Source organism: Deinococcus marmoris (genome assembly GCF_001949125.1).
Lineage (GTDB): Bacteria > Deinococcota > Deinococci > Deinococcales > Deinococcaceae > Deinococcus > Deinococcus marmoris_A.
This window is the reverse complement of record NZ_MSTI01000066.1, coordinates 1-56834: the sequence shown is the minus strand read 5'-3', so window position 1 is coordinate 56834 and position 56834 is coordinate 1. Positions and strand designations below refer to the sequence as shown.

The 56834-nt window shown below is 65.7% G+C and carries 49 protein-coding genes and 2 tRNA genes (1 of these 51 running past the window's edge); 17 read left to right on the top strand and 34 right to left on the bottom strand.

Translation table 11 applies throughout. The annotated features are described in order from the left end of the window. Together BOO71_RS09590 and hemB are read right to left on the bottom strand one after the other, a co-directional pair. A protein-coding gene (locus BOO71_RS09590; protein WP_254843106.1) for a cyclin-dependent kinase inhibitor 3 family protein crosses the window boundary here: on the bottom strand, positions 1-127 show its beginning. 452 nt of this gene lie to the left of the window's left edge; the window shows 127 of its 579 coding nt (coding positions 1-127); the start codon lies at positions 125-127; the stop codon falls past the left edge of the window. Continuing rightward, positions 124-1185 (bottom strand): porphobilinogen synthase, encoded by a 1062-nt coding sequence (hemB, locus tag BOO71_RS09585; protein ID WP_083653312.1) that lies wholly within the window; start codon positions 1183-1185, stop codon positions 124-126. Before hemB ends, BOO71_RS09590 begins: the two co-directional genes overlap by 4 nt. Positions 1186-1262: 77 nt before the next feature. Here hemB and BOO71_RS09580 point away from each other — a divergent pair, with 77 nt between their 5' ends. From BOO71_RS09580 to BOO71_RS09560, 5 genes are all read left to right on the top strand, one after another. After that, the gene (locus BOO71_RS09580) at positions 1263-2243 is read left to right on the top strand and encodes a heme-dependent oxidative N-demethylase subunit alpha family protein (RefSeq protein ID WP_075831716.1); all 981 of its coding nucleotides are present in this window, start codon (positions 1263-1265) and stop codon (positions 2241-2243) included. A gap of 10 nt (positions 2244-2253) precedes the next feature. Next, entirely contained in the window at positions 2254-2724 is a 471-nt protein-coding gene (locus BOO71_RS09575) for a ribonuclease domain-containing protein (RefSeq protein ID WP_083653323.1), read from the top strand. Next, the gene (locus BOO71_RS09570; protein WP_368482872.1) at positions 2724-3119 is read left to right on the top strand and encodes a barstar family protein; all 396 of its coding nucleotides are present in this window, start codon (positions 2724-2726) and stop codon (positions 3117-3119) included. The genes BOO71_RS09575 and BOO71_RS09570 overlap by 1 nt, the downstream gene beginning before the upstream one ends. A 186-nt stretch (positions 3120-3305) precedes the next feature. Further along, on the top strand, positions 3306-3695 hold the full coding sequence (locus BOO71_RS09565; protein ID WP_075831712.1) for a hypothetical protein: 390 nt from the start codon (positions 3306-3308) through the stop codon (positions 3693-3695). 35 nt (positions 3696-3730) lie between these two features. Next, the gene (locus tag BOO71_RS09560; protein ID WP_254843105.1) at positions 3731-4102 is read left to right on the top strand and encodes an inorganic diphosphatase; all 372 of its coding nucleotides are present in this window, start codon (positions 3731-3733) and stop codon (positions 4100-4102) included. Positions 4103-4115: 13 nt separating this feature from the next. On the opposite strand, the gene BOO71_RS09555 is transcribed toward BOO71_RS09560, so the two are convergent. The 3 genes from BOO71_RS09555 to BOO71_RS09545 all read right to left on the bottom strand — a co-directional run bounded on the left by BOO71_RS09555 (position 4116) and on the right by BOO71_RS09545 (position 7145). After that, positions 4116-4871 carry an RNA methyltransferase gene (locus BOO71_RS09555; protein ID WP_075831710.1) on the bottom strand — a complete coding sequence of 252 codons (756 nt, stop codon included), beginning with the start codon at positions 4869-4871 and terminating at the stop codon, positions 4116-4118. A gap of 79 nt (positions 4872-4950) precedes the next feature. Beyond that, positions 4951-5772 (bottom strand): hypothetical protein, encoded by an 822-nt coding sequence (locus BOO71_RS09550; RefSeq protein ID WP_075831708.1) that lies wholly within the window; start codon positions 5770-5772, stop codon positions 4951-4953. After that, positions 5769-7145 carry a glycogen synthase gene (locus tag BOO71_RS09545; RefSeq protein WP_075831706.1) on the bottom strand — a complete coding sequence of 459 codons (1377 nt, stop codon included), beginning with the start codon at positions 7143-7145 and terminating at the stop codon, positions 5769-5771. Before BOO71_RS09545 ends, BOO71_RS09550 begins: the two co-directional genes overlap by 4 nt. A gap of 135 nt (positions 7146-7280) precedes the next feature. Here BOO71_RS09545 and BOO71_RS09540 point away from each other — a divergent pair. The 3 genes from BOO71_RS09540 (at position 7281) to BOO71_RS09530 (ending at position 9219) form a co-directional block, all read left to right on the top strand. Beyond that, positions 7281-7356: transfer RNA gene (locus tag BOO71_RS09540), tRNA-Ile, on the top strand. A 25-nt stretch (positions 7357-7381) separates the two neighbouring features. Continuing rightward, positions 7382-7456: transfer RNA gene (locus BOO71_RS09535), tRNA-Val, on the top strand. Between the two features lie 236 nt (positions 7457-7692). After that, positions 7693-9219 carry an MFS transporter gene (locus tag BOO71_RS09530; RefSeq protein ID WP_075831705.1) on the top strand — a complete coding sequence of 509 codons (1527 nt, stop codon included), beginning with the start codon at positions 7693-7695 and terminating at the stop codon, positions 9217-9219. A gap of 47 nt (positions 9220-9266) precedes the next feature. Here the strand turns inward: BOO71_RS09530 and BOO71_RS09525 are convergent, their stop codons facing one another. The 20 genes from BOO71_RS09525 to wrbA all read right to left on the bottom strand — a co-directional run bounded on the left by BOO71_RS09525 (position 9267) and on the right by wrbA (position 32317). Further along, positions 9267-11972, bottom strand: a complete 2706-nt coding sequence (locus tag BOO71_RS09525) for a right-handed parallel beta-helix repeat-containing protein (RefSeq protein ID WP_075831703.1) — start codon at positions 11970-11972, stop codon at positions 9267-9269. Then, positions 11965-14562: a hypothetical protein gene (locus BOO71_RS09520; RefSeq protein WP_075831701.1), complete on the bottom strand. Its 2598-nt coding sequence runs from the start codon at positions 14560-14562 to the stop codon at positions 11965-11967. The genes BOO71_RS09525 and BOO71_RS09520 overlap by 8 nt, the downstream gene beginning before the upstream one ends. Before the next feature lie 2 nt (positions 14563-14564). Beyond that, positions 14565-15170, bottom strand: a complete 606-nt coding sequence (locus BOO71_RS09515; RefSeq protein ID WP_075831699.1) for an OmpA family protein — start codon at positions 15168-15170, stop codon at positions 14565-14567. Between the two features lie 387 nt (positions 15171-15557). Further along, positions 15558-16793, bottom strand: coding sequence for a MotA/TolQ/ExbB proton channel family protein (locus BOO71_RS09510; RefSeq protein WP_075831697.1), 1236 nt, complete (start codon positions 16791-16793; stop codon positions 15558-15560). A 3-nt stretch (positions 16794-16796) separates the two neighbouring features. After that, positions 16797-20003 carry a tubulin-like doman-containing protein gene (locus BOO71_RS09505; RefSeq protein WP_075831695.1) on the bottom strand — a complete coding sequence of 1069 codons (3207 nt, stop codon included), beginning with the start codon at positions 20001-20003 and terminating at the stop codon, positions 16797-16799. Beyond that, positions 20004-20333 carry a hypothetical protein gene (locus tag BOO71_RS09500; RefSeq protein ID WP_075831693.1) on the bottom strand — a complete coding sequence of 110 codons (330 nt, stop codon included), beginning with the start codon at positions 20331-20333 and terminating at the stop codon, positions 20004-20006. Positions 20334-20493: 160 nt separating this feature from the next. Then, entirely contained in the window at positions 20494-21750 is a 1257-nt protein-coding gene (locus BOO71_RS09495) for a hypothetical protein (protein ID WP_075831692.1), read from the bottom strand. Between the two features lie 571 nt (positions 21751-22321). Continuing rightward, positions 22322-22678 (bottom strand): antibiotic biosynthesis monooxygenase family protein, encoded by a 357-nt coding sequence (locus BOO71_RS09490; protein WP_075831691.1) that lies wholly within the window; start codon positions 22676-22678, stop codon positions 22322-22324. Between the two features lie 105 nt (positions 22679-22783). Continuing rightward, a complete protein-coding gene (gene cobT, locus BOO71_RS09485; RefSeq protein ID WP_075831690.1) occupies positions 22784-23854 on the bottom strand; it encodes a nicotinate-nucleotide--dimethylbenzimidazole phosphoribosyltransferase in 1071 nt (356 codons plus the stop codon). After that, the gene (gene cobU, locus BOO71_RS09480) at positions 23844-24374 is read right to left on the bottom strand and encodes a bifunctional adenosylcobinamide kinase/adenosylcobinamide-phosphate guanylyltransferase (protein WP_075831689.1); all 531 of its coding nucleotides are present in this window, start codon (positions 24372-24374) and stop codon (positions 23844-23846) included. Before cobU ends, cobT begins: the two co-directional genes overlap by 11 nt. After that, the gene (locus tag BOO71_RS09475; RefSeq protein WP_075831688.1) at positions 24371-25768 is read right to left on the bottom strand and encodes a cobyric acid synthase; all 1398 of its coding nucleotides are present in this window, start codon (positions 25766-25768) and stop codon (positions 24371-24373) included. The genes cobU and BOO71_RS09475 overlap by 4 nt, the downstream gene beginning before the upstream one ends. Then, positions 25761-26780 carry a pyridoxal phosphate-dependent aminotransferase gene (locus BOO71_RS09470; protein ID WP_075831687.1) on the bottom strand — a complete coding sequence of 340 codons (1020 nt, stop codon included), beginning with the start codon at positions 26778-26780 and terminating at the stop codon, positions 25761-25763. The genes BOO71_RS09475 and BOO71_RS09470 overlap by 8 nt, the downstream gene beginning before the upstream one ends. After that, positions 26773-27642, bottom strand: coding sequence for an adenosylcobinamide-phosphate synthase CbiB (cbiB, locus tag BOO71_RS09465; protein WP_075831686.1), 870 nt, complete (start codon positions 27640-27642; stop codon positions 26773-26775). Before cbiB ends, BOO71_RS09470 begins: the two co-directional genes overlap by 8 nt. A gap of 34 nt (positions 27643-27676) precedes the next feature. Then, complete coding sequence (locus BOO71_RS09460; RefSeq protein ID WP_175607417.1) at positions 27677-28066, bottom strand: type II toxin-antitoxin system VapC family toxin; 390 nt, start codon at positions 28064-28066, stop codon at positions 27677-27679. Beyond that, entirely contained in the window at positions 28063-28305 is a 243-nt protein-coding gene (locus tag BOO71_RS09455) for a type II toxin-antitoxin system Phd/YefM family antitoxin (protein WP_075831684.1), read from the bottom strand. The genes BOO71_RS09460 and BOO71_RS09455 overlap by 4 nt, the downstream gene beginning before the upstream one ends. 49 nt (positions 28306-28354) lie before the next feature. Then, the gene (gene cobO, locus BOO71_RS09450) at positions 28355-28969 is read right to left on the bottom strand and encodes a cob(I)yrinic acid a,c-diamide adenosyltransferase (RefSeq protein ID WP_075831683.1); all 615 of its coding nucleotides are present in this window, start codon (positions 28967-28969) and stop codon (positions 28355-28357) included. Next, entirely contained in the window at positions 28966-29850 is an 885-nt protein-coding gene (locus BOO71_RS09445; protein ID WP_075831682.1) for an ABC transporter substrate-binding protein, read from the bottom strand. The genes cobO and BOO71_RS09445 overlap by 4 nt, the downstream gene beginning before the upstream one ends. A gap of 313 nt (positions 29851-30163) precedes the next feature. Next, positions 30164-30739: a histidine phosphatase family protein gene (locus BOO71_RS09440; RefSeq protein ID WP_075831681.1), complete on the bottom strand. Its 576-nt coding sequence runs from the start codon at positions 30737-30739 to the stop codon at positions 30164-30166. Continuing rightward, complete coding sequence (locus BOO71_RS09435; RefSeq protein WP_254843104.1) at positions 30736-31443, bottom strand: adenosylcobinamide-GDP ribazoletransferase; 708 nt, start codon at positions 31441-31443, stop codon at positions 30736-30738. Before BOO71_RS09435 ends, BOO71_RS09440 begins: the two co-directional genes overlap by 4 nt. A 253-nt stretch (positions 31444-31696) precedes the next feature. Continuing rightward, complete coding sequence (gene wrbA / locus BOO71_RS09430; protein ID WP_075831680.1) at positions 31697-32317, bottom strand: NAD(P)H:quinone oxidoreductase; 621 nt, start codon at positions 32315-32317, stop codon at positions 31697-31699. Between the two features lie 308 nt (positions 32318-32625). Between wrbA and BOO71_RS09425 the strand changes: the two genes are divergently transcribed. The 3 genes from BOO71_RS09425 (at position 32626) to gnd (ending at position 36783) form a co-directional block, all read left to right on the top strand. Then, complete coding sequence (locus BOO71_RS09425; RefSeq protein WP_139322859.1) at positions 32626-33114, top strand: MarR family winged helix-turn-helix transcriptional regulator; 489 nt, start codon at positions 32626-32628, stop codon at positions 33112-33114. Beyond that, the gene (locus tag BOO71_RS09420) at positions 33111-35054 is read left to right on the top strand and encodes an MDR family MFS transporter (RefSeq protein WP_075831678.1); all 1944 of its coding nucleotides are present in this window, start codon (positions 33111-33113) and stop codon (positions 35052-35054) included. Before BOO71_RS09425 ends, BOO71_RS09420 begins: the two co-directional genes overlap by 4 nt. Positions 35055-35211: 157 nt before the next feature. Next, positions 35212-36783 (top strand): decarboxylating NADP(+)-dependent phosphogluconate dehydrogenase, encoded by a 1572-nt coding sequence (gene gnd / locus BOO71_RS09415; RefSeq protein ID WP_083653307.1) that lies wholly within the window; start codon positions 35212-35214, stop codon positions 36781-36783. Between the two features lie 65 nt (positions 36784-36848). On the opposite strand, the gene BOO71_RS09410 is transcribed toward gnd, so the two are convergent. From BOO71_RS09410 to BOO71_RS09395, 4 genes are all read right to left on the bottom strand, one after another. Continuing rightward, positions 36849-37361 carry a hypothetical protein gene (locus tag BOO71_RS09410; RefSeq protein WP_075831677.1) on the bottom strand — a complete coding sequence of 171 codons (513 nt, stop codon included), beginning with the start codon at positions 37359-37361 and terminating at the stop codon, positions 36849-36851. Positions 37362-37480: 119 nt separating this feature from the next. Continuing rightward, positions 37481-37666, bottom strand: a complete 186-nt coding sequence (locus BOO71_RS09405; protein WP_075831878.1) for a DUF1540 domain-containing protein — start codon at positions 37664-37666, stop codon at positions 37481-37483. Between the two features lie 227 nt (positions 37667-37893). Next, positions 37894-40230, bottom strand: a complete 2337-nt coding sequence (locus BOO71_RS09400; protein WP_254843103.1) for an FTR1 family iron permease — start codon at positions 40228-40230, stop codon at positions 37894-37896. Continuing rightward, entirely contained in the window at positions 40230-41249 is a 1020-nt protein-coding gene (locus tag BOO71_RS09395) for an EfeM/EfeO family lipoprotein (RefSeq protein WP_075831676.1), read from the bottom strand. The genes BOO71_RS09400 and BOO71_RS09395 overlap by 1 nt, the downstream gene beginning before the upstream one ends. Before the next feature lie 69 nt (positions 41250-41318). Here BOO71_RS09395 and BOO71_RS09390 point away from each other — a divergent pair, with 69 nt between their 5' ends. Continuing rightward, positions 41319-41756, top strand: coding sequence for an RrF2 family transcriptional regulator (locus BOO71_RS09390; protein ID WP_075831675.1), 438 nt, complete (start codon positions 41319-41321; stop codon positions 41754-41756). 236 nt (positions 41757-41992) lie between these two features. Here BOO71_RS09390 and glpX read toward each other — a convergent pair whose 3' ends face one another. Continuing rightward, positions 41993-43105: a class II fructose-bisphosphatase gene (gene glpX / locus BOO71_RS09385; RefSeq protein WP_254843102.1), complete on the bottom strand. Its 1113-nt coding sequence runs from the start codon at positions 43103-43105 to the stop codon at positions 41993-41995. Positions 43106-43616: 511 nt separating this feature from the next. After that, positions 43617-44888 carry an MFS transporter gene (locus BOO71_RS09380; RefSeq protein ID WP_075831674.1) on the bottom strand — a complete coding sequence of 424 codons (1272 nt, stop codon included), beginning with the start codon at positions 44886-44888 and terminating at the stop codon, positions 43617-43619. A gap of 330 nt (positions 44889-45218) precedes the next feature. On the opposite strand from BOO71_RS09380, the gene BOO71_RS09375 reads away from it, so the two are divergent. The 3 genes from BOO71_RS09375 (at position 45219) to BOO71_RS09365 (ending at position 49394) form a co-directional block, all read left to right on the top strand. Continuing rightward, on the top strand, positions 45219-46397 hold the full coding sequence (locus tag BOO71_RS09375; protein WP_075831673.1) for a sugar ABC transporter substrate-binding protein: 1179 nt from the start codon (positions 45219-45221) through the stop codon (positions 46395-46397). A gap of 217 nt (positions 46398-46614) precedes the next feature. Beyond that, positions 46615-48027, top strand: coding sequence for an ABC transporter permease subunit (locus BOO71_RS09370; RefSeq protein WP_083653305.1), 1413 nt, complete (start codon positions 46615-46617; stop codon positions 48025-48027). Next, positions 48024-49394 (top strand): sugar ABC transporter permease, encoded by a 1371-nt coding sequence (locus BOO71_RS09365; RefSeq protein ID WP_083653302.1) that lies wholly within the window; start codon positions 48024-48026, stop codon positions 49392-49394. The genes BOO71_RS09370 and BOO71_RS09365 overlap by 4 nt, the downstream gene beginning before the upstream one ends. A gap of 86 nt (positions 49395-49480) precedes the next feature. On the opposite strand, the gene pckA is transcribed toward BOO71_RS09365, so the two are convergent. Further along, positions 49481-51073 (bottom strand): phosphoenolpyruvate carboxykinase (ATP), encoded by a 1593-nt coding sequence (gene pckA / locus BOO71_RS09360; protein ID WP_075831672.1) that lies wholly within the window; start codon positions 51071-51073, stop codon positions 49481-49483. Between the two features lie 443 nt (positions 51074-51516). Further along, on the bottom strand, positions 51517-52929 hold the full coding sequence (locus tag BOO71_RS09355) for a hypothetical protein (protein ID WP_075831671.1): 1413 nt from the start codon (positions 52927-52929) through the stop codon (positions 51517-51519). Between the two features lie 222 nt (positions 52930-53151). Between BOO71_RS09355 and recN the strand changes: the two genes are divergently transcribed. Both recN and BOO71_RS09345 read left to right on the top strand, forming a co-directional pair. Further along, positions 53152-54867, top strand: a complete 1716-nt coding sequence (gene recN, locus BOO71_RS09350; RefSeq protein ID WP_075831670.1) for a DNA repair protein RecN — start codon at positions 53152-53154, stop codon at positions 54865-54867. A gap of 138 nt (positions 54868-55005) precedes the next feature. After that, positions 55006-56085 carry a protease complex subunit PrcB family protein gene (locus BOO71_RS09345; protein ID WP_075831669.1) on the top strand — a complete coding sequence of 360 codons (1080 nt, stop codon included), beginning with the start codon at positions 55006-55008 and terminating at the stop codon, positions 56083-56085. 36 nt (positions 56086-56121) lie between these two features. On the opposite strand, the gene BOO71_RS09340 is transcribed toward BOO71_RS09345, so the two are convergent. Beyond that, positions 56122-56553 carry a DoxX family membrane protein gene (locus tag BOO71_RS09340; protein ID WP_075831668.1) on the bottom strand — a complete coding sequence of 144 codons (432 nt, stop codon included), beginning with the start codon at positions 56551-56553 and terminating at the stop codon, positions 56122-56124. Positions 56554-56834 lie beyond the last annotated feature (281 nt).

The following is a 56834-nucleotide window of genomic DNA, read 5'->3' as shown; positions in this document are numbered from 1 at the left end:
GCTGGATTACGCTGCGGCCCTTCTTGCCGGGGGCGAAGGTCAGGCCCAGCCGTCCGGGCCACTGGCCGGTGGGAACCCAGTCCACGCGAATGGGGTTTTCAGGCTTCGGGCTGGAGGAAGAGATCACGCGCCATTCTCCGGTACGGCGTCTTGCTCCGGTATGACCGGGCGCATCGCGTCCTCCTGCAACACGTCTTGGGTCAGCCAGCGGGCGGCGTCCAGCGCGTGGTAGGTGATGATCGCGTCGGCTCCGGCCCGGCGCATGGCGGTCAGGTTTTCCAGCACGGTGCGGCGCTCGTCCATGAAGCCCAGTTGTGCGGCGGCCTTGACCAGCGAATATTCCCCGCTGACGTTGTAGACCACCAGCGGCAGGTCAAAGTGGTCCCGCAGCAGCCGCACCACGTCCAGATAGGCCAGCGCGGGCTTGACCATCAGTGTGTCCGCGCCCTGTTCGGCGTCCAGTCTGGCCTCACGCAGCGCCTCACGGTGGCCGCCTGCCGGGTCCATCTGGTAGGTGGCGCGGTTGCCCACGCTGGGGGTGCTGCCCGCCGCGTCGCGGAAGGGGCCGTAATACGCGCTGGCGTACTTGACGGCGTAGCTCATGATCGGAATATCGCTGAAGCCTGCCGCGTCCAGCGCGGCGCGAATGGCCCCCACCTGCCCGTCCATCATGGCGCTGGGAGCCACCACATCGGCCCCGGCGCGGGCCTGCGAGACGGCGGTCAGGGCCAGCAGTTCCAGGCTGCGGTCATTGTCCACGGTCCACGCTTCGGCACCGCTCTGGCCGGGCACCTCGCACAGTGGGCCGCAGTGGCCGTGATCGGTGTACTCGCACAGGCAGGTGTCGGCCATGACCGTCAGTTCCGGCACTGCCGCCTTAATGGCGCGCGTGGCCCGCTGGATGATGCCGTCCTCTGCATACGCGCCGCTGCCGTGCGCGTCCTTGTGGTCAGGAATGCCAAACAGGATCACGCTGGGAACGCCCAGTCGTAACGCCTCGCGCGCCTGAGCCACCGCACCGCTGATGCTGTGACGGCTCACCCCCGGCATGGAGGCGATGGGCGACTCGTCCGGCAGTTCGTGGACGAAGAGCGGGTAGATAAAGTGCGCCGGGCTGAGGTGGACTTCGCGGGTCAGGGCGCGCAGGGCGGGGGTGCGGCGCAGTCGCCGGGGACGTTCAGGCATGGCTTCAGGCTAACGCGGACGCGTTTCCAGAATTGGAAGGTGAGAGGGGGCGGCCCTCCATCTGCCACAATTTCCCCATGCCCGCGCCCACTATTTATCGCCCCTTTCTGAACGGCGTCTACACGGTTTCGGCGGGGCTGTTTCGTATGGAAGCGCAGCCGATCCCCTGGCGCGAGGACGGCGCGGTGGAAACGCACACCTTCACGCTGGACGACGATTACGAGCGTTTCGTGGTCAGCAAGTGGACGGCCCACCGCCGGGCTTTGCACGAATACGCGGGTGAGGCGAACCTGTCTCCCGAACTGCGCGGGGCAGCCCTCGAATTCACCGCACGCACCCTGGCTGCCGAGAGTGGCGGGGCGATGGTCTGGGACGGCCAGACCTTCCGCAATTCCCTGCTGGGCTGGGAGGCGCGGCTGGATTTGCGCTGGGGTGGAGTGGCGGACCTGCGCCGTTTCGACGCGCCGCTGGCCGGGTTGCGTGGTGACCTCGAACCGACGGGCGCACTGGATTTCCTGGGTCTGAACGCACAGGAAGACCTCGCCATCATCGCGCGTGACGGGCAGACTGGGCGCGACTGGCTGGCGGCCACGCATGTGCTGTCGCCAGAGCGCTGGGACCCCCGCGACAAGCTGGGGCGAGACTTCGTGGCGGTGCATTCCCCGGTGGCGGGCAGCGGCCCCATGAACGCCACCGCGCCCCGACTGCTGGACGCGGTCATCGGGCGCGGACCCTTCGTACGTTTCGCCTGGGGCGTCGCGCCGGATCATCGGCTGGACCACCATCCCAGTACCGTGGAGGCGACGGCCCCATTTGATCCCGACACGGCATTTGTGCGGGTAGAGCGGCAGACACTGACCGGCTTTTCTGCCGCGCATGGGGCGCTGTTCACCATCCGGCCCTACCTTTACCCGCTGCACCTAGCCGCGCAGACCCCAGCCCAGGCCCGTGCGCTGGCTGCGGCGCTGCGGACCATGACGCCAGAGCAGCAGATTTACAAGGGTTTGCAGGGCGTCATGCCGGACCTCCTCATCTGGCTGGACGCGCGGGCGCTCTAGAGTGAGGGACGTGAACTTCCGCGCACTTTTCCTGACCCCCCTGCTGGCTGCCTTCCTCGCCGCGTGCGATCTGCCCGCCAGGGGACAGGACACGGCGCAGAGTCAACCTGCGGCCCAGACTCAGGTTCAGCCGCCCCAGACCCCACGGCCCCAGCAGAATCAGACCACCAGCCGTGACCCCCGGAGCGGCCTGAACTGGGTCAATGCCAGTGAACTGCCGCGCGAGGGCACGCAGCTTTTGCAGACCATTTCCCAGGGCGGGAAATTCCGCTACGGCAAGGACGGCGTGACCTTCGGCAACCGCGAGCGCATCCTGCCCCGTCAGAACAGCGGCTATTACCGCGAATACACCGTGCCCACCCCCGGCGAGGGGGACCGGGGGGCGCGGCGCATCGTGTGCGGCGGCCAACCCGTGACCAGCACCGCCGAGTGCTATTACACCGCCGATCACTACGCCAGCTTCAGGAGGATTCGCCCGTGATGCAAGTGTTCGATCAGGCCCCGGAAGGCATTCAGAAGGCCCCGCACGATCCGCGCATCCTGGCCGCTGGCTATCAGGTGTCCCTGCGGGAGATCAGTTTTTCGGACGTGCATGACAAGGAATCCCTGATGCTGGCGGTGCTGCGCGGTCTGGCCCTGACCAACAGTTTCGGGCGCAACTGGGACGCCCTGTACGACGTGCTGACCGACGCTGAAGTGCGGCCCCCTCGCCTGGGCCTGCTGCTGTGCGACTTCGAGCATTTCCGCCGCCGCCATCCCCGCCTGAGCGGTGAGCTGGAGCGCGTGATGCTCGACGCCCAGCGCGACGCTGCCGGGCATGGCCGCCAGTTGTGGCTGCTCGCGGAGGAACTGGAGAGCGATCCAAAGAGCTGGTAGCGCCTTTGGTTCGCGGTCTACCGTTGCTAATCTGTTTGAACACCTCATGTGGCCGGGTTGATGTCGGGAGGAAGGCGTTCAGCTATCGCTAGACCGGCCCGCACGCTCGGTTGCAGGGCAGGGGAGAGGTTGCCCGCCTTCCACCATTTTGCGGGCATTCACACCTGAAGGCTCTAGCATGCCGCCATGCCCGCTTTTCTGCGTCCCGCCCTGCTGTGCGTCCTGGCCCTGCCGCTGACCCTGGGCCTGGGGGGGTGCCGCTACAACTTCGTGCCGCTGTTGCCCCCGGTGGTGGCCCCGAATCTGCCCGTGCGCGTCACCGAGGCCAGTCTCAAGCGCGACGGAGATCAACTGATCGTGACCGCCACCGTGGATGGCCGTTTCGAGCCGGGTTACCTGAGCGTCAACTGGTTCGACAGCACCCGCGCCATCGGCAGCGACAGCGTGTATCTGGACGCCAGCCAGCGCACGGCGTCCTTCAAGCTGACTGCCCCCGACGAGGGTGCGTACCGTGCGGTGCTGAGTTTTGGCGGCGCGGTGATGCGGCAGGTGGAGTTGTACGAGGTGCTGCCCTGACCCCTGCCACTTACCGGGGCGTGGTGGAGTGGACGGTGGGAACTCGCGAACGCTTCGTGTGGCGCGGCGATGGGCTTGAGCCGCTGCGAACCGAGCCTTATCCAGCCCCGGTCAACTACGGCTGTCTGCCCGGCACGCTGAATCCCGCCGACGGCGCGGAGATCGACGCGGTGTGGCTGGGGCCATCCCTGGAAGTGGGAACCGTGCTGGAGATGCCCGTGCTGGGGTTACTGTCCTTGTTGGACGGCGATCACAAGGTCATCTTCGCGGCGGACTCCCAGACAGAGGCCGACGCAGCGGCACAGGCAAAGCTGCTGGCGTGGTTTCCCCCCGAACGCGGCGCACGGCTGCTGGACGCTTCAGAGGCGGTGGCGTGGCTGGAGTCTTTGACTTCCAAGCCGGATTGAGATTCTGGCCACCTCAATCCTGACTCTGCGCCTCGACTTCCTGCCCTGGCCTCGGCTCCGTCGTGCCGCGTTTCGCCGCGTCCTCCACCTTCCACTGCACCTGTCGCAGCAGGCCCCGGAACAGGCGGCTCTCGGCGCTGTTCATCAGGGCGCGGTCCAGCAGTGCGCGCCACAGGCGCAGGGTGTGGCGGGCGCGCACGGCGTCGGTGTAGCCGATCAGGTGCATGGTGTCGTGCAGGTGGCCGTACATGGCCTCCATTTCCTCGCGGGTGGCGGTCTTGCGGGTCCGGTCCAGAGGCTCGTCCTGGCCTTGCAGGAACTCGTAGCAGACCAGCAGCACGGCCTGCGCCAGATTCAGGCTGGCGTAATCCCCGGTGGGGATGCGGACGGTCATCTGGCACTGCTCCAGATCGGCGTTGGTCAGGCCCGATTCCTCTGGCCCAAAGACCAGGGCCGGGGCGGTGGCGGCGCGCACGAAGGGCCGGATCTGCGCCGGGTGCTGCGGCTGCGGCAGGTCCGAGCGGATGCGGGCGCTGGTGCCCACGCTCAGGTCACGGTCCGCCAGCGCCTCGCGCAATGTGGGGTAAATCGTCGCGCCGCGCAGCAGATCGGCGGCGTGGACGGCCATCGCCACTGCCCCCGAATCCAGATGGTTGCAGCGCGGGGCCACCAGCCGCAGGTCTTTGGCACCCATATTCAGCATGGCGCGGGCCGCCGAGCCGATATTGCCAGGGGTCTTGGGGGAAACGAGAACGACTGCCAGGGTCACGGGCGGAATGCTAGCAGGCCAGCGGGCGGGGATGTGGGGGCGGCTCCGACGTTCACCCGTTACCCCAGCCGTTCACCCATTACCCCAGCGCCAGAATCGGCGTTTCCTCCCGGATGTCCAGACCCAGTTTCAGGTCATGCGCCAGTTCCTCCGCCGTGTCTCCCCAGGAATCCACGTTCACCCGCGTAATGCCAGCGGCGCGCAGCCGGGTGTTGACCTCATTCAGCAGAGCGGCGCGCAAATGGGTATGCCGCCATTCGGAGGCCACGCCAGGCGAGTCTATCCGCGCCTCGCCGTCCTCGATGGCCGCGCGGCACACGCCCAAGCCGCGCCCCGTGTCGTTCAGCGCAATCACGCTGAGGTGCGAATCGAAGCCGCCCGCGCCGTCCGCCGTCGCCCCGGAGGTCACGGCATGGTGGCCGACGCGGTCCTCGTAGGTCCGCAGCGCTTTCAGCCGGGCGGCGGCGTCCAGCACCCCGGCCAGCGGCAGCAACTGCACACCAGCGGGCGGGTCCACATGGCGGTACGGCACGCGCCCGCTCAGGCGGCGGTACGCGCCTACCTCGCGCAGCCCGGCGGCCAGCAGCGCCTCGGGGGGGAAGAGGTAGCCCTCCGCGAACACGTAGACCCGTCCCACTGCCTCATGGGCCGCCCGGATCAGGGCCAGCGCCACTTGATCGCGCTGCGGGCCAGGAAACACGCCGCCCACCAGTTCCGCGCCGTGCTGCGGGCTGGGGCGGGTGCCGATTGCGCCCAGCAGTTCCTCCCCGTCACCCAGCGCGACGAAACCCGCCGTGCAGGCGTCGGCCATCCAGGTCAGGTCCTCCTGGGACGCGCCGTACAGGGCCGCGAAGGCGGGCAGCAGTTCGGCGGGCGGCAGAGCTTGAATCTCGAAGCTCACCGGCCCAGTCGCCTGTACAGGGCCATGTACTGTGCCGCCGGACCCTGCCAGCTAAAGTCCAGCGCCATCGCACGTTCCATGCGGGCCTGCCACACGTCCGGGCGGTCATATTCGGCGCGGGCCTCGGCGCAGGCGGCGCTCAGGGCCTGCGGGGTGGCGTCGGCAAAGCGGAAGCCGATGTCAGCGGGCACGGTGTCCACCAGTCCCCCGGTCAGGCGCACCACCGGCAGGGTGCCGTAGCGCATGGAAATCATCTGGGACAGCCCGCACGGCTCGAAGCGGCTGGGCATGGCGAAGATGTCGGCCCCGGCGTAGATGCGGTGGGCCAGCGGTTCGTTCAGACCGCCCACGAAAGCCACGCGCGGATGCTGTGCCCAGCCGGAGAGGGCGGCGGTCAGCAGCGGATCGCCGCCGCCCAGCACCACCACGTTCCAGTGCGGGGTCAGTTCGGGGAGTGCCTCAATCAGCAGGTCAATGCCCTTCTGATCGGCCAGTCGGCTGACCACGCCCAGGATCGGCGCGTCGTCCAGCCCGAATTCTTTCCGTAGCAGCGCGGTGGCCGCCGCCTTGCCCGCCGGGTCCCCGAACTGCGGCACGTCCGAGTCGGTGCGCGGGTCCCAGCGCTCCTGATCCAGCCCGTTCAGGATGCCGCTCAGACGGCCCTCCACGGTCAGGCGGATCAGGAGGCCCTGCAAGCCCTCGCCGTATTCGGGCGTGGTGATTTCCTGGGCGTAGGTGGGGCTGACGGTGGTCACCGCATCTGCGAAGGTCAGCCCGGCTTTCATCAGGTTGAGGTCGCCGTGGTATTCCAGCGCGTCCGGCCCCAGCGTCCACTGCGGCAGGCCCGTCCAGCGCGCGGCTTCCTCCATGTTCCAGCGGCCCTGGTATTGCAGGTTATGCACCGAGAACACGGTCTTTAATCCGGCCAGATGCGCGTAGGCCACCACCAGCCCCGATTGCCAGTCGTGCCCGTGGACCACGTCCGGCACCACCCCGATCTGATGCAGCACCGACAGCACCGTGCGCCCGAACAGGCAGAAACGGTGAACGTCGTCGTCGAAGTACAGCCCCGGACGGTCAAACTCCGGCAGATCGATAAACAGGTACTGCACGCCGCTGCGAACGATCTCGCCCACCCGGACCTCAAAGATCGGGGCGGGGCCGGAGGTCAATTCCGGCAGCACGCCGCGCCAGAGTTCGGTGGGCTGCCCCGCCAGCGACCCGTACCACGGCGAGACCACGGTGACTTGCATGGATGGGGTGGTCTGCGCGCCCTGGCCCGCCAGCACCTCCGGCAGGACGCCCAGCACGTCGCCCAGCCCGCCCGAACGCGAGAATGGAAACACTTCCGAAGCCACATGAACAACACGCATGGCTGCTACTGTACCTGCCCGCACCCCGCATAGGCCCGCGCGGGTTTGACAAGCTGCGGAGCCGTTGCTACACTTCCCCTCGCCTGAAGACCCGCCGCACCCGTGGCGATTCGGAAGGAAAGTGCCAGAGGCTGCGGGCCTTTAGCTCAACGGTTAGAGCAGTCGGCTCATAACCGATTGGTTGCCGGTTCAAATCCGGCAAGGCCCACCACAGATGGACCACGCTTAACAGTTTCGGGCGGTTAGCTCAGTGGTAGAGCATTCGCTTCACACGCGAGAGGTCGTAGGTTCAAGTCCTATACCGCCCACCAATTAAGACCCGCCCAGCGCGGGTTTTTTCATTTGTTGTCCTAGAGGTACAAAAGCCTGACAGCCATTGACAGCCAAACTGGCAAAAATGGCTGTTTTTGGCGTGGATTTTGAATATCTGGCTGCATACCGCGCCCCTTCTCCGAAACCGACACGACTTCGGACCATCGGTGATCGAGGAGCTTGATTAGACTGACCTGATGGCAGAGGCGCTCGTCCGCTTTGCCTAGGAGCCACCATGACCCAGACCCCCGCCGCCCGTCCCAGCCCCCTGACCGCTCAAGAACGCTGGACGCTGGCGGCGACGGTGGTGGGGTCCAGCATGGCCTTTCTGGACGGCACGGTGGTCAACGTGGCCCTGGCCTCGCTCCAGGCCGATCTGAACGCCACGGCGGCGGGCGTGCAGTGGGTGGTCAATGCCTATGCCCTGCTGCTGGCGGCGCTGACCCTCTCGGGCGGGGCGCTGGGCGACGCTTACGGACGCAAAAAGGTCTACGGCCTGGGCGTGATCGTCTTCGCGCTGGCCTCCCTGGCCTGCGGACTGGCCCCCAGCCTGCCGTTTCTGATCGCGGCGCGGGCGGTGCAGGGCGTGGGCGCGGCGTTGCTGGTGCCGGGCAGTCTGGCGATGATCGGGGCGGTCTTTGATCCGGCGCGGCGCGGGCGGGGCGTGGGGTTGTGGAGTGCGGCCAGCTCGGTGATGACCTTGCTGGGGCCGGTGGCGGGCGGGCTGCTGGTGGACGCTGGCTCGTGGCGCTGGGTATTTTTCATCAATCTGCCGCTGGCCGTCGGCGTGCTGTGGTTGCTGCGCCGCGTTCCCGAGACGCAGACGCCCGGCGCACGCCCGGACTGGCCGGGAGCCGTCAGCATCACGCTGGGCCTGGGCGGGCTGGCCTACGCCTTCACGCGGGCAGGTGAATTTGGCTGGGATGCTTTGACCTGGGCCTCGCTGGGAGTGTCTGCCGCAGGCTTCGCCTTCTTCCTGTGGCACGAGGCCCGCACCGAGAAACCCATGCTGCCGCTGTCGCTGTTCCGCAATCCGGTGTTTGCCGGGACCAACCTGCTGACCTTTTTGCTGTACGGGGCGCTGGGCGCGGTGGGGCTGTACCTGCCGCTGTATCTGATCGGCGCACTGGGCTACAGCGCCACCGCCGCCGGAGCTTCACTGCTGCCGCTGTCTCTGTTGTTGGCGGGGCTGTCCGGGTGGTTCGGAGCGCTGGCTGACAAACATGGGCCACGGTTGTTTCTGACCGCCGGGCCGATCCTGGCCGGGGTGGGCTTCGCGCTGCTGGGGTTGGGCCGCGACTGGGGCGGCGGCAATTACTGGACGGCCATCCTGCCGGGGGCGCTGCTGCTGGGCTTGGGGATGGCCCTGACCGTTGCGCCGCTGTCCAGCGCGGTGATGGGCAGCGCGGGCCGTGAGCGCAGCGGCGTGGCGAGTGGGGTCAACAACGCCGTGTCGCGCGCCGCCGGACTGCTGGCGGTGGCTGCGCTGGGCCTGCTGCTGGTGGGCAGTTACCGGGGCGCACTGGACACCCGGCTGATGGCGGCGGGGGCCAGTACCCAGACCCGCCAGAGTGCCGCGCAGCAGGCCAACCGCCTGACCGATCTGGAGTTGCCGGGCGGTACGGGGCCGGAGGCGGGGGCGGCGGTCAAGGCCGCGTTTGGTGACGCGTTTGGCAACGTGGCGCTGGCGTCCGGGGCACTGGGGGTGCTGGGCGGGGTGGCAGGGTTCTTCTTCCTGGCTGGGCGCAGGGAGGAGGGCTGAGCCAGCGCGTCTCCGCCGGGGAGCAAAATCGAACGCCCGGTCAGGCGTCACGGCCCGCAGCCCGTCGCATCCAGATCTGGCCCTGGAGCGTCTGCTGCGAGTTCAAGGGCCAGCGCCTCCCCGCCGTTGTCGAAACAGGAGTTGCCGGAACCCGTGCCGCCTGCCTGCTGCTTGTAGAAGATTCCCCCCTTCCCGTTCCCGGTGATGGTGTTGCCCGTCACCTCGGGTGTTGCGTTGCCGGTCACGATCAGCCCGTAGAGCGTATTGCCGTCAATGCGGTTGTCGCTGAGCTGCGGCGCGCTGCGTTCTGCCAGCACTACGCCGCTCTGCTTGTTCAGGCTGACCATGTTGTTGTTCAACGTCGGTTCTGCGTCGCCCCAGACGGCGATTCCCGGATTGCTGTTGGCCGTGATGGTGTTCCGACTGGCGCTCCCGGCGGCGTACTCGGAGTAACCCAGGCCGTTCTCGCGGTTGCGGACCACGGTGTTGCCATTCAGCGTGGGCGCGGCATACTCGGTGATGCGAAATCCGGCAGTCTGATTGGCCTGCACCGTGTTTCCACTGGCGCTGCCGCCAGCATTGTCGAAGTAGGTCACGCCGCTCTGCCTGTTGCCCTGGATGACATTATTCTCGATGTCGGGGGTGGCCGTGTCCTGAACCCCGATCCCCTGCAAGGTATTGCTCTCAATGGTGTTGTCGTGAATGGTGGGCGTGGCCTGCCCGTACACGGTCACGCCCCTTCCCCGGTTGTCCCGGATGCGGTTGGCGGAGAGTTCCGGCGTGGCCTGTCCGGTGATGTGGACGCCGTGGCTGCCGTTGCCCTCGATGGTGCTGGTCGTGACCGTGCCGCCGCTCTGATCCTTGAACAGGAACGCGCCGTCGCGGTTGGCGTTCAGGACAGTGCTGCTCACCGCCACCTGACTGCGGTCACTGACATAGATGCCGAACACGTTGCCCGTCACGCTGGAATCCGAAATCTGTGCCTCGCCGGCATCTTTGACCCACAGTCCACTTCCGTATTCGGAGGTGGCGTCGTCGCGCACGGCCCCGGTCAGCAGGACGCGGCTCAGGCTCAGGGACCCGCCCTCCTGCAACACACTGCGGGCGGGCACGCGGCCCAGATGGGCGACGCCCAGATCGCTCAGGCTGAGCGCTGCCCCACGCACGATCAGGGTGTCCTGGGCCGCATCGCTCATCAGCAAGGTGGTTTTTAATCCCGCCCCGGTCAACTCTATGTCGGTTTCGATCACCAGGGGCGCGCCCAGCAGGAAGGCCCCAGCAGGCACGGTGACACTTCCCCCCGCCGCGATCTGGGCCACCAGTTCGGCAGTTTCCTGCGGTGAGCGCAGTTCCAGGGTCAGTTCGGTCTTGACCCATCCTTCCTTTGCCTCGCCGCCCACGGTTCGGACCCGCGACCACTCGCCCTGAATCTCCAGCACTTCCAGGCGCGTGCCGCGTGGCAGGGTCAGCACCACCGGGCTGGTGTTGTTTGCCGCGTCACGCAGATTGAGGTTGGCGGTATTGACCACCACCGTGGACAGCACGCGCACTGTGGGTGGCGGTGGGGGCGGCGGCGGCAGGGGCGTCTGGGCGGGTGTCGCGGGTGTGGGCGCAGTTGGTGCCGGTTCGCTGGCTGGAAGCTGGAGCGCTTTCAGCGGTGCGTCCCGGTAGGCGTCGTTCTCGGTCTGCTCGGTGCTGGGAGCGCGGTCTGCTGGCCTCAGGAGGCCGGGGACGGCCAGCAGCGCGGCCCCACCGACGCCCAGCAGGGCCACGAGACCCAGCGCCAGCGGCCAGCGCGAGCGGCGGCGTGGGGGCGGCCCAGGCGGTGACGGGACAGGCGTCGGTGGGACCGGAAGAGGTGACGCGGGTAAACCGATGGGGACGGTCACTTCTGCCAGCGGAGCCGCCGCTGGTTCTGGCGTGGCCTGTGGTTGCGCCCCCTGCTCGTTCAGGGCGCGTTCCAGAATTTCCAGCACCTCGCCCGCGCCGATGGCCCGCTCGGACGGCTCCAGCGCCAGGGAGACGGCCAGGGCGTGGTTCAGGGCGGCGCTGCCGGGCCGGGTCAGGGTGGGCAGCGGAACGCCGCGCAGGCGGGCGCTGGCAGTGGGTGGGGTCCTTCCGCTCAGTACCTCCAGCAGCGTGGCCGCCAGCGCGTACACATCGGTTTGTGGGCTGAAGACGCCGCCTGACAGAAGTTCCGGCGCTGCGTAGCGCGGGTCGGGGGGCGGCGTCAGGTCAATCTCCTGAAGGGCGCGGTTCGCCAGCCCGAAATCGGCCAGCCACACGTCGCCCGCCGTATCCAGCCAGACATGATCCGGCGAGATCCGGGCGTGCAGCAGCGCCTGGGCGTGCGCGGCGACCAGCGCGGAAAACAGCGCGCGGGTCAGGTCCAGCCACTTGCCGGGGGGCAGTTCCTGCGACGGGTCCCCGGCAGCCTGCCGCAGCGTCTGGTTCAGACGGTCCTCGCAGACCACCAGTTGCGTTCCGTCCTCGTCCAGCAGATCGCTGACGCGCACCACGCCGGGCCGCTGAAGCTGGGCCAGCAGCCGGGCATTTCGCATGAAGACCTGTCTGGCCCGCCCGCCGGTGGGCGTTTCGGCCTGAGGTGGCCTGAACACCGTGATCAGCACGCTCTGGCCCCAGTCGGTGGTGGCGCGGTAAAACTGCTCGTACCCATCGGCCCGGAGGCAGACCTGAACGGTATAGCGCCCGGCCAGACGGCTGCCTTCTGTCAGGGGGGTCAGGTCAGTCATGCTGCTGTCCCGAAACCATCGTGAATGGTCTGGAGGTGTTCAGTGCCGCTGCACTGTTGCGCCGGTCCAGTGCCTCGCGAATCTCCGGGTGAACCAGACGGCAGGCGTGCAGAATGGCCTGTCGCGTGGCTGCCGGATGGAGGATCACGGCCCTCAGCACAGGCAGATCATCAAATGCCTGTGCTGAGGCCCTGGAGTTGGCCCAGCGCAGCCAGCTCTGAACAGGGGCCGCCTCATGCAGCGGCGTGTTCTTCAGCCACGCCTCGTACTGTCTCAGGCGGGCGTAGCCAGCGTTGTAACTCAGGGTTTCCAGGGTGGGACCGTCGGTGTTGGGATGTTCGGCCACCTGTCGGCGACAGTTCGCCACATTGCTCAGCACCCGCAGAATCTGCGGCGGGCAGTCGGGGCGGCGAAGCAGATCCTGTTGCACCGCGCTCCTGGCATCCCGGCTCAGCTCCAGCAGCGTGGACAGTGAGGTTGCCGGATGCACGGCCACCGCGCAGCGGGCGTCCACCTGCGGGCTGCGGGCCAGCACGCCCAGCACTTCCGGTGTGATCCGCTCATGTCGGGCCAGTCGCAGCAGCACGTCCACGTTCTCGTGTGGCCTGCGGGCAACAGTCAGCATGGTGCTGATTTGCAGATCACTACGCTCTGCCAGACCCGTCCGAATCTCCAGGCTGCTGTCCTCGGCCAGACGGTGCTGAACGCTTTCGGGCAACCCTCCGGCCTCTGTACCTGAACGGGTGAGCAGCGCCCGCCGCACATCGTCCAGCGCGTCGTCGGCCAGGCGCAGCAGCGTCGGCGTCGCTGTATGCGGATGTCTGGCCACCAGTTTCCTGACCCTCAGCGCGTCGCTGAGGCCCAGCAGCTCCAGCGCTTCCGGCGTCGCGTCCGGCTGGCTGGCTTCCTGGGCTTCCAGGTCTTGCAGGGGCGAGCGCACCTGGGCATAGCGCGGGTGCTGGCGAATCGCTGGGCGTAGCGTCTGCTCCGGCAATCGGCGTTCCAGGGCTGGGCCGGACGCTGCGGGGTTCAGCACCACCGACAACCGCACGTCGGCCAGCGGATCGTCGCTCAGGGTTTCCAGCAGTCCGGCGGGGGCCTGTGGATTGCGGCTCAGGCCCTGGCGCACCCGCGCGTCGTGGCGGGGCATACCTGTCAGCATCTGCGCCGGAGTCGAGCCGTCCATCGCCAGCGCCACCCGCCGGACGGCCAGTTCTGAGTCGGTCTTCAGGGCCGTGCGGGCAATGTCCGCCAGGCCGGGGTGCAGCCCCATCTCGGCGCGGATGCGGGGGCTGCGGTCAGCGGCCAGACGGTCCAGCACGGGCGCGGGCAATTCCGGCTGCGAGGTCAGGGCCAGTTTCACGTTGCGCCGCCGCGTATCCAGGGCGCTCTGGGCCTCGGCGTCATTCAGGGGCCGCAGCCGCAAGTTTGCCACCAGCCGGACCCGCTCATGTGGGTCTTTTGCCAGCAGACTCAGGGTGTCTGGGAGGGTCAATGGATGGGCGGCTACCGCCTCGCGGGTGCCGAAGCGTTCGTCGTGTGCCAGGGCGGCCAGCGCTTCAGGTGGGGCGCTGGGATTCTGGGCCACCCCCAGCCGCACCGCCCGTTCACCGTCCCGCGTCAGTGCCAGCAGCACGGTCCCCGGCGTATGGGGATGCGCGGCGACGTGTTCGCGTATCGTGACGTGATCGGCGTCGCCCGCCAGCGCTTCCAACTCAGCAGGTTGCGCGTTGGGGTTCTCGGCCACGGCAGCGCGTACCCACCAATCGGGGTCGGCAGCCAGACCTGCACGGGCCGTGTCGGGTAACCAGGGATTGCGGGCCACCGCCGCACGTCCCTCCCAGTCGCCCTTGTGGGCCACACGCAGCAGCAAGTCGGCGTCCAGCTCATGGTTCTCCAAACGGTGTAGCAGCGTTTCGCGGGCCTCGGTGTAGGGGTGCGCGGCGTCCAGCCATTCCAGCACTTCTATCGGCAGCAAGGGGTGCCGCGCGGCCAGGCGCTGCAACTTCGGCTCGGATTTAATTAGGGCGGTTTCTTCGGCGGACAGCGCCGGGTCTTGCTTACGGACCAGCAGGCGGGCGCGGACGGTCTGCGCGCTCACGGTCTGGGCAGACTCCGAAGGCTCGGCCACCATGCCCCCTGGCGCGCTCTGGAGCAACTTCCAGGCGGCCCGGCGGAGTCCCCACGGTACGCCGCCACTGCGGCTCGTCGCCAGATACCGGAGCAGTTCGGGATTCTGCCCCGCCCGCGCCAGCATCCACGGCCCTTTGCGCACGTTCTGGCTGCTTAGAATGGCCCTGGTGTGTCCGGCGAGAATCAACAGTTCCAGCGTCGTGTCCGGGGTACCTGGATGCTTCAGGGCCACGCCCACCGCGAACGGCCCCTGCCGAGCCAGCCAGTCCAGTTGCCCCGATGTCAGCGCTGCGGGGCGCTCCTCGGCCAGATTCAAGGTCAGCGTCGCCTGAGTAGGGCAGCGCGGATTGAGCCGAGCCGTGCGCCTGACCTGTGGATCAGCGCCGGAAGCCAGCGCCACCAGCACCTCTGGCGGCGTGTCTTCTGAAAGTGCGAGCTGGAGGGGTGTGGGGGCCATGCTCAGGGCTGGTCCTGCTGGGCGTACTCGACGACGATTTCCACACGCTCGTTCTGCGGATCGAATTTCTGGCCGTTAAAGGGGGTCTGTCCGCCGCGCGCCGCCACCGCCAGACGATTGGGCGTGATGCCGCCGCTCAGGTAGAAAACGCTGGCAACGGCGCTGGCGCGGCTGGCCGACAGTTCCCAGCGTTCAGGCGCGTTGGCCTGAGTGGTCTGGGTGTGGCCCTCGATCCGCACGCGTTTCCAGTCGGCCTGCTGGTTTCGCAGCACCCGCGCGAAGGCCACCAGTTCCGTCTGTCCCTGTGGTGTCAGCGCGGCAGTCTGCCCCTGGAACATATTCTGCGAGCGAAACACCCAGCGCTGTGCGCCTGGCGGATCATTGCGCTGTGCGGGCGGAATCAGCAGGGGGCGCACGCTCAGGGGCGCGGCCCGCACCGCCTCTACCACCTTTTCCTGCGCGCTGCGGTAGCGCACCTGGTCCCACCCGGCCTGCCCCACCGCCAGAATGCCACCCACGAAGAAGATCAGCACGAACACCACGTTCAGCGCCAGATCACTGAAGGCGATGTACGGGTTGGTGTCGGCCTGAAGGCGCGAGCGGGTCATGGGCTGGCCTGGGCGGGGTGTAGACAGAGCAACTTGCGAATGTTGAATCCGGCGAGATCTTTACCCTCTTCCCCTTTATGGGGGAGATGTCCCGCAGGGACAGATGGGGTGAGGGGGCATGGCGTGCCAGAAGCCCGTTTTCTCAATCGGTCCGCATTCGATTCAGAGGGGCCGGACACCTTGCTACCTGACCCCCTCTCCTGCGGAGCTGTGCCAGTCCTAGCCTCCCCCATAAAGGGGGAGGGGCTAAAAGACTGTGCTAGTGGAGGTTTCCTCCGTACCGGCAAAATATGTGTAACACCCAACTCTTGAGCGATCCCAGAGGGAATGGGCAGACACGCCCTCCCAGCCTCCACTTTCAATCTCTCACTCCGCACCATCACACCCTCAGTCGTCGCTGGCAAATTCACTGTCCCGCCTGCTCAGCACTTTGGTCAGGTTCTCGAAGTTGCGGTCCAGGCGGGCGGCGTAGTTGCTCTGCTCGGTCTGGATCACGCTCCCGGCGTCCTCGAACTGCTTGCCTGCGCGGCTCAGGGCGTCGCCCACCGTGCCGACCCGCTCCAGCAGCGTGCCAGTCTGGGTTTCCACCGTCTCCTGGAGGCGGCTGATGGTGGTGGCCTGCTGGCTCAGGTGTCCGGCGAGTTCCTTGCTGCTGCTGCGTAAGGATGTGGCTGCCGCTTCCTGTGCCTGGGCCAGATCGCTGACGCCCTGGCTCAGGCCGGTGGTGAGCTGCTGCACCGACTGGTCCATGTTGCCGAACACCTTCTCGATCTGCGCGCTGGTGCCCGAAAGCTGGGTCAGGCTCTGGCCCAACGTTTCGCCCGCCTGCCCCAGCACGGTTTCCAGTTGCCCGGCCACCTCTTGCAGACGCTTGTGAATGTCCTGAAAACTATTGCCTGCATCGCGCAGGTAGCGGCCCATGCGCTCCATCTGCGAGGTGATGGCGCGCGGAAAGGTGGCCGGCACCAGTTCGGCATGCACGAATTCCGAGAGCCGGTCCTGAAAAGCCTCCTGCTGGCGCGAGGCGAGGGCGTACATGATCCCGGTGATCAGGCTGAGCAGAATGCCCCACAGGCTGGCCCCAAACGCCCCCTGCATGACCGACATGGTGTTTGCCAGCGCCCCCGCCAGCTCACCGGGTTCGGTGGCGCGGGCCGCGTTGCGAATCGGCTCCACCAGCGAGCCGATGGACCCGGCCAGCCCCAGCACCGTGCCCAGCAACCCCGACAGCATCAGCAGGTTGGGAATGTTGCGGACGGCGGCCAGTTCGGACTCGCTGGCCGCGTTGATCGCCCCGGAGGCGGCCTGAAGGTCCGGCGTGGCGAGGCTGCGGGCGCGCGTGACCGCCACCACCGCCTTGCGGACGGCGCTCGTTTCCGGAAAGGTGCGGACCACCCCCAGGGCGTCCTCGGCCATCTCGTCGGATTCGGGGGGATCATCGGTGTCCAGCGCCACACTGATCTTCTCGCGCACAGCCTTCAGGCGTCCCAGTTCGGCGCGGCGGGTGGCGGCGGCGCGGCTCAGGGCCGTCAGAAAGTACAGACTCATGGGCAGCATGATGAGCAGCAGCGTGATCCACCCTTCAGGGCGCAGTTGGAACATCGCGGAAAAGAAATTCTGCATCAATTAACCTAGTGGGCTGTAAGGCATGCCGAAGGGGTGGTTCTCGGCGTCCGGGTAATAGGCACACCGCAAACCGTTCCTGATCACATCCTCGAAAGTCTCACCAACGGGGCCACCACAAAGCTTGCAGTAGTACCCATTTGTGGGAGCCGTCAAGCCTTTGGGTAGTCGTTCGCCCTTGTCCTTGTAGAGGCCGTCAATCAGGTTCTGATCGGGCGGGAAGGTTTCCAGCAGGGCCTGACGCAGGTCCTCGTCGCCCGTCAGGTAGCGCAGCAGGGCCAGGCGGGCGCGGGCATCGTCCCAGTCCGACACGGCGCGGGCGCTGCTGCCCTTCAGCTCATCGTGCAGCCAGCTCACATACGCCTGACGGCCCTCCTTGGGCGTGTCGTAGCGGTTGACGATGGCCTTGCGGCGGGCCTCGATCTCGCTTTGCAAGTAGGTGGTGGCGTTGGTCAGGCTCTTGCTGGGTCGGGAGCTGTCCTGGGTCTCGAAAGCCAGCTTGCGCGCGGCCTTGCCAAAGCGGCCCGGCAGTTTGCGGCGGCGCTTGTCGGCCTCGGCAGGTTCACCGGGAGCCATCGGCCAGTCCATCACCAGGAAACCGCCTTCCAGCCGCGTGACGCCGTGCAGGGCCGACAGAAAGACCAGTTGCTCGGCGTCCTCCAGCTTTCTGATCTCCGTGTCGTTGATGGGCGTCCAGTCGATGTCGCTGCGCTTGCGGGTGAAGTAGGTCTTGAAACGGGTCGGCGCGGAGTAGGACAGCTCTCGCACGTCGTCTGCGCCGCGCAGGGCAAATCTGTACCACTCCTCAAGCATGACCACGCGGTAGGGGTCAATGCCGCTGACCTCCTTGGCCTCGGGGGCCTTGTTGGCCCACGGCTGAATGGCCTTGCGGAACTCTTCGGTCAGGTTCATGCCCACCAGCAGCTTGCGCTGAGGCAGCGGACTCATGGGGTCCACCTGACCCAGCGGCTGATTGAGTTGCAAGAAAAGCTGAGCCTGGGTGGCGGCGCTCATGGCCTGACTGTTGGGATCGAAGCTGGGGCTGCGGCGGTCATAGAGTCGGCGCACCACGTCCTTGCCGCTGCTTTTCAGGCTGGCCTCAAACGGCTCGGTGGCCATGTTCTCCAGGGCGCTGAGTTGCGAGCGCTCGAAGTTGTCCTGACCGATGGACCACGGACCCAGCAACCAGTCGGGATCGTTGACGCCGGGTAAGACACCGCGTCCCAACTGTTCCCATGAACGGATCAGGCGGGCGGCGTGGGTCTCCTTGCTGCGCTCGTCGGTGGCGAGGTCCTCCTCCTTGTCCACGGTGCCGTTGGGCGACGGTTCAAACAGGGACAGGCCGTTGACGGTGGCGCTGTCGTTTTCCAGGCGGGCGCGCGCCTCGCGCCATTTGTCGGTCTGATTGGTCAGGCGCTTGCGCAGGTTCTGCAAGCGCCGCGCCACCTTCTGCGCCTCTTCCTCGATCAGGGTCAGGGTGCCAGCTTCTGCGCGCTGGCCGCTGCCCCGGTCCTGCAACGCCTCGCGGACCTTCTGATTCACGCGGGATTTGACCTCGTCGTCCAGCGCCCGGTTCAGGCCCGGCAGCAGTTGTCTGGCGGCGGCGGACTTCAGGAAGAACATGCCCAGCAGGGCGTTGCTCCCGATGGCCTCCATCTGATCGAGAATTCCGTTCGCGCCTCCCGATTTGCTCTCACCGGGTTCCCAGCCGCGCAATTCGCCCACACGCGGCTGAATGTTGTTCATGACCTCAAACAGCACGTTGGGACCGCTGTCATAGTCCAGTAGGCGGGTGGAAACCATGCCGCGCACGTTGCCCAGGATGCTTTCAGCGGCGCGGCGGCGGTTGTCGTTGACCACGCCATGCACCAGCCCGCGCAGGCCCTCGCCACGTTCCTGCCCGAAGGCGCTGCGCAGTTCGTCCACCGCCTTGCGTGCGGCCTGTGCGTCGCCGCCACGGGCTGCCCGCATCACGTCGTTCTTCTTGCTGTCCAGGTTGGCCCGCACGCTGGCCCCTGACGAGTCCAGCAGCAGCGCCTCGGTCAACGCCGGAACGGTCAGACCCAGCCCGTCGAGGTCCTCTTCCATGCGGCCCTCGTACTTGCGGTCCTTCCAGCGGTCCACCGCATGCACCAGGGTGCGGTATTTCAGCGCTTCCAGAATGCGGCGCATCGGGTATTCCACGGTGGACAGGCCAAAGGTGGAGAAGGCAAAGGCCCGCCCGCCCTGCACCGTGACTGGCCCGGCGTTGACCATGTAGGCCATCGGGTCCGTTTCCGGCACGAACACGTTCAGGAACATGCGGTCTGCGATGGCGTTCGACAGCCGCGCCAGATCGCTGCCCTCGGTGCCGCTGGGGCGCAGCAGGTACACCAGGTCATACGGCATGGCGTCGCTGGGCAGCAGCTCGCTGCCGGGGGCCTTATCGGGAAATTTGATGGTGGCGTAGCGCTCGCGGTCATTGAACAGGTGGTACTGGTTCAGCTCGGCCAGCGCGTGGTAGGCGTTGGCCTTCCAGATCTCGGCGTCCGGGTACTTGGCGATGCCCAACTGGGGATTGGGCAGCGTGAACATGCCCAGCGTTTTTTCCTCGTCCCTCAGAATGGTTCTCAGCAGGATGCCGATGTCGCTGGCCGTGCCGCTACAGGTTCCGCCGCACAGCGTACCCACCACGATGATGCGCAGGCCAGTCTGCTGGCTGGATTCGTTGACGGCGAACTGCACGTCCATTTGCAGTCCCGCATTTTCGGTGTTCAGCGCGGTCTTGGCTGCCGCCTCGGTCAGGTTACGCAGGCGGTTCACGCGACTGGCGATGCCGTTCTTGATCTCGTTGTAGTTGTGGAGCAGCGCCAGCCGGCCCACCATGCGGATATGCCCTGCGCCGGAGTCCACACCTTGCGAGGGCAGTTGTCCCAGCGTTTCCAGGTCCGCCCAGGTGTCCAGTGCAATGCTGGCGTCGTAATTCTCGGGGTGCTGAAGCATGTCGCGCCAGGCCACGGAGCCGATGCCCAGCGTCTTGAAATCGTCGGTGCCGTTGAAGCGGTTGGCCTTGGCCACATCGGTTTCGATGGCCAGAAATTCTACCCACGGCGCGCGGGCGACGTTGCCCACCTCCCAGTCGATGCGGTCCGCCAGCGCCTCCAGAATCTCTGTCCCCGTGCTGCCCAGCCCGATCACCAGGGTCTTGAAGACCCGCATACTCTGTGCCATTTACTTTTCAGCTCCCAGTTTTGAAAACACGGCGAACAGCAGCAGACTCACGATCAGAAAGGTGACGCAGATGGCCACCATGTAGATCAGGTCGGCGGGCCGGAACAGGAACCAGACTCCACAGGCCAGCGCCACGGCCACCAGCAGCAGGGACAGGCCCATGCCCTGACGTGCCGCTTCCACTGCGTTCCGCCGTCCCGCGCCGAACAGCACGTGCGCCAGGCCCACGGCCACGGCGTACCACACCAGCGCCGTGATCAGCAGCGTGACCCAGAAATTGGTCTGGGCGTACAGCGGCCACACCTGAGAAAAGATGTTATTCAAATCCATTGAGCGGTCTCCTTGAGCAGATGAACGGGGGTGAGAGGGTCAAGAGAGCCGCGTTCGGAAGCGCGCGGCCTGGATCAAGCGTTGCCTGCTTTAGAACAGGGAATGGGTTTGCTGGCGATCACGGCGCTGGTAGAAGTGACAGTGCTGGCAGAAGTGAAGGTCACTGGGAGTACGACAGCGTCACCGAGCGGCTGACTTCACGCGGAACGCCGCCAGCACCACGGACCTCGCCGCTGAAGTCCAGCACGGTGTCGGGCTGATCCTGGCGCAGGGGCACGGTGGCGCTATCGCCCACGGTGACCTTGCCGCCCACGCTGCTCAGGCGAATGTCCTCATGCACGGCGCGCACGCGGATGTCCTTGCCCACTCGCGTCAGTTCGGCGATGGGCGCGGCAGGCAGGCCCTGCACCGGAATCACCGCCACCTCGCTCTCCGAGGCATAGCCGGGACCAGCGATGATGCAAAAGGGCTTGTTCCTGGGGAGACCACTCAACGAGAAATCGCTGTCGCCCACGCGCAGGGTTCCCCGGCCCCCGCCGCCACCAGACCCGCCCTTGCCCCGGAACAGCAGGAAGTACGCCGCCGCGCCCAGGGCCAGCAGTCCCAGAATGATGAAGATGGCTGTTCCACCTCCGCCTGAGCGCTGGGCAGGCGTGCTGGCGGCAGGCGCGGCCAGTTGCTCGGTGCGTGTGCCACCGGCCAGGGGCGAGGCCGTGAAGGTTTTGGGTATGAACACTACGGCCTGCATCTGGCCCTGAACCTCGCCGCTGGGGGTGCTGACCACATACGGCAGATTCAGGGTCGCGCCGTCCTGACTGCCTTCCACGCGGTTCCAGCTCGAAAGCATGTTCTGGTATTCGGGCGCGTTGGTCCCCAGCAGGCGTGTGCCTGCCGTTCCCACGCTGGCCGCCGTGTTGGTCAGTAGGATCAGGACCGCCGAACTGTCGCCACTCAACTCCTGCGTCAGCGTGACTGCGGCCTGTTCGGTGTCGTGGCCGCCGATGCTGCCCACAGCGGGCGTGGTGGGCCACAGGTTCTCGATCCGGCTCTTGTCGCCTGCCGAGTCTGTGCCGATCTGCACGGTCAGGCCCTGTGGGTTGCGGTATTCCCAGACGTTCATTTCCCAGGCCCGGGCCGTCACCTTGTCGCCACTGACGGCCCGGCGCTGAATAAGCTGCGTCGCCACTTCCCTGGCGGCCTGCGCGCCCAGCGGATCGGACTTGTAATGCCCGGTGCTGAAGGCCACCACCCAGTCGGCGCGTTGCCGCTCCAGATCGCCGCCAGAGGCGGTCACCGCATCATTGATCCTGGCCACGAGCTGGGTCACGCCCGCGTCCAGGCTGCTGCGAACCAGTTCGGTTTTTCCCGTGCTGGTCTGGGCCGCCGCACCTGTGAGCAGAATTCCAGCCAGGAGCATTGAGGAGGAGAAGAGTCGATGAGTCAAGAAAAATTCCTCCGGGAGGCGGCAACCTGAGAACTGTCGTCCATGAAATTGACAGCGAAGCGTCCTGTGAATGAAAAATGTGTCCGAGCTGAGGGAGAGTATAAGAGAGTCTGGCCCCAGACGCAGCCAGACCTTGGTCCCACTCGCCTACGTGGCGCTGCTCAAGCCTGCTTCAGGCCGTCAGGGCGAGAAGAGTGGAGCGACAGAAAGCCAACTCACTGCGCCTGGAGAGTAGTGGGTCAAAGCTCTCAGTTTTATTACTGCTGGACGCATGGAAAGCAAATCGCACGGGCAGTTTCCGAACGTCCCGGATCTGGGTTGACAGCCACTGACAGCCGCCGCTCCCAATCAAGTGCGTGCATATGGGGGTGACCTGTAGAGACTCAGAAATGACCGATCACTCGAAAACGCGAGTTCGAGGGCAGTTTGCGTGACTTGGAGGGCATTTTTGGGACTTCGCACGCGAGAGGTTGTAGGTTTAAAGTTCTCTGCCGCCCACAAAAAAGACCCGCCTGGTGCGGGTTTTTCGTTTGCATGCTCAAGGTCAGTGCATTCCGAACGCTTTCCCGCGCGGTTCAGCCACCAACTCGGGGCGGCTGGAATCCTGAAGGACCTCGTGAATCTCCAGCTTGTTGGGGCCGCTGAACGCCTCCTTGGGCAGCGAGCCGCTGCGGGCGTGGCCCTGCATGAAGGCGTCGGAACTGGTCCACGCCTCGAAGGCCACGCGGCTTTCCCAGAGGGTCAGAACCACGTAGGGATCGCCGGGATTGACCGGGCGCAGCACCTGATTGCTGACGAAACCGGGCATCTCGTCTACCAGCCGGGCGCGGTCCATAAAGCGGGCTTCAAACTGATCGGCGTATTCGGGGTGGACGGCAATGCGGTTCATGACGGTGATCATCGGCGGTTCCTCCAGGCGGCGGGGAAGCAGAGAGAGTCGCGCCCGCTGCCCGCAGGTTAACGAAAGTGGCGCGAATCGAATGAGAGCCGGGCCAACGCTGCGCCGTCAGTCCCCGCCCGGCACACCCGCTTCCTCAAACGTCCGCATCTCGCGCAGGGTGGCCGCCGCCGAGAGCAGCAGCGGCGCGGCCAGCACGCCCCCCGTGCCCTCGCCCAGCCGCAGGCCCAGTTTGAACATCGGCTTTAACCCCAGGGCCGAGAGTTGCGCCGCGTGGCCGATCTCCGCGCACTCGCCCGCCGGGAACAGAAAGTCGCGCAGAGCCGGGGCCAGAGCCACGCCCACCATTGCGGCGCTGCCTTCCACAAAGCCGTCCAGCACCACCGCGCGGCGCAGCGCAGCCGCCTGAAGCATCATGCCCAGCATGGCGGCGATCTCGTAGCCGCCGAACTCGGCCAGCACGGTCAGGGGGTCAACAGCGTCAGTGCGGGCCAGTGCCTTCCGAACGGCCTCCAGTTTGCGGGCCAGCGTCACGTCGTCCACACCCGTACCCCGTCCAGTCACCTGGGCTGCGTCCACGTCTAGCAGCCGGGCGGTTAACGCGGCGGCGGGTGTGGTGTTGCCGATGCCCATCTCGCCGGGAACGATCAGGTCCGCGCCGTTTTCGATGGCCTGCTTTGCCAGCGCGGCTCCGGCCAGGATCAGGCTCTCCGTTTCCTGCATGGTCATGGCCGCTTCCAGGCGCAGATCGCGGGTGCCACGCCGCAGCGATGCACGGACAAGGGCCGGATGGTCCGGCAATTCGGCGTTCACCCCGGCGTCCATCACGTAGACCCGCGCGCCCACCGTGCGGGCGATGGCGTTGACGGCGGCCCCACCGGGTCCGGCGGGCGTGTCGGCCAGGAAGTTCGCCACCATCGCGGGCGTGACTTCGGGCGGGTAGGCACTGACGCCGCCAGCGGCCACGCCGTGGTCCCCGGCAGCCACCAGCACCGCCACACCGCGCGGATGGGGCTTCTCGCTGCCGAAGACGCCGGCCAGCCGCGCCCCCAGTTCCTCCAGATCGCCCAGCGCCCCGGCGGGTTTGGTCAGTTGGGCCTGACGCGCACGGGCGCGCTTTCTGGCGGCGGCATCGGCGGGCTGGATGGACCCGATCAGAGCTATTAATTCAGGATTCATGGAACTCCTTGGAGGGTTTGAGTTGTAGCGGAAGGCCGCTCACGAGGAAGATTGCCTCATCACTGGCGGCGGCGCAGCGCTGGTTGACCCAGCCCAGCACGTCGCGGTAATGGCGGGCCAGGGCGTTGTCCGGCACGATGCCCAGGCCCACCTCGTTGGAGACCAGCACGGTCAGGCCAGGGCGGGCGCGGGCAGTGTTTAGAAGTTCATCCGCCGCTTCCAGCATGGCCTCATCGGTCCAGTCCAGAAGCAGCATGTTGCTGACCCACAGGCTCAGGCAGTCCAGCAGAACGGTGGGGGTGGGGGCGTCCCGCAAGGCTCGCGGCACGTCCAGCGGTTCTTCCACCGTCGTCCAATGTGCCGGACGGTCCGCGCGATGCCGCCCGATGCGCGTGGTCATCTCGGCGTCAAATGCCTGCGCGGTGGCGAGGTAGGTCACGGCCCCGCCGGATGCGGCAGCGCGGGCCTCGGCAAAGCTGCTCTTGCCGCTGCGTGCGCCGCCGGTCACGTACAGGATCACAGCAGCCCCTCTATAAAATTCCAGTCCAGACTGGCACGGACGCGGGTGGCGATGGCGTCCAGACGGGCGTCTAGACTGTCCAGCCCAGCGGGTGTGGCCAGGCCCGCCCAGCCCAGGAAGCGTTCCAGATAAGCTGGATTTTCCAGCAGGCCGTGCAGGTAGGTGCCGCGCACGTTGCCCGAACGCCACAGCAGTTCCGGCGCGAGTTCCTGAACGCCTGAGCCTGAGCGTGTCTGCCCGTGGTGAATCTCGTAACCGCTCAGGCTCAGGCCAGTTTCGGCGTCGGTGAGGGTGGTCAGGCGGGTGGTCTTGTCGGCGGCGAGGGTGGTGACGAGGTCCAGCAGGCCCAGGCCCGGAACGGTCCCACCGCCCTCTACCCCATGTGGGTCACTCAGGGTCTGTCCTAGCATTTGCAGGCCGCCGCAGATGCCCAGCACGGGAACGCCCGCGTGGGCGGCCCGCGTGACCGCCGCCGCCAGCCCGGAGGCCCGCAGCCAGTTCAGGTCGGCGGCGGTGCTTTTGCTGCCGGGAAGGATGATGGCCTGCGCACCTTCCATTTCCGCAGGCGTGGTGACCCAGCGGGCCAGCGGTCCCAGCGGCGCGAACTCGTCCAGATTGGACACGCGCGGCAGGCGGGCGATGGCGACGAAACCATCATCATTCACGGGCTGTGGCTCGGTCCAGAAGCCATCCTCTTCCGGCAAAGGGATGTCCAGCATGGGAACCACGCCCACCGTCGGCACCCCGGTCTGTTCCTCCAGCCATTCGGGCGCGGGTGACAGTAACCGCGCGTCCCCCCGGAAGCGGTTGAGGATGAAGCCCTTCATCAGCGCGCGTTCCTCCGGCGTCAGGCAATGCCACGTGCCCAGCAGGTGCGCGAAGGCCCCGCCCCGGTCAATGTCGGCGGCCAGCAGCACGGCGGCCTGTGCTTCCCGCGCCACACGCATATTCACGATGTCCGATTCGCGCAGGTTGACCTCGGCGGGGCTGCCAGCGCCCTCAATGACCACCACGTCGTACTGGTCCAGCAGGCTGTGCAGGGCCGCCCTGACATGCGGCCAGAGGTGCGGTTTGCGCTCGCGCCAGCCCAGTGCGGTCAGTTCGGCACTGGCGCGGCCCAGCAGCACCACCTGCGAGCGGGTGTCGGCCTCCGGCTTGAGCAGCACGGGATTCATCCGCACGTCGGGGATCACCCGCGCGGCCTGGGCCTGCACCAGTTGGGCACGGCCCATTTCCAGCCCCGCCGGGGTCACGCCCGCGTTGTTGCTCATGTTCTGGGCCTTGAAGGGGGCCACGCGCACGCCCTCGTTGGCCAGGATGCGGCACAGCGCCGCCGTCAGGTAACTTTTGCCCGCGCTGCTGGTGCAGCCCTGAATCATGATGGCTTTACCCATGAATGTCCTCCAGAACAGCTTTGAGCGCTTGGATGAGCCGCGCATTCTCCTGCGGCCTGCGGGTGGAGACGCGAATGCGCTCAGGCAGGCCGTAGCTGGCGCAATCGCGGACCTTGATGCCGAGTTTCAATACTTTCGCCGTTACTTCTGCCGCATTCCCCATTTCCAGCGTCAGATACGGCGTGCCGTGATGCTCCACCGGGCCGAGGGAGCGCAGGGCGGCTGCCAGCGCCCCGGCGTCCTGTCGCACGCGCGGGAGGGTCTGATCCAGAAAATCCCCAGCCTCCGGCAATGCGGCCAGCACCGCCGCTGTTCCCGCCGGAACGTGCCACGCGGGTGCGAGGTTGTCCAGCCGCGCCACGATCTCCGGCGCGGCCAGGGCGTAGGCAGGACGTGCGCCCACCAGCCCATGCGCCTTGCCGGGTGAGAGCAGACGGATCAGGGACGCATTGTGCGGGATACCGGTTGTGGGAAGAAACGGCGCATACGCCTCGTCCACAATCAGCAAGGCACCGACAGACTGACAGGCGGCGGCGAGGGCTTTCAACTCCTGTTCGGAATGTCGGTGGCCTGTGGGGTTGTGCGGGTGGCCGATATAGACCAGCGACACATCAGACTGAATTTCGTCCAGAACAGCTTCGGGCGTGGTGACGCACACTTTGGCCCTCTGTAATGCGGCGGCGCGGCCCAGCTCACCAAAAGGAGCGTGAACGCTGAGCAGCGTGCCGCCGGACGGTAAGTAGGCGCGGGCGATGCGGTGGAGCAGATCCGACGCGCCCACCGCCAGAGCCACTTCGGACGGAGAAACGCCGTGCCACGCGGCCAGTCGTTCCCGCACCGCGCGGTAAGTGGGGTCTGGATAATGGGCGTGATCGGCTTCCCGCAGTGCCCGCAGCAGCGCCGGATTGGGGCCGTAAGGATTGGCATTCACGCTGAAATCCAGCCCCGCGAAGGCTTCGGAAGTGGGTCCACCGTGAGGGACGCGGGGAATGAGGTGCGGCAATTCAAGCATGTTGTTTCCAGGGCAGCAGCAAGAACAGGGTTGCCAGCGCGAAGGTGCGGCGGGCCAGCGTCAGAGCGCGGGGCAGGTCTGCCGCCTCCGGCACGCGGCCACTGGCGTTCAAAACGTACACGCCGCGCTTGTCCAGCCGGACGCCTAAAGCTCCAGCGAAAGCGCTCATGGGATGTCCGGCATTGGGGCTGGCCGTGTTGCGGCGGTCACGCTCCCACACACTCAACCCGCGTCCGCCCGAGGCCAGCAGAGTACACAGCGCGGTCAGGCGGGCCGGGGCCAGATTCAGCGCGTCGTCGGCGTGGGCAGCCACTTTCCCTGCATATTCCAGCGCTGGGGTGCGGTAGCCCCACATCGCGTCGGCGGTGTTGGCATAGCGGTACAGCGCGGCCAGCGGCAGCCCGCCCACGCGGAAGCACAGCAGCGGCGCAACCACGCTGTCCGACAGGTTTTCCGCCAGACTTTCAATGGCTGCGCCAGCCACCTCTGATGCCGTCAATTCGGATGTCTCCCGGCTGACCAGATGCCATGCCAGCAGCCGCCGCGCTTCGGGTAGATCATCCGCAACCAGGGCCGTGTGAACCTCACTTACTGCCGCGAACAGCGCCCGTCGCGCCAGCAACGGCTTCAGGAGGATGCCCTGCGTGATCCAACCGCCCGGCAGACGCTGTGCCAACTCCCCGACTGCCGCCGAAGCTCCTGCTCCCAGCGCCCACCATCCAGCGCCCTCGCGCAGTTGCTTGGAGGGCGTCTCGGCCCGCCACCGTTTCCGCACCGCTTTTAGATAATTCCCCATCCAGATCACCGGATGAAACGGCGCGGGTGGCTCGCCCAGCAGATCAAGGGCGAGGGCCAGCAGCATGGATTTTTGCCTGCTGCTCACGCTTCAGCCGCGATTAACGCAGAATCGGAGCCTGGGCAAACCCGGTAATGTGGCCATCCAGCGTGACCAGCCGCAACCCCTCTTCCAATGCCTGCGCCACCAGCATCCGGTCGAAGGGATCGCGGTGCGTCCACTCTAGCGCCCCCGCGCGGATGGCATGCGCGGGCGAGATGTCCAGCACGTCGGCCCCCAGCCGGGCGGCGACGGCGGGAAAGTCGGCCAGGAGGGGGGCAGCGCTGGGGAGCTTGCCCATGTGAAACTTGATGCTCAGTTCCCAGGCAACTACGGCGCTCAGACAGAGGGTGTGTTCGGGTGAGCGCAATTGCGCCGCCAAAGAAGCTGGGAGCTTCGGATCGCCTACCAACAGCCACACCAGAATGTGCGTATCCAGCAGTAGCCTCACTCCCAGTCCGCCAATTCTTCCTCACTGAGTGGACGGAGTAGCTCGTAGTTTTCCTCGTTGCTGAGTTCCACCGTCCCGGCCAGAAAACCAAACTCACGCTTGCGGGCCGGGGCCAGTGGCACCAGCCGCGCGTAAGGCTTACCCGCCTTGGCAAGAATAATTTCCTCGCCCAAGTGGGCGCGCTCCACCAGACGCGAAAGCTGGGTCTTTGCAGCATGGATATTGACGACTTCAGACATGGACCAAGCTTAGTCCAGTCCAACGCCCGAATGGTGAATGACCCGTGCCTCAATACTCAATCCCGGTTTGCGCCCCGATGCCCGCCGCGTAGGCGTGCTTGACGGGATTGATCTCGCTCACGGTGTCGGCCAGTTCCACCAGTTCGGGCAGGGCGTCGCGTCCGGTGATGACCACATGCATCTTCGGATCGCGGGCCTTGAGGACCGCCTCCACCTCCGGCCAGGGCACCCAGCCGAACTTGAGGGGATAGGTGAACTCGTCCAGTACGATCAGGTCATACTCGCCCGTCTCAATCGCGGCCCGCGCCAGTGCCCAGCCGTGTGCGGCCATCTCCGCCGAGTTGTCCAGATCGCGCGAACGCCACGTAAAGCCGTCGCCCAGGCCCTCGTAGGGCAGGCCCAGCGCGTCCATCGTGCGGTGTTCGCCGAATTTGGCGTTCTCGTGTTTCAGAAACTGGAACATCCGGGTGGTCAGCCCGCGCCCATGCGCCCGCATCATCAGGCCCAGTGCGGCGGTGGTCTTGCCCTTGCCCTTGCCCGTGTTGACGATCAGCAGGCCGCGCCGTCCCTTGGTAATCCCCTCGGTTTTCTTGTAATTGTCGCGGTCTGCCTGCAATTCGCGCATGGCGGCCTCGCGGCGGGCGGCGGTGGCGTCGTCGGTCATTTCAGCGCCTCGGGGTGGATGAAGCGGATCAATGCGCGCAGGGCGGCGGGCAGGCGCGGGCCAGGGCGTGACAGGGCATCACGTTCTTCAGGGGTGGGTTTGAAGATCTTGCCGCTCTGAACAGCCTTCAACCCAGCCCAGCCGGGACGCTTGGCCGCATCCGCCAGGGTCAGCCCCACCATCACCTGCGGATTGGCCCTGACGATCAGTTCGGGGTCCAGCTTGGGAAAGTCGCCCAGCGCGGCGGGCACGATGGTCTGCCCACCCGCCCGGCTGATCAACGCTCCGATAAACGAATTGGGGCCGACGCTGTACGGCGAGGGGTCAATCTCGTAATAGGTGCTGACTTTGGGCAGCTTCGCCACGCTGGCCTGAAGGGTGTTCAGCTCGGTCCGCATGCTGGTGATCAGGTTCAGTGCGCCCGTTTCATGGTTGGTCAGCTTGCCCAGCACGGCGATCTTTTCAAAGATCTCGTTGTAGGTCTGCCCGGTGCCGCCGTAGACCGTCAGACCCGCCTGGGCCAGTTTCTCAGTCAGGCGAGAGCCGGAGGATTCGTCGGCCAGCACTAGATCGGGCTTAAGGGCCACAATCGCTTCCAGATCGGGCTTGTAGGCGCTGCCCACTTTTTGCAGTTTGTCGGTGATGGCTTTCGGATAGTTGCTGTATTCATCAATGGCAACCAGCTTGTCGCCCGCGCCGATGGCGATCAGGGTCTCGGTGTGACTGGGCAGCATGGCAATAATCCGCTTCGGCTCGCTGTTCAGCGTGACCTTGCGTCCCAGATCGTCGGTGACGGTGAGGGGGTAGGTGGTGGCGGCGGCGCTGGACAGCAGGGCAAGGGTGGACAGGGCAAAAACAGATTGAACAGAGAATTGGCGCATGTGAAACTCCGGCTGGCGTGAATGCGGCAGCGGAAGCGGGCGACGCAGCAAAGAAAAAGCCCGCTCCAGCCGGGGGCCAGAGCGGAAGCGCGCGTGGGCAGGCCACGGGAAATTCGGCACTCAGAATGCGGCCCTCTGACGGCGAGAGGTGCTGATCTGCATTCAGATCAACGTTCCCGAGAGGCATTCGGGCTGACAGAGAACCTCTGCATTACCGTTGCGCGACAGCGCCGGAATCTCACCGGACTTCCCCTTCCTCAGGTGCGCGCAGGTTAGCAGAGCGGGACGGTGGAGAGGTGGGGTTGTTATGCCTTCAGTTGGCCCGTGCCTGCCGCAATTCCCGCAGCCACCAGTGCCCTTCCGCCCGCTTGAGAACGGCCACACCACCCGGCGCGATCTCGGCGGCGCGCAGGCCCACGCACAGGCGCAGCGCGGCCAGCAGCGGCCCGGCGTGGGTGAAGGCGATCACGTCGCCGTCTTGCGGGAGTTGGGCCAGCCAGTTCTGAATGCGGGCATGAAAGGCGCGGCCCGTTTCGCCTCCTGGCGGGCTGGTCTCGCTTTCGGGATCACCCAGCGCGTCTATCCAGCCGCGCGGTTCCTCGCCAAACTGCGCCTCCAGTTCGGCCCAGGTCTGCCCGGCCATCACGCCAAACGCCGCCTCGGCAAGTGCGGGGGCGGCGATGCAATGGGGAAATCCGGCCAGTTGTGCCGTTTCTCTGGTTCGCAGAGTGGGGGAAGCATGGGGGGTGGCGTGCAGCGGCAACCTCAACCCGGCAGCCACCGCACGGCCTTCCGGCGAGAGCGGCGCGTCCTCGTTTGCGTGCGGATAGCGGCGCTGGGCGTTCGGCGCGGTGGCTGCGTGGCGGACCAGATGCAGCGTGAGGGTCACCCTCGGCCCCAGGCAAACGCACACAGCGCGGCCAGTTCCGCCGTGACCACGATCATGCCGTAAATATCCCCGCTGAGGCCGCCGCCCAGCCGCCGCGCGCTGAAGGACGCCACCAGCAGACAGGCCGCCAGCGCCGCCAGCCATGCGATCCACGCCCCCGGCAGCAGCAGCGTGGGCGCGGCCAGCAGCAGCGCCACGCCCCAGCGCCCCTCGCGCGAGCGTGCGCCCAGCGATTCGGGGCGGGCCGCCGGATACAGATTCATGGGCAGCAGCAGCAACGTGCGTGCGGAGACGGCGGCCACCAGCGGCGCGTACCACGGAATCGCTGATGCCAGCAGGCTCCAAAGCGTCAGCAGGGCCAGCACACCCACCGCCAGCCCGAAGGCCCCCACATGCAGGTCACGCAGGATGTCCAGCCGCTGGGCCGGGGTCTTGACCGCGAACAGGGCGTCGGCGCTGTCCACCAGACCGTCGAAGTGCAGCATGCCGGTGATCGCCAGCCACGCGCCCACCGCCAGCGCGGCCACCACGCCGCCGGGCAGGGGCAGACCCAGCCACAGCAGCAGCGACACCAGCCCGCCCACCGCGTACCCCGCCAGTGGGTAATAGGCGCTGGCCCGCGCAAAGTCGCCGTCCCGCACTTCTTTAATGTGCGGCAGCGGCAGGATGGTCAGAAAGGTCAGGGCCAGATGGGCGGCGCGCAACTGGGACGAGAAACTCCGCTCTCTCACCCTGCCCACTGCCCCATTCCGCGTGGGGAACCGGGTTGCATGACGTTCAGGCTAGCGCTTCCGTCATGCCCCACCGCTTTCCCAGGGCCTTATACGGGTTCCGTATGTTTCGCGCAGAAATCGGGACAGCACCGATTTCTGCACTCCACGCCCAGAACCCGTTTTTCTCCTACTCACTCCGTTCGGATTTCCAGGTGTTTCTAACACCTTTCAATCGGAGTCCGTATTATTGCAACTTCGCCGTGACGTCTACCAATCGCTTGGCCTGATGACGGATGCTGGCATTGTCGGCGTCGCTCAGGCCCTCGCCCGTGGCGGTCACGCTGCTGCCGTAGGGGTTGCCGCCGGAAGCGAAGATCACCGGATCGGTGTAGCCGGGCGGGACCAGAATCGCGCCCCAATGCATGGCCGTGATGTACAGCGTCTGCAAGGTGGTTTCCTGGCCGCCGTTGGGGTTCTGGGCGCTGGTCATGGCGCTGAAGGTCTTGTCGGCCAGCTTGCCGGTGCCCCACAGTCCGCCCAGCGTGTCGATAAACGCACGGATCTGGCTGGCCGCGCCGCCGAAGCGGGTGGGCGAGCTGATCAGGATGGCGTTGGCCCATTCAAGATCGTCGGGGGTGGCGACTGCCACGTCGGCGCTGCGTTCCTGCTGGGCCTTCCAGGCGTCCTGGGTGTCGATGACGGCCTGTGGGGCGGTTTCCTGAACCTTCAGCACGCGGACCTCGGCCCCGGCGGCGCGGGCAGCCTCGGCGGCCTCGTTGGCCATCGCGTGGTTGGTGCCGTAGGTGCTGTAGTAGATGATCGCCAGTTTGACTGCTTTGGATTCTGTTCCGCTTGGGTTTGTCATGTTCCGAGCTTACACCAGTTTCTCAGATGGTTCAACATTAAAGGAATGGAGAAGCCTCGGGCTGGCCATCGCCCATGCACCCACCGGGGCGCGCGGCCTGCAACCCTCCACAGGGCGGCGCGGAGTTCATGCTAATGTTTCCACTTGCCCCGTTCCTACCTGCCCTAGGCCAGACTGCTTAGCTCCATGCTCTTAATCATGTGGGGAAAGCAACAATTCAAAATTCAAAATGGTTTCATCATCTTAAGCATGTTGGTGAACCCTTGAGCAGTCTTGACCCGCCAGATCTCTTGTCCCGTCCGCCTGCCGTGAGTGACAACCCCGCCGAGCGCCTGACCGGGTGTATGCGCCAGCTCCATAGGCTGGTTTCAGACCGGATGATGGGCAGCCTGCAAAGCGAATTACAGGACGAGGACGTGAGTTTTACCCAGATGACGGCGCTGTATAAGGTTCGGGCTTTTGCGCCCATCAGCGTGACCGCGCTGGCCGAGATGTTGGGGGTCAGCCTGCCCGCCACCAGTCAACTGATCCAGGAGCTGGTGCGCCGCGCCCTGATGGAACGCCGCGAGAACCCGCAGGACCGCCGCGAGAAGCTGCTGGCCCTGAGCGAGAAGGGCCAGCAGTTCCTGAGCGTCAAGGAAAAAAGCATGATCGGCGCGTACAGCGAACTGTTCCAGCACGTTCGTCCTGAAACGCTCGATAACGCCTCGGACGCCATCAATGCCCTGTTGACCGAAGCCCGGCAGCCCGGCACTCCGCCTTCCCCCACCGCCCACATTCCCAAGGAACGACTATGACCCAAGCCTCACCACCAGCAGGCGGCCCCCGCCCCGAAGACCGCATCAATTACGCCGAGGTCCTACCACAGGAAACCAAGATCCTGATTCTGATCGGCACGCTGCTGGGCCTGTTCCTGGCCGCGCTGGACCAGACCATCGTGGCCACGTCGCTGCCGCGTATCGTGGCCGATCTGAACGGCATCAACCTGTACGCCTGGGTGACCACCGCCTACCTGCTGGCCAGCACGGCGATGGTTCCCATTTACGGCAAGCTCTCGGACATCTACGGACGCAAACCCATTCTGATGTTCGGCATCGTGGTCTTCCTGATCGGCTCGGCGCTGTGCGGCATGGCCGGGGAGCCGTGGTTCGGCAACCTGTTCGGCGGCGGCATGATGCAACTGATCGTGTTCCGTGGATTGCAGGGTCTGGGCGCGGCAGCACTGACCTCGGTGGCGTTTGCCATCATCGCCGATATCTTCGCGCCCGCCGAGCGCGGCAAGTATCAGGGTCTGTTCGGAGCCGTCTTCGGCCTGAGCAGCGTGATCGGGCCGCTGCTGGGCGGTTTCCTGACCGACAACATCTCATGGCGCTGGGTCTTTTACGTCAACCTGCCCATCGGATTGATCGCGCTGGCCTTTATCTTCAGCAAGATGCCGATTCTGGCCAGTGGCCTGAAGCCCAAGATCGACTATGTCGGCGCGGTGCTGGTCATCACGTTCTCGGTGCCGTTGCTGCTGGCGCTGACCCTGGGTGCAGAGGTCGACTACGGCTGGACCAGCCCCACGGTGCTGGCGCTGTTCGCGGGCGCTATCGTCTCGCTGATCGCTTTCCTGTTCGTCGAGTCGCGCCATGAAAGCCCGATTCTGCCGCTGAGCCTGTTCAAGAACCCCACTTTCGCCTGGGGCGTGCTGGCTCGTTTCTTCGTGGGCGCGGCGTTCCTGGGCGCGATCCTGTTCCTGAGCCTGTATCTGGTCAACGTGCAGGGCGTCAGCGCCACCAAGGCGGGCACGGCCACCATTCCGCTGACGATGGGACTCATCGTCGGTTCGGTTCTCAGCGGGCAACTGGCCTCGCGCCTGGGCTACTACAAGAACCTGATCCTGATCGGTCTGGCCTTCATGATCGGCGGCTTCTACCTGCTGTCCACCCTGAATGCCGATACCGCCTACAGCACGGTCATCGTGTACATGGTCATTCTGGGTCTGGGCATCGGTCCCGCACTGCCGCTGTTTAACCTGGCGATTCAGAACGCCGTGCAGCGCTGGGAAATCGGCGTGGCAACCAGCGCCGGGCAGTTCTTCCAGCAGATGGGCAGCACCATTGGCACCGCAGTGTTCGGCGCGGTGCTGACCAGCACCCTGGCCACCCAGGTGCCGGAGCAGTTCCGCGCCGCCGAGGCCGGACAGCCCCCCGCCGTGGTGGCGCAGCTCGAGGCCACCGCCAAGCAGGCTGCCGATGCGGGCGGTTCGCGCGGAGGCGGCACGGCCCCCACCTTCGACAGCGTTCAGTCTCAGATCACTGCCGGATTCGCCAAGACCTTCGGCAGCGTGGAAACAGCGGTGCAGGGCGGTAACCTGAGCGTGCTGACCCAGGACCAGAGCCTGCCCGCAGGTCTCCGCAGCGGTCTGGCCAACATCCCTCCGGCAGCATTGCAGTCCGAGCAGGGCAAGGCGGGCGTGCTGGCCCAGATCAAGTCGCAACTGGACACTGCCCAGACGGAGGCCATTACCAGCGCCAAGAAGGTCTTTGACCTGTCAGGCCGGGCGGTCAAGGTGGCCTTTGCCAACACCATCAGCCGCATCTACCTGATCAGCATTTTTGTGGCGCTGCTGGCGCTGCTCTCGGTGCTGCCGATGCCCAACCTACGCCTGCCCCGCAAGGGCGAGGGACAGGGTGGACCCAAGGGCGAGGAAGGCGGCGAGAAGCGCAGCGGTCTGGCCTCGATGGAAGGCTAAACGCACGTCATTCTCAGTGGGGAGGCAGGCTCGCGCAGCTTTGCCTCCCCTTTTCGTCTGCATTTGTCCGGTTGCGTTCTTGCATTTGCGCTTATCCTGACCGCTGAATCAGTTCCCGCCCTCTTCCCGTTTTAATTTCTGTTCCGAAGGAGTTTCCATGACCGAAAGTGATTCCAAGCCTGCTGCCCTGATCCCCTCTGACGCCGAGAAGCAGGCCCAGGCTGTGCGCTCGGAGGCGGTGGCGACGCAGCAACTGATCGTGTCGCCCGCCGCCGAGGCCAGCGCCGACATCGGCGTGATCGGGCTGGCCGTGATGGGCGAGAACCTGATCCTGAACATGGCCTCCAAGGGTTTTACCGTGGCGGCCTTTAACCGCACCACCAGCAAGGTGGACGACTTCGTGACCGGGCGTGCAAAGGGGCTGAGCATCTTGGGCGCGGACGACCTGCCTACCTTCGTCAGCCTGCTCAAGTCGCCGCGCAAGGTCATGCTGATGGTCAAGGCCGGGCCAGCCGTGGACGCCTTTATCGACATGCTCTTGCCCCTACTGGACGAGGGCGACATCATCATCGACGGTGGCAACACCCACTTCCCCGACACCGTGCGGCGCGAGAAGGCGCTGGCTGAGAAAAATATTCTGTTTGTCGGTGCAGGCGTCTCCGGCGGCGAGGAAGGCGCGCTGCACGGCCCCAGCATCATGCCGGGCGGGAACGCGGCGGCCTGGTCCGCCCTCAAGCCCATCTTCCAGAAGATCGCCGCGCAGGTGGACGGTCAGCCATGTTGCGACTGGGTGGGGGACGGTGGTGCAGGCCATTTCGTCAAGATGGTTCACAACGGCATCGAGTACGCCGACATGCAGATGATCGCCGAGGCGTACAGCCTCCTGAGCGGTGTGCTGGGCCTGTCCGCCCCCGAAATCGGCGCGATTCTGGAGGACTGGAATAAGGGCGAGCTGGACAGCTACCTGATCGAGATCACCGCCGAGATTCTGAAGAAGACCGATGACGACACGGGCCAGCCGATGGTGGACGTGATCCTGGACACCGCTGGGCAAAAAGGAACGGGCAAGTGGACCTCCGTGACGGCGCTGGACGTGGGCGCGCCCGCCAACACCATTGCCGAAGCTGTATTTGCCCGCATTCTCAGCTCGCTGAAAGATCAGCGCGTGGAAGCCAGCAAGGTTTTGCGAGGTCCCGAAGATATCGGCGAAAAACCAGACCGCGATGCCTTCGTCGAACAGGTCCGGCAGGCGCTGTACGCCTCCAAGATCTGCTCGTATGCCCAGGGCTTTCAGATGATGGAACTGGCGGCGGCGGAGTACGGCTGGAAGCTGGATTTTGGCAGCATTGCCCAGATGTGGCGCGGCGGCTGCATCATCCGCGCGGCCTTTCTGGACAAGATCAAGGCGGCCTTCGACGGCAGTAGCGAATTGCCCAATCTGCTGCTGAACGCCTATTTCACCGAGGCCATCGGCACTTCCCAGACCGCGTGGCGGCAGGTGGTGGCGGCGGCGGCGTTGCGTGGGGTCTGGACTCCGGCCTTTTCCAGCTCTCTGGCGTACTACGACGGCTACCGTAACCCTCGCCTCAGCGCCAACATCTTGCAGGCCCAGCGCGACTACTTCGGCGCGCACACCTACGAACGGGTAGACAAACCGCGCGGCGAGTTCTTCCACACCAACTGGACCGGGCGCGGCGGCAGCACGTCCAGCAGTACCTATAACGCCTGATTGATTTCAGCAGGGAGAAGACGTTGCAGCCGGGTCAAGCTGCAACGTCTTCTCCTGTTTTCACCTCAGTTCAGCAAAGTGCCCCGGATGCCCTGGGCGCAGGCCATGCGATGCTGGACATCCTGCGCGTCCAGCGTACCGTGTTCGCGCAGGCCCGCCGCCACCACGCCAATCTCGGCCCAGGCGCGGCGCAGTTGAGCGCGGGTGCGGGCGGTCAACACCAGCAGGTAAGCGTCCAGCACCTCGCGCTCCTCTGGCTCGGTCAGGGCGGCGTCCAGCAGGGCGTGGGCGTCGCGGCCCCCGGCGACTTGCGGGAGGTCCAGCATCCCGGCGGCCACAGGTGCGGCTAGTGCGGCCATCACCACGTCTTCCATCAGTCCCCGGTTGGCGCGCATGGCCTCTATATCGGGGGCCAGGGCGTAGCGCACCAGCGGGCCATCCGTTACCGAAACCGAGTCAATCCGTAGCGGCGCGCGGCCTGACAACTGCGCCAGCACCGCCTCGGCGGCAGCCAGTGTGGCCGTGCCGTGCAGATCGGGAAGGGCGGTGGGGGCGGGAAATGGAGTAAGTCTGGGCATAATTCCGAGTCCTCTGGTCAGGATTAAAGCACAGATAAGCGTGGTTGAAAAGGGATGGAGGGGCAAAAGCAGAAGCTCCCACACAGGGAGCCTCGGCTGGGTTGGTTTTGGACGGGGGTTTACTGCTGGGCGCTGGGCTGATTGCCCTGGGCGTCGGTGCTGGGGCTGAAGGTCAGGCACTGGGCCGAGCCTGCGCTCATGCTGATCTCGATCTGCCCGGCGGTGCAGTTCTGATCGCTGTTGAAGCGGCAGGAGGTGGCGTCGCAACGGCTGACGGTGGTGCTGGCGGAGGTGTTTTCATTCATGCCCATACTTTAAGAGGCAGACCGTGTTTCTTCAGTGTGCTGCTGCGTCATGTAAACAGACCAGAGAGATCAAACAGAGTGGTTTAGTCGGATATGGCAAGAGAGAGGAAAAAGGCGTTGGTGGGAGGTTTAAGAGTCGCTGCCCTCTTTCTTGATGACGGCCAGATGAAGAAGAGGAAAAGCCAGGAAGATCAACTTCTCCTGGCCTTTTCTGAAAGAGTCTCTGCCTAACTATGAACGGCGGCTCCGCGCTGACGCTGTCGCAGTTCGCGCGTCTTGAGGGCCTCGGCGGCAAAGAAGGAACCGATGACTGCGGCCACCGAGCCGATTTGCAGCAACACACCTTCCCAGGTGGCGTGCAGGCCCAGCCACAGGCCCAGGTTGGCGGGCAACTCAAACGGCAGCGGGTGAACGGGCAGCCAGCCCACCAGTTGCATGGTGTGGACCGTGTTGCCCACCATCACGGCCAGCACCACCGCGATCAGGCCCCCGGTCCAGATCAGCAGTTTTTTCATGGGCAGTTTGGCCTGCCACTTAAAGACCGCCATGCCCACGCCGATGACCAGGGCCAGCCCCACCGCCGTGCCGCCCAGCACCGAGGCCGCGCCCGCCTGAAGCACCAGCGATTGCAGAAACAGGGTGGTTTCAAAGCCCTCGCGGTAGATGCTGGTGAAGCCCAGCACGGCCAGTCCCCACCACTGGGCGCGCATGACGCCGCCTTCGGCCCCGCTGCCGTGCGTCAGCTCGTGCTTGTGCTTCTGGAACGAGGCCATGCGGTCCGTCCAGTACACCTGATGGAAAAACCAGTTCATGATCAGCAGCAGCACGCCGATGGCGACGACGCTGACCACCGCTTCCAGCTTCTCGCCGTAGCGTCCCAGCAGAGACAGCGCGCCCTGCATCACGAACCACGTCACGGCGGTGGCCCCGAAGGCGGCGGCGGCACCCAGCCACATCGGGCGGCGCAGGTGGCGCACCGAGTCGCGGCGCAGGCTGCCCATCAGCGCCGCCAGGATCAGCACCGCTTCCAGCCCCTCGCGGAAGACGATGATTCCGGCGTTGGTGGCGACGGCGGCGGGGGCCACCTCGGTTCCCAGAATCTTAGCGATGTCCTTGAGGGTGACCTGCAACTCGGTGCGGGTGGCCCTGAACTCGCCTGCTGGAGCCTGCTTCCTGATCAGCGCGGCCAGCCCTGCCGGGGCCGTGCCGTTCCACATCAGGTTTTCCAGATGCGCTTTCAGTTCCGGGTTGAAGACCGCGATGCGCGCCTCGGTGCCGCTTTCCAGCAGGGCGTAGGCATCCAGCCGAGCCGTTTCGGCGGCGGCCCATTCCCCGGCCCCGGCAGCGGCCACCACGGCGTCCAGTTGGGTGCGAACCACATCCAGGTCCGCGCCCGCGTCGGCCTTCTGCCAGTCGGCGGGGAAGGCGGATTTGACGTTGCCCAGCAATGTGCTGACCTTCGCTTCTACTTCGTTTGGAGGTTTCGGCTGGGCTTTCATAACCTGCGCGGAAAGGCTGGCGTTCAGGGCGGCGAAATCAGCACTCAGGCTGCGGGCCGCGTCCTGATCGGACAGCAGCGGCGCGATGTCGGCCAGCGCGGACACGGCCCCGCCCAGGAAGGTGCGGGCCTCGTTGACCTCCACCTCCTGCGTGACCACGGCGCGGCCCCCATTCAACTTGACGCCGCGCGCGTATTCCACCGGCACCAGCGACAGAAAGCGCGTGACCTGCGCGGCGCGTGCCGTCACCTCCCGCTCGCTCAGGGGGGCGGCGCGGAAGCCGGAGAGGCTGGCCTGCACGGTGCTGATGGCTTGCGCGGTGCTGATGGCTTGCGCGGTGCCGAGCGTTTGAGGCAGCGCGGCAAACTCGCCGTCCAGCTTCGCGGCGGCGGCGTTCCCGTTCTGGGCCACGTAGGCAGGGCGCAGCAACTGGAAATACCCCTGCGCCAGCGCGGCCTGCCCGGCAGCCAGCGTGCGAAAGCCCCGCGCCTGCGAGGACTCCAGTTCGCGCAGCGCATCGTTCATGCGCGCCTGATAGCCGTCCAGCACGTCCGAGCGCACGGCTTTCAGGGCCGCGTCCGGCTTCAGGGTTCCGGCGGCCAGCGCTTCAATCGCCCCGGTGGCGTCGGCGTTCAGGCGGGTCAGCGGGCTGGCGACGCGGAATTCGCGGGCGGCCAGCCAGTCGCGGGCGCTGTCGGCGCTGCCCGTCTGGACACTGCTTTCAAGTCCGGTGTATGCGCCTCGCAGCAGGGCGGTCCAGGCATTGGCCCCGGCGCGGTTCAGGGCGATCTCGTCCCCCTCTTTTGCGGCGGCGACGGCTTTCTGTAAAGCGGCGCTGACCTCGCGGGCGGCGGCGGGATCGGCTTTCTTCCACTCGCCCTCAACAGTCCCATACGCGCCCTGCGCCTGAGCCACCAGCCTCGCTGCCTCAGCACGGTCAAACGAGACTTCCAGCCCCGCCTCCGCCAGCGAGGAACGCATCTTCTCGGCGGGGGTGGCGAGGTCCGTGGCCCCGGCAAATCCAGCGGACAGGGCCAGCAGCGCGGCGATTCTGAGGCCCGGCATCACTCTACCCGCACGCCCAGCAGCGCCGCCGCCTGGGTGATGCGCCCGGTGATGACGGTGGCGCGGTTCTGGGCCTCGCGCTGAAGCCCCTCGGCCTGTTCAGGGGTGTAGCGGCGGCTCTGTTCGCGGGCCACCAGTTTGTTCACGTACAGCGCCAGCTCGTTGAGGCCCGACTGAATCTGGGTGTCCAGCGCGGCGTTCTTCGCCTTCACGTCGGGACTCAGGCCCCGGTACATCGCCCGCCACGAGCTGACATTGCCCACCAGATCGGACATGCGCGAGATCACCACGAAATCCCTGCGGGTGCTTTTGCTGCCGATCACGAACGGGCTGGACTTCCAGTCTTCAAAAAAGACCGGGCCAACCGTGGGAACATTGCCCACCAAAGCCCCGAACACGTCCTCGCGGCTGGGGTTCCAGGCGTTGGCCGCCTTCTGAAGCTCCCCGCTCTGGCGGTGTAGCTCGGCGGCGGCGGCCTTCAGCACATTGGCGTCGGGGAGTTGATCGCCGAAATCCATCTTGCCGTTGCCGTTCACGTCGTAGGCCACGCCGCTGCTGTACGCCTTGACCGTGCCCCACAGCGTTCCCTCGCCCACGCCAAACAGGTTGCCAGGCTTCGCCAGGGTTTTGCCATTGGGCAGTTTGAGGTCAAACGGCACCACGTCCTCGCCGCCATCCGCCGCACTTGTCCCAGCGTCCAGAATCACATCAAACTCGCTCAGGGCTTCCACCCCGGCCACGATGCCCTCGATGTCCTCGTAGGCGGGGCTGGCCTTCGTCCATCCGGCGCGGGCCGATTGCAGTACAGCGCGGGTCTGGGGGTTTTTCGCCAGTGCCGCGTAATTAAAATCCGCACTCTTCGCCAGCGCGTAATACTGATCCGCCGCCGCGCTCAGCGCCCGCGTTCCAGCCAGTTGGGTGTCCAGTTTGCCGCTCAGATAGGTCTTGACGCCGCTCAGATCGGCGGCACTGGCAGACGTCAGCAGGCCGAGGCCCAGCAGGATGGTTGCAATTCGCATGGCCGCATAGTGGACTATCCTGAGCAAATAAGTCAAGATTGGTTCCAGAGATAGCCTGGAGGTGGTTTTATGTGGATATCAACGCGGGCGCAGTATGGCCTCCGTGCCTTGATCGAGATTGGCCGTCAGCCGGGGCAGCCCATCTCGCTCAAAGAGGTGGCAACTCGCCAGGACATCAGCCTGCACTACCTGGAACAGATTGTCGGGGGGTTGCGGCGGGCTGGATTCGTGCAGAGCGTGCGTGGGGCCAGGGGCGGCTACCAGCTCGCGCGCCCTGCCGCCGAGATCAACGCCTACGAGGTGGTCACCACCCTGGAGGGCAGCATCGCCCCGGTGCAGTGCGTCGAGGACGATCACACCTGCGAGAGCCAGAACGTCTGTGGCACGCAGGATCTGTGGTTCCGGGTGGACGCCGCTTTGCGCGAGGTGCTGGGCGGCACCACGCTGGCCGATCTGATCGTGGAGGCGCGGGAACAGCAGCACGCCCGCCTGATTCAACTGGCGTAGCAGGGGAGAGGGGCTGAAACAAAAATTGACCCGCCGGGCAGCGCAGTGGAGGCTACGCTGCCCGCCAAGGACAGGCCGGAGTTGTGAGCGACTGGGAGGTCTGATCACATATTTAGGATAGCCTAAAAATTATTTGAGGTCAAGCTGTGGCGGCGGCTCATCTATGGGATATCCAGTCTATGGAAAAGGCCCAGCCGTTCGGCCAGACCTCCTGTACTTCTTCCGTGCGGTGGGCCTCAGACCCGGATGGTCACGCGGGCCTTGTCGTCTTCCAGGTGGATGCTGTCGATGAAACGCACCACACGGGTGGCGTAACCCATGACCAGCGTGTGCGTTCTGGCCCCGCCCGCAAAACGGCGTACCCCATCCAGAATCTCGCCGTAGGTGATGCCGGTGGCAGAAAAGACCATCTGGGAGCCGGGGGCCAGATCAGCGGTTTTGTAAATGCGGTTCTCGTCCACGCCCATCGTCTTGAAGCGCTCACGCATGGCGTCGTCCTCGGCAATGAAACGGCCCTGGATTTCTGCGCCCAGGCATTTGCAGGCCGCCGCACTCAGCACGCCCTCGGGTGCGCCGCCTGAACCCATCAGGGCGTGAACGCCGCTGCCGCGCACACCCACCGCGATGCCCGCGATCACGTCGCCGTCGCCGATCAGCTTGACGCGCGCCCCGGTGGCCCGCACCCGCCGGATCAGGTCGGCGTGGCGTTCACGGTCCAGAATAGTGATCATCAGGTCATCCACGTCGCGGGCCAGACTCTGGGCCAGCACGTTCAGGTTGGCTTCCACCGGCCAGTCCAGATTGACGCGGCCAGCGGCGGGGGGCGGCACGATCAGCTTTTCCATGTAGCAGTCGGGCGCGTGCATCAGGCCGCCGCGCTCGCTGATGGCGATCACTGCCAGACCGTTGGGCAGGCCCTTGGCGGTGACCTCGGTGCCCTCCACCGGGTCCACGGCGATGTCTACCTCGTACTGGCCGTTGCCCACCTGCTCACCGATGTACAGCATGGGGGCCTCGTCCATCTCGCCCTCACCGATGACCACGGTGCCCCGGATGTCCAGCGAGTTCAGCAGTTCGCGCATGGCCTCGGTGCCCGCGCCGTCCACCGCATTTTTGTCGCCCAGGCCCATGAACTTGCTGGCGGCCAGCGCTGCGCCCTCGGTCACGCGGGCCGTTTCCAGCACCAGCGCATGTTCAAAACTCCGGACCGTCTTGTTTCTGGTCGGGGTAGAACGCGGCGCGGCGCTCTGGGAAGCGGTGTGCTGGCTCGCCGTGTCCTGGGCAGACGCGGCCTGTTCGGTGGAGTCGCTGGAGCTGGCTTTATCGCTGTGCTGCCGCTTGGAGGTCATGAATGGAAGCTAACATACCTTCGTTTTTTTATCTGGTCGGGAGCGCTTCCAGCACGGTATTCCTGATGGTGAGTGGGTCCAGTTAAAAAGGTTTGTCGGCTAAGTAATATGGCCGGACTGTGGAACGGTCACTGGAAAAGAGGTGGGACGCCCCCAGCAGCCCACGCAAAGCAACAGGTTTGTTCATCCGGGCAGCTAAGGCTGACGCAGCTTGAAAACAGAGAAGGGCGTCACCGGAAGGTTCTGTCTCCGGCGACGCCCCCAGATCACTGCTTTACTTCAGGACACCAAGCAGGACCAGCAGCCCCCACAGGATCACCGGAATCGCCAGCGAGGCGACGATCAGTTTGAGAAGCCGCCACCAGTCGTTCAGGAACTCGCGCATGGGCCAAGGCTAGCAGGGCCGCCGCAGACCATCTGTTCCAGAGCATCCGTTGCTGCCGGGACAAGGGCCGAAAAAGGGGAGAAGCCGCGCGGTCTGGCCTTTCCCCTGGTATTCCAACCTGTCCTTCTAACTGCTTCCCACTGCCCCGCCCTCCGGCTTCATCGCCACCTTGGGCCGCGCGGCCAGCATCCACAGCAGGGCCAGCACCAGCACCGTTCCGCTCAGCAGGTACGGTGCGCCGTGGCTGACGCTCTGATACAGGCCCGTGCCGATCAGGGGGCCAGTCATGCGGCCCAGCGCCAGCGCGCTGCTGTTCATGCCCGCCACTGCGCCCTGCTGGTTGGCCGGAACGCTCAGGCTCAGGGACGCGCTCAGGGTGGGCGACAGGATCGCGCTGCCGATCCCGATGACGGCCAGGGCGGCGGTGATCGGCCAGTAGGTACGCATCTGCGGCAGCAGGAACATGCCCAGCGCCATGACGGCCAGCCCCACCCAGATCAGGACCGTGGGCTGGATGCGCTTGCTCAGCGGGCGGATCGCGCCGCCCTGCACGAGTGCGGCCACGATGCCGAAGACCGCCAGCATGCCGCCCACCGTGCGGGCCGTGTCCGCGTTGCTCAGTTTCAGGGTGTCTTCCACGTAAAAGCCGATGGTCTGCTCCATGCCCACGCTGGCCAGGGTGGACAGCGCGCTGATCGCCAGAAATAGCGGAATGGCCCCGCGCGTCAGGAGGGCGCGGCGGTCCCCCTTGCCCATCGGCACCGAGTCGGCGCGGCGCGTTTCGGGCAGCACCCGGTAGGCGACGGCGGCGGTGACCAGCCCCAGTGCGGCGGAGAAGTAAATGGGCGTGGTCAGGCTGATGGTACTCAGCAGCCCGCCCAGCGCGGGGCCAAAGACCACGCCCAGCCCAAAGGCCGCGCCGATCAGGCCCAGGCTGGCGGCGCGGTCTTTCTCGCTGCTCAGGTCCGCCATCATGGCCTGCGCGGTGGGCAGGGTGGCGCTGCTCAGGATGCCGCCGATCACGCGCGAGGCCAGCAGCAGGCCAAATAGCACGCCGCCCGCCAGCGCACCCTGCAAACCCAGATGCGCGAAGTAGCCGAACAGTCCGAAGCTGATCGAGAAGCCGATCAGGCCCATGATCAGCACTGGTTTGCGGCCCACCCGCTCGCTGCGCGATCCCCAGATCGGGGAGAACACGAACTGCATCAGGCTGTAGACCGTGGAAAACCAGCCCACCTGCGTCTCGCTCAGGCCCAGTTGGCGGCCCAGCGGGGCCAGAATCGGGAACAGCACGCTCAGGCCCAGCATGGCAATAAAAATGGTGAAGAAGAGGATGACTTTGGTGCTGACCGCAGGCTTGCCACTGGCGGTGGGCGGGGGAGAGGCGGGTTGGCTCATTCCCGAAGTTTACACCTCGACTGACCGGTAGGTAAGTACTTGAGTTAAAGAATTGGACTCGGAGTAAAGTTATCCTTAACTGACGTGCTGATGAACGAACTCTGGAGTATGGGTGCCTGTCAGTCAACGCATCAAAGGCGTATCATGTTTGCCGGGTCAACCCCATGTCTAGTTCAGTCGTCACCCACCGCCGCGCCGATGCAGCGTGTCTTTCCTTTGGCACAAAGCGGCGGGAGTTGAGCTTGAAGGCAACTGGGCTTAAACTGACCCCCTACCACAATCCACCATTGTTGGAAGCGGTTCCCATACCGCCAAGATCAAGGAGCGCATATGAAAAAAGCACTGACCATCCTGTCCCTCGCCCTGCTGGGCCAAGCCAGCGCCGCCAACATCACCGTCTGGACCCACTTCGGCGGCTCCGAGCTGAACTGGCTCAAGGATCAGGCTGCCGCTTTCGACAAGAAGGGCAACAAGACCACCATCGTCAGCGTGCCCTTTGACCAGATTCCCGACAAGCTGATCCAGAGCGCCCCCAAGGGCCAGGGACCCGACGTGATCGTGACCCTGCCGCAGGACCGCCTGGGCCAGCTCGCGGCGGCGGGCGTCATCGAGCCGATGGACAAGTACATCACCAGCAAGACCGACTTCGACAAGACCGGCCTGAACGCCATGACCTATCAGGGCAAGCTGTTCGCCATTCCCATGTTCGCTGAAGCCGTGGCACTGGTGTACAACAAGAAACTGGTGCCGAACGCCCCCACCAACTGGGCCGATTTCCTGAAGGTCGCGCAGGCCAACACCGGCAACGGCAAGTTCGGCTTCCTGACGGACCTGAGCAACGCCTACCAGAACTACGGCGTGATCAGCGCCTACGGCGGCTACGTGTTCAAGAACACCAGCGGCACGCTGAACATCAAGGACATCGGTCTGTCGAATGCCGGGGCTGATAAGGCCAGCGGCTTCCTGAACGATCTGCGCTACAAGTACAACCTGGTCCCCGAAGGCGTGTCCGGCGACGTCGCCAAGGGCGCGTTCACCGACGGACGGCTGGCGATGTACCTGACCGGTCCCTGGGACATGGGCGACATCAAGAAGGCGGGCATCGACTACGGCATCACCACCTTCCCCACGCCTCCCGGTGCGGGCGGCAAGTGGAGTCCCTTCGTGGGCGTGCAGGGCACCATGATCAACGCCTACAGCAAGAACAAGGTGGCGGCGGCGCAGTTTGCCAAGCAGATCAGCTCCAGCGACGCGCAGTACGCCTTCAACAAGGCCGGCGGGCGCATCCCGGTCAGCCTGAGCGCACGCACCCGCCTCAAGAGTGACCCGGTGGTGGCGGGCTTCGGCAAGGCCATCAGCGCCGGAACCCCCATGCCCAACGTCCCGGCGATGGGCGCGGTGTGGGCACCCTGGAGCGCCGCGATTGCCCAGAGCGTGCAGAAGCCCAACCCGGACTACAGCCAGATTCTGGACAAGGCCGTGCAGGAAATCCAGGGCAACATCAAGTAAGCAGCTTCGAGTAAGAAGTTTTGAGTGTCGAGGCGGACGGGTGAAAGTGGCCCGTCCGCTTTTTTGCCGTATCGATTGCTTTACCGTGCCGCCTGATTAACCTGCCGAATGGGCCGCTTTGTTCATCCAATCACCATCTGGCTTTTCCGGCCTGAAATCGCCCTATGATCTGCCCTGACACATCAAAAGCCTCATTCAAAGGAGACGGCGCATCCCCATGACCGCGATTCCCCACCCCCCCCGTTTTGGTGCCCGCTCCAATGTTCCCCCCGAAGGCACGCGCGGCGTGCTGATCGCCGTTCTGATCCTGGCCGTGATGCTGGGCGGGGCCGTGCTGATCGGCTGGCTCCTGAGTGGCCTGACCGCCCGCGTTTACCCCGAAGCGCCGCCCTACATGATCCTGATCTACGGCGTGGCCGCGCTGCTGCTGATGCTGCCGGTAGTGCTGCGGCTGTTTCCGTGGATGGTGAGCTGGTATTACCTGTTTCCGGCACTGGTGTTTCTGGCGGCCTTCACCATTTTGCCTATCGTGTTGACGGTCAATTACGCCTTCACCAACTACAACGCGGTCAACAGCGGCAACCCCGACTCGGCGCTGCGGACCACCGCCACCATCAGCGCGGATAAGAGGGTGGTCACGCTGGGCGAGACACCGCAGTCCGACAGCGTGCAGCAGTATCTGCGCTGCGAGACCCCGAACTGCACGGGCGCGACGCTGGTGCTGTTTGACGATCAGGCGTCGGTGCCGTACAAGGCCAGGATTGCCAGTGTGGACGGCCTGCAAATTACGCTGGCCGCGCCGTTTACCACCGATATCGAGGTCGCGCGGGCCACCCGCCTGAACGCCATCAGTTACATCGGGCTGGCCAACTTCCGCGAGATCTTCGCCAAGGCCAGCCGCGCACTGGTCCCGGTGTTCATCTGGACAGTGGTGTTCGCCTTTTCTACCGTGACCATCAACGCCATCGCGGGGCTGGTGCTGGGCATCCTGCTGTACAACAAGAACCTCAAGGGCCGCAATGTGTACCGCACGCTGCTGTTCCTGCCGTGGGCCATTCCCGCCGTGATCAGCGTGCAGATGTGGGTGGCGCTGCTGAACCAGCAGTTCGGGATCGTGAACAAGGGGCTGGGGCTGCTGGGGCTGGCCGCCGTGCCGTGGCTGAACGATCCGCTGTGGGCCAAGGTCAGCGTGCTGGTGGTCAACCTGTGGCTGGGCTTCCCGTACATGATGACCGCCACCATCAGCGCCCTGAGTACCATCAACGAGGATCTGTACGAGGCCGCCAGCATCGACGGAGCTAGTCGCCTGCAACAGATTTCCAACATTACGCTGCCGCTGCTGAAGAACAGCTTCACCCCCATTTTGCTGTCGGGCTTCGCGTTCAACTTCAACAACTTCGGCATCATCTACCTGCTCACGCAGGGCGGGCCGGACCAGCAGGGCCGCGAAGCCACCGCCCGTAGTACCGACATTCTGCTGTCGTGGGGCTATAACACGGCCTTTTCCTCCAGCGGCCAGTCCAACTATTCGCTGGCCAGCGCCATCGCACTGATCATCTTCTTTCTCACGCTGGCGATTTCGCTGGTGAACTTCAAGGCCGCAGGCGTCTTCGAGGAGGCCCGCAAGTGACCGCCATCCCCACGCAGGACGCCGCCGAAGTCTACGTCCACCGCGAACCCAGCCTGCTGAGAAAGGCGCTGCCGTGGCTGGTGGTGGCCGCACTGGTTCTGGCGGTGGGCGTGCTGGCCTTTTATCTGAACAAGAGTATGGAGGGCCGCCAGAAGAGCTTCACCATTTACTTTGTAGAGCGCGGCTGGGTGCGCTTCCTGCTGTTCCTGCTGGCGGCCTCGGGCGTGCTGGCCCTGACCAGTCTGCTGGGCCAGCGCATCGGCATGGCGCGCACCGGGCGCAAGATCACCTACAGCGCCGTGCTGGGCGTGCAGCTCACGCACCTGTTTTTGATGCTGGTGGTGCTGGTGGCGATCTACCCGCTGTTCTATGTGCTGATCGCCGCCTTCGATCCGCGCAACAGCCTGTTCGCCTTCCCGGACTTCAGTAACCCCAACATCCTGTACAAGACCGGCCTGCTGCCCCGCCTGGAAGTGCTGAGCTACGAGAACTTCCAGAAGCTGTTCGAGGGCGTGGCGATTCCGCTGTGGCAACTGGCCCTGGCCGGGATTTCCGGCGCGGCGCTGACTGCCCTGGGCATCATGGCGATCATCGGGCGCACGGGCCGCGAGAGCGAGGGCCTGAACCAGACCCGCACCTGGATCCTGCGCATCCTGATGGTGGCCGTGGCCGTGCTGGTGGTCTTCATGGGGCCAGCCCAGTTCAGCGGCAGCACCAACGAAAGCAAGTTCCTGCTGTCGGTGCGCAATACGCTGCTGGTGTCGGGCATCACGGGCATTCTGGCGATCCTGCTGTCTACCACGGCGGGGTATGCGATTGCCCGCCTGCGCTTTCCAGGCCGCTTCCAGACGCTGCTGTTTTTCATCTTCATTCAGATGTTCCCCGTGTTCCTGGCCCTCGTGGCCGTCTATACCCTGATGGTGCTGCTGGGCCTGAGCAACACCTTCACCGGATTGATCCTGGCCTACAGCGGCGGCGCAATCGCCTTCAACACCTGGATTTTCAAGGGCTACGTGGAGTCCCTGCCCGAATCGCTGGAGGAAGCGGCGATGGTGGACGGCGCGACGCGCTGGCAGACCTTTATCAAGGTGGTCATTCCGCTGTCGGGCGGCATTCTGGTCTTTATCTTCCTGAACCAGTTCATCGGCACCTACGCCGAGTTCATCCTGGCAAATATCCTGCTGACCGGGGTGGAGAAGTGGACGGTGGGCATCATGTTGCTGTCGTTCACGCAGGGCCAGTTCAGCACCAAATGGGGCGTGTTCGCCGCCGCCGCCACACTGGGCGCGCTGCCCATCGTGGCGCTGTTCTACGGGTTTCAGGGGTACTTCGTTGGCGGCACAGTTTCGGGTGGGGTCAAGGAGTAGCGAAAGCTTTCGCCCCCTCTTCCACTCAAAAAGGAAAGCCCCCGCGTGAATGGCGGGGGCTTTCCTTTTGTTTCTGTCGGATGTGTTCAGCTCTGCGCGTCCGGGTCAGGCATGCTGTCCGTCACGGATTGCTCCACACCCGCTTCAAAGCGCTGGAAGTTGTCGCGGAACATGCGGGCCAGCTTCCGGGCGGTCTCGTCGTAGGCGGTTTTATCGGTCCAGGCGTCGCGCGGGTTCAGGACTTCGCGGGGCACGCCCGGCACCTCGCTGGGAATCTCCAGATTGAAGAACGGCTCTCGCTCGAACTCCACGCTGTCCAGTTCGCCGCCCAGCGCCGCATGGATCAGGGCGCGGGTGTGGCCGATGCTCATGCGTTTGCCCTGGCCGTACATGCCGCCGCTCCAGCCAGTGTTGACCAGCCACACGGTTGCGCCGCTGTCCTGGACCTTTTTGGCCAGCAGCCGGGCGTACTCGCCGGGGTGGCGCGGCATGAACGGTGCGCCGAAGCACGCGCTGAAGGTGGGGCCGGGTTCGGTGACGCCTTCCTCGGTGCCGGGAATCTTGGCGGTGAAGCCACTGATGAACTGGTACATGGTCTGTTCGGGGGTCAGGCGGCTCAGCGGCGGCAACACCCCGAACGCATCGGCGGTCAGGAAGATGATGTTCCTGGGATGGCCCGCGATGCTGCCGGGCTGAATGTTGTCGATCTGCTCGATGGGGTAGGCGCTGCGGGTGTTCTCGGTCAGGCTGTCGTCGTCCAGATCAGGGGTGCCGTCCGCTTTCAGCACCACGTTTTCCAGCACGGTGCCGTAGGTCTGGGTGGTGCGGTAGATGTCGGGTTCGGCCTGCGGATTCAGGCGAATGACCTTGGCGTAGCAGCCGCCCTCGAAGTTGAAGACGCCCGTGTCGGTCCAGCCGTGTTCGTCGTCGCCGATCAGTTTGCGGCTGGGGTCCGCGCTCAGGGTGGTCTTGCCCGTGCCGCTGAGGCCGAAGAACAGCGCCACGTCGCCGCCCTCGCCCACATTGGCCGAGCAGTGCATGGGCATCACGCCGCGTGCGGGCAGCAGGAAATTCATGACGCTGAAGATGCCCTTCTTGTTCTCGCCCGCGTACTGCGTGCCGCCCGCAATGATCATCTTTTTGCCGAAGTTGACCAGAATGAAGGTCCCAGTCCGCACGCCGTCCACCGCCGGATCGGCCTTGAAGCTGGGAATATTCAGTACGGTCCAGTCGGCTTCAAAGTCCGCCAACTCCTCCGGCGTGGGCCGCACGAACATGTTGTGGATGAACAGCGAGTGATACGCCATCTCGGTGACCATCCGCACGGCGATGCGCTGGGTCTTGTCGGTTCCGGCGAAGACCTGCTGCACGAACAGCTCCCGCTCGTCGGCGTACTGCGTCATCTTCTTTAGCAGCCCATCGAAGACATCCTGGCCGATGGGGCGGTTAAAGCCCTCCCACCACACGGCGTCGCGCGTCTGATCGTCCTCGACGATAAAGCGGTCTTTGGGGCTGCGTCCGGTCTTGTCGGTGTGGACGGTCAGCGGGCCAGTGGTGGCCCTGACGCCCTCGCCCAGCCGGATGGCGTGCGCGTACAACTCGTCCACGCCGGGGTTAAGGTGAATGGTGGCCCTGTGAATGCCCAGATCGCTTAGCGGACTGTGGGTGGTCAGACTCATGGGAATCAGCTCCTTGAGAGGGGAAGAAACCGCGCGGGACTTCGGGTCAGGAAGGTGCGGTTGAATTGGTGTATGAACGGACGCCCTAATTGTGGCCTATGAAGCGGTTCCAACCCAACCTTTTGGGTGTTACGGTGCAGGAAACAACAAGGCGAGGCGTCCGGCCCAGACAGACGCCTCCGGCTGATAGACGGTAATCGGCAAAAGAAGATGGGGCGCGGGAGATGTTCTCCGCCGCGCCCCACCTGACCTTTAAAACGGATTCCGTCTGTTTCGCGCATAGATCGGAACAGCGCCAATCCCTCCACTCCACGCCCGGAACCCGTTTTTCTCCTTCTCGCCATCGTCGCGAACAGACGCCCATGAGGACGCTGCTCCTCCCGCTCGGATTTTCAGGTGTTTTCAACACCTTCTAATCGGAGTCCATATAATCGGTTTCCAGATCAGTTCGTCTTGTGCTGGGAATCCTTCTCGGCCTTGGCGTCGGGTTTGCTGGCCGCGCCCGTGCCTGCGGGCTTGCCTGCCTGTTCCTCGGCCTGGGTCCGGGCGGCGGCGGGTGAACCGGAGGCCACCGAAGCGCCTGCCGTTCCACCTGTCGTCGCGCCCTGCGTCGCTGCCGCTGCGCCGGGTGCTGGCGTCGCTGCCGGTGCCTCGATCTGCTCCAGCCACGCCGAGCCGATCAGGTCACGGGCGTTGCGGCTGAATTTGTGCAGGCTGCGGGCGGCGTCAGGGCTGACCGATCCCACCGCGTCCAGAATGGCCTTGCGCGCGGCGGGCACACGGGCCAGCACGACAGCGCCGCCGCCTACCAGCAATAATGCCGTGACGCCCACACCCAGGCCGCCGCCGCCGTTGTCGCTCTTGCGGGCCAGTTTCGCCTGCTTTTCCAGCAGCTTGAGTTCCTTGCCCAGTTCCTTTTGCAGCGGCGCGATCTTCCTGGTCACGGCCTTTTCCAGCTTCTTGACATTCCAATTCTTCCTGCCCGCGCGCAGTTCCTTTTCGGCCTGACGGCGGGCACGGCCCACGGCCTTCTCGGCGATGCGGCGGCGGTTTTCCAGCGTGTCGCCCGTGTCATTCAGGGTGTCGCCCAGCCAGCCCTGAAGGTTGCTGAGCAGGCCCACGCCCGTATCCTGAACGCTGCTCAGCAGGCCGAGGCCGCTGTCCTGCACGTCGTCCAGCGTGCTGACCGCGCTCTTGCGTGCCGATTTCAGGGCCTTCTGTGCCTGCTGGCCGCGCTGATCGGCCACCCTGTGGGCTTCCTTTTCCAGGCTGGCGGCCCGCTTCTGCGCTTCCTTCTGCGCCGCTGCGGCCCGCTTCTGGGCCTCTGCCGAAAGCTCTGCGGCGCGTTCCTGGGCCACGGCGGCTAGTTGGCTGCCGCGCTTCTGGGCGGTTTCCGCCAGCTCGCTGCCCCGTTGCTGCGCGACTTCGGCCAGTTCGCCGCCACGCTTCTGCGCCGTCTCAGCCAGATCGGACGCCTTGTCCTGCACCGTGGCAGCCAGCCCCGCCGCCGTTTCGCGGGCGGTTTCCAGCCATGCCTGGGCTTGCGGGGCACCGTCTTCCTTCCAGGTGTCCAGCGCCACCGCCCCGCGTTTGGCGGCTTCATGGGCCAGATGCTGGGCCGACTTCTGCGCCTCGTGAGACAGTGCCTGTGCGGTGTGCTGCGCCTGCGCGGCGGCGTCGGCCAGCGCGGGCTTCACGGTGTCTTCCAGCGTGTCCTGGGCGTCGCTCCAGGCGTGGCGGGTGCCGCCCACCACGGAACGGCGAATGTCTTTATTCAGGGCCAGCGCGGCCAGCCCGCCCAGCAGCAGCAGGCTGCGTTTGCTGACGCCGCCGGTGGAATCGTGTTTCATGGACATGGTGAACTCCTTTGCGTCCGCCGCCGCCTTGAGGGGGCACGGACAATGCCGCCATTGTGCCGCGCGGGATGAGAGGCAACGTGGGGGAAATGTAACGGAAGATTCATGCTTGGTGAGGAAACCCCTGGCGACAGCTTTATCCAGCCGCTTTTGGGCGGAGGCTGATGCTGCCCCGCCTCACACTCGGGAACACGGGGGGCAGGAGGCTCTAAACTGCCGGGGATGACCCGCAAGGCCCGCGCCCCACGCGCAGAGAAAACTGCCACCCTCTCCAGACCGTCTGCGTCGGCTCCGGCTGACCCGTCCCCTGTCGGTCCAGCACTGGCCCGGTTGGAAGTCCGCAACCTCGCCACCATCCGCGAGCTGGAGCTGGATTTCGCGGCTGGTCTGAGCGTCTTTACCGGCGAAACCGGCGCAGGCAAAAGCATCATCGTGGACGCGCTGGGCCTGCTGCTGGGTTCGCGCGCCAACACGGACCTGATCCGCACGGGCGAGAGTGACCTGCTGGTGACCGGCTTCTGGAACGAGCCTAAGTCTGAACACACAGCGGCGGGGGAGATGAGTGCCAGCCGCCGTCTCGCGGCCCAGGGACGCGGCGTGGCCCGACTGGACGGCGAGGTGGTCAGCGTGCGCGAGTTGCAGGAGTGGGCGCAGACCCGCCTGACCATCCACTGGCAGCACAGCGCCGTCAGCCTGCTGGGTCCGGCCAACCAGCGCGCCCTGCTGGACCGGGGCCTGCCCGAGCAAACGGGGGCCTACACCCACGCCTACCGCGAGTGGCAGGAGGCCCGCGCCCGGCTGGAGCGCCTGCGGACGGGTGAGCGCGAACGCGCCCGGCAACTGGATCTGCTGACCTTCCAGTCCCGTGAAATTGCCGAGGTGGCCCCCCTGCCCGGCGAGGAAGAACCCTTGCAGGCCGAGCTGAACCGTCTGGCGAACCTGGAAACCATCGCCCAGAGCGCGGCGGGGGCACTGACCCTGATCTCGGACGGCGAGGAGAATGCGCTGGGCTTTCTGGGGGAGGCGGTCCGCGCCCTGAACGCCAGCGCCCGCTACGACGATGCCAGCGCAGCGTTGCAACAGGAACTCCGCGCGGCCCTGGACAGCCTCCAGGCCGTGTCCGGCGAGCTGCGGGCGGTGGCCGAGGACGGCGCGGCGGACCCCGAGCAACTGGCCCGTGTGGAGGGCCGTCTGGGTGCGCTGGGTAAATTGCGGACCAAGTACGGCCCCACGCTAGATGACGTGCTGGAATTTCAGGCCGGCGTGGAGGAGGAACTGGCTGCCCTGACCCGCGACGAGCAGGCCGCCGGAACCCTGGACGCCGATGTAGAGGCCCTGTTCTTGGAGGTCCGCCGCTCTGGGACTATGCTGGATAGTGCCCGCCAGAAACGCGCCGCGCCGCTGGCCGCCGAACTGCTGGCCGTGATCCGCGAACTGGGGATGCCGCACGCCCGGCTGGAATTCCGCCTCTCCCCGCTGTCCGAACCCGCCCTGTACGGCCCCAGCGATGTGACCATCCAGTTCACCGCCAACCCCGGCGAGGATCTGGCCCCGCTGTCCGACGTGGCGTCCGGCGGCGAGTTGTCGCGCGTGATGCTGGCGATCAGCACGGTGCTGGGCGCGGACACCCCCACCGTGGTCTTTGACGAGGTGGACGCCGGAATCGGCGGCGGCGCGGCGCTGGCGGTGGCCGAGCAGTTGCACCGCCTGGCCCGCAGCCGTCAGGTGATGGTGGTCACGCATCTGGCGCAGATCGCTGCCCGCGCGGACCACCATTTCAAGGTGGAAAAAGCCGTGGAGGAGGGCCGCACCGTCAGCCGCGTGCGCCCGCTGTCGCCCGACGAACGCCTGGAAGAAATCGCCCGCATGCTGGGCGGCAACACCTCTGAAGCCGCGCTGGGGCATGCGCGGGAGCTGATGGCGGGGCGACAGGGTTGATGGGCAAAGGTTGATGGTTGATGGATGAAAGCAGAAAAGCTCGGTGTCCTGCTTCCCTCCTGCTTCCCGCAGACCAGATGTGTGTTTGCCCAAGACCGGGTTCAGGGTGCCGTCAGCCCGGCTGCCTAAGCTGGGAGCATGAAGAAATCCCTCCTTCCTGTCTTTCTGCTGAGCGCGGGCCTGTTCAGCGCCTGCACCATGACCGGCCCCGGCAACCTGCGCGTGCATGAGGCGCTGCTGTACGGCGGCACGCAGGAACGTATCGTGTGGGTCTACGGTTCGCTGACGGGCGGCGCGGGCGGCAGCCTGAAACTGGGCGGCCAGACCGCCGAACTGCGCGCCCAGGTGGAGGACGCGGTGGCCGTTCCCGGTACCCTCAGCGTGAACGGCAAGGCCACCTACCGCCAGCCCACGTCTGGCATCACCGCGCCCCTGAACGTCACCCGCCGCGCCAATGGTTCTTTTGATGTGGTCACCCCAGGCGGCCTGAGTGCCGTGTATTACACCGACGGGCAGACCTGGAGCAAGCTGGGCGGCCTGAGCGGAACGGTGGGGGCGTCCTCCGTGAATGGTCTCCAGAGCGCTGGACAACTGACCGCCGAGGAAGCCGGAGTCCTGAGCAAGGCGCTGCTGGGTCAGGGGCCGCTGGCGGTGGGCGTGCTGAGCGCTGTCCCCGCTGCCGACGCCCCGCTGGACGTGGAACCCAAACCGGGCGAGTACCTGCAAACGGCGCTGTACGTGCTGCCGAATGTCGCCACCGTCGCCGCTCAGATTCCCGCAGCCAGTGCGCTCAACCCCACCCCGTCCTCGCCTACCCCACTGCCCACAGGAGCGCGCGTGAATTTCACGGAACTTGCCAGCGGAAGCCAGTCGGGCGTCACCGAAGCTGGCGTGACCGTCGCCGCCACGCCAGCGGACGCCGCCGCCCTGTATGCCCAGGCGTACTCGCGCCAGACCGGAGCGCCCACCGCCCCCGATCCCGGCAATGCTACCATCGTCGGAATTTTTCTGGGGCAGCGCACCACGGGTGGCTATGGCGTGAGCGTCATCGGGGCCAGCGTGTCGGGCGGCACCCTCACCCTGGTGGCACAGGTGCGTGCGCCGAAGCCGGGGTCCATCACCACCCAGGCGATCACCAGCCCGTGGACCATCGTGCGGGTGGACGGCAAGTACCAGAACGTGCAGGTGGTGGACGAGCGGGGCCAGCCGCTGCGCTGAGTCGTCATTTTTCAGGGAGAGGCTGACTGTTTTTGGTCAGCCTCTTCTTTTGCCCGGAGTGCGTGCTGGAGGCAAGACTTCCGCGCTGCGGTCCTTCAATGCCGGAGAACCTGAGCCGCCCAGCATGATGGCCAGACTTCCGGCCAGCAGCAGCAGCGGAACTTCCAGCTCTGCGAAGCTGAGGCGTCCGGCCACCAGTGGCGCGAGGGCCACGCCTGCCGTCAGCAGCGCCAAAGCCCCAGCCAGCCCGCGTGCGCCCAGCCCCAGCAGCAGCAGCGGGCCGCCCGCCAGTTCCAGCACGGCCACCAGTGGCGCGAACAGCAGGGGCAGGGGTACGCCCGCCGCCCCGTAACTGGCGGTCACGTTGCCCAGGCCCAGATCAAAAATCTTGTGAAAGCCGTGCCACGCGAACACCAGCCCCACCACCACGCGAATCAGGGCCAGGGCAAGTTCAGGCTGTCGCCGCATGCGATTCAGTGTAACAAACCGCACATTAGAGGCTGGTGATGTGGTTGGGCGGCTCTCGCTTTCGCGTCCAGACCTTTAATCAATGGTTCGGACAGTTTTGACGAAAAATTGAAATGGACCAAAAAACGGGTCTCCGCTAGGGTGAAGTTCTCAAGACTGCCCCCAGGAGACCCGATGACCATTTTACCCGTACTGCTGACTTTGCTTCATCTTCCTCTTACCCAACAGCGCTTCTTCCTCCACCTGATGCCGCTGTGGCAGGCCATTCCTGGCCGAATCAA

What these genes read in the sequence shown, in the direction of transcription:
- hemB (WP_083653312.1), bottom strand. Translation starts at nt 1,185, where the DNA reads ATGCCTGAACGTCCCCGGCGACTGCGCCGCACCCCCGCCCTGCGCGCC.
- BOO71_RS09580 (WP_075831716.1), top strand. Translation starts at nt 1,263, where the DNA reads ATGCCCGCGCCCACTATTTATCGCCCCTTTCTGAACGGCGTCTACACG.
- BOO71_RS09570 (WP_368482872.1), top strand. Translation starts at nt 2,724, where the DNA reads ATGCAAGTGTTCGATCAGGCCCCGGAAGGCATTCAGAAGGCCCCGCAC.
- BOO71_RS09565 (WP_075831712.1), top strand. Translation starts at nt 3,306, where the DNA reads ATGCCCGCTTTTCTGCGTCCCGCCCTGCTGTGCGTCCTGGCCCTGCCG.
- BOO71_RS09545 (WP_075831706.1), bottom strand. Translation starts at nt 7,145, where the DNA reads ATGCGTGTTGTTCATGTGGCTTCGGAAGTGTTTCCATTCTCGCGTTCG.
- BOO71_RS09530 (WP_075831705.1), top strand. Translation starts at nt 7,693, where the DNA reads ATGACCCAGACCCCCGCCGCCCGTCCCAGCCCCCTGACCGCTCAAGAA.
- BOO71_RS09525 (WP_075831703.1), bottom strand. Translation starts at nt 11,972, where the DNA reads ATGACTGACCTGACCCCCCTGACAGAAGGCAGCCGTCTGGCCGGGCGC.
- BOO71_RS09520 (WP_075831701.1), bottom strand. Translation starts at nt 14,562, where the DNA reads ATGGCCCCCACACCCCTCCAGCTCGCACTTTCAGAAGACACGCCGCCA.
- BOO71_RS09515 (WP_075831699.1), bottom strand. Translation starts at nt 15,170, where the DNA reads ATGACCCGCTCGCGCCTTCAGGCCGACACCAACCCGTACATCGCCTTC.
- BOO71_RS09510 (WP_075831697.1), bottom strand. Translation starts at nt 16,793, where the DNA reads ATGCAGAATTTCTTTTCCGCGATGTTCCAACTGCGCCCTGAAGGGTGG.
- BOO71_RS09505 (WP_075831695.1), bottom strand. Translation starts at nt 20,003, where the DNA reads ATGGCACAGAGTATGCGGGTCTTCAAGACCCTGGTGATCGGGCTGGGC.
- BOO71_RS09500 (WP_075831693.1), bottom strand. Translation starts at nt 20,333, where the DNA reads ATGGATTTGAATAACATCTTTTCTCAGGTGTGGCCGCTGTACGCCCAG.
- BOO71_RS09495 (WP_075831692.1), bottom strand. Translation starts at nt 21,750, where the DNA reads ATGCTCCTGGCTGGAATTCTGCTCACAGGTGCGGCGGCCCAGACCAGC.
- BOO71_RS09490 (WP_075831691.1), bottom strand. Translation starts at nt 22,678, where the DNA reads ATGATCACCGTCATGAACCGCATTGCCGTCCACCCCGAATACGCCGAT.
- cobT (WP_075831690.1), bottom strand. Translation starts at nt 23,854, where the DNA reads ATGAATCCTGAATTAATAGCTCTGATCGGGTCCATCCAGCCCGCCGAT.
- BOO71_RS09475 (WP_075831688.1), bottom strand. Translation starts at nt 25,768, where the DNA reads ATGGGTAAAGCCATCATGATTCAGGGCTGCACCAGCAGCGCGGGCAAA.
- BOO71_RS09470 (WP_075831687.1), bottom strand. Translation starts at nt 26,780, where the DNA reads ATGCTTGAATTGCCGCACCTCATTCCCCGCGTCCCTCACGGTGGACCC.
- cbiB (WP_075831686.1), bottom strand. Translation starts at nt 27,642, where the DNA reads ATGCTGCTGGCCCTCGCCCTTGATCTGCTGGGCGAGCCACCCGCGCCG.
- BOO71_RS09455 (WP_075831684.1), bottom strand. Translation starts at nt 28,305, where the DNA reads ATGTCTGAAGTCGTCAATATCCATGCTGCAAAGACCCAGCTTTCGCGT.
- cobO (WP_075831683.1), bottom strand. Translation starts at nt 28,969, where the DNA reads ATGACCGACGACGCCACCGCCGCCCGCCGCGAGGCCGCCATGCGCGAA.
- BOO71_RS09445 (WP_075831682.1), bottom strand. Translation starts at nt 29,850, where the DNA reads ATGCGCCAATTCTCTGTTCAATCTGTTTTTGCCCTGTCCACCCTTGCC.
- wrbA (WP_075831680.1), bottom strand. Translation starts at nt 32,317, where the DNA reads ATGACAAACCCAAGCGGAACAGAATCCAAAGCAGTCAAACTGGCGATC.
- BOO71_RS09420 (WP_075831678.1), top strand. Translation starts at nt 33,111, where the DNA reads ATGACCCAAGCCTCACCACCAGCAGGCGGCCCCCGCCCCGAAGACCGC.
- gnd (WP_083653307.1), top strand. Translation starts at nt 35,212, where the DNA reads ATGACCGAAAGTGATTCCAAGCCTGCTGCCCTGATCCCCTCTGACGCC.
- BOO71_RS09410 (WP_075831677.1), bottom strand. Translation starts at nt 37,361, where the DNA reads ATGCCCAGACTTACTCCATTTCCCGCCCCCACCGCCCTTCCCGATCTG.
- BOO71_RS09405 (WP_075831878.1), bottom strand. Translation starts at nt 37,666, where the DNA reads ATGAATGAAAACACCTCCGCCAGCACCACCGTCAGCCGTTGCGACGCC.
- BOO71_RS09400 (WP_254843103.1), bottom strand. Translation starts at nt 40,230, where the DNA reads ATGCCGGGCCTCAGAATCGCCGCGCTGCTGGCCCTGTCCGCTGGATTT.
- BOO71_RS09395 (WP_075831676.1), bottom strand. Translation starts at nt 41,249, where the DNA reads ATGCGAATTGCAACCATCCTGCTGGGCCTCGGCCTGCTGACGTCTGCC.
- BOO71_RS09390 (WP_075831675.1), top strand. Translation starts at nt 41,319, where the DNA reads ATGTGGATATCAACGCGGGCGCAGTATGGCCTCCGTGCCTTGATCGAG.
- glpX (WP_254843102.1), bottom strand. Translation starts at nt 43,105, where the DNA reads ATGACCTCCAAGCGGCAGCACAGCGATAAAGCCAGCTCCAGCGACTCC.
- BOO71_RS09380 (WP_075831674.1), bottom strand. Translation starts at nt 44,888, where the DNA reads ATGAGCCAACCCGCCTCTCCCCCGCCCACCGCCAGTGGCAAGCCTGCG.
- BOO71_RS09375 (WP_075831673.1), top strand. Translation starts at nt 45,219, where the DNA reads ATGAAAAAAGCACTGACCATCCTGTCCCTCGCCCTGCTGGGCCAAGCC.
- BOO71_RS09370 (WP_083653305.1), top strand. Translation starts at nt 46,615, where the DNA reads ATGACCGCGATTCCCCACCCCCCCCGTTTTGGTGCCCGCTCCAATGTT.
- pckA (WP_075831672.1), bottom strand. Translation starts at nt 51,073, where the DNA reads ATGAGTCTGACCACCCACAGTCCGCTAAGCGATCTGGGCATTCACAGG.
- BOO71_RS09355 (WP_075831671.1), bottom strand. Translation starts at nt 52,929, where the DNA reads ATGTCCATGAAACACGATTCCACCGGCGGCGTCAGCAAACGCAGCCTG.
- recN (WP_075831670.1), top strand. Translation starts at nt 53,152, where the DNA reads ATGACCCGCAAGGCCCGCGCCCCACGCGCAGAGAAAACTGCCACCCTC.
- BOO71_RS09345 (WP_075831669.1), top strand. Translation starts at nt 55,006, where the DNA reads ATGAAGAAATCCCTCCTTCCTGTCTTTCTGCTGAGCGCGGGCCTGTTC.
- BOO71_RS09340 (WP_075831668.1), bottom strand. Translation starts at nt 56,553, where the DNA reads ATGCGGCGACAGCCTGAACTTGCCCTGGCCCTGATTCGCGTGGTGGTG.